Annotated in this window: 42 protein-coding genes (2 of these 42 only partly in view); 9 read left to right on the top strand and 33 right to left on the bottom strand. The window is 45.7% G+C overall.

The window, feature by feature from the left end; genetic code table 11:
- From FGT79_RS00805 to FGT79_RS00780, 6 genes are all read right to left on the bottom strand, one after another.
- A protein-coding gene (locus FGT79_RS00805; protein WP_138750899.1) for a transporter substrate-binding domain-containing protein crosses the window boundary here: on the bottom strand, window positions 1-643 show its 5' portion. It extends 188 nt beyond the left edge of the window; the window shows 643 of its 831 coding nt (coding positions 1-643); its start codon is at window positions 641-643; its stop codon lies beyond the left edge, outside the window.
- 128 nt (window positions 644-771) lie between these two features.
- Window positions 772-3,045: an FAD-dependent oxidoreductase gene (locus FGT79_RS00800; RefSeq protein WP_138750898.1), complete on the bottom strand. Its 2,274-nt coding sequence runs from the start codon at window positions 3,043-3,045 to the stop codon at window positions 772-774.
- Window positions 3,042-4,079 carry a Gfo/Idh/MocA family protein gene (locus tag FGT79_RS00795; RefSeq protein WP_138750897.1) on the bottom strand — a complete coding sequence of 346 codons (1,038 nt, stop codon included), beginning with the start codon at window positions 4,077-4,079 and terminating at the stop codon, window positions 3,042-3,044. The genes FGT79_RS00800 and FGT79_RS00795 overlap by 4 nt, the downstream gene beginning before the upstream one ends.
- The gene (locus tag FGT79_RS00790) at window positions 4,069-4,902 is read right to left on the bottom strand and encodes a sugar phosphate isomerase/epimerase family protein (RefSeq protein WP_138750896.1); all 834 of its coding nucleotides are present in this window, start codon (window positions 4,900-4,902) and stop codon (window positions 4,069-4,071) included. Before FGT79_RS00790 ends, FGT79_RS00795 begins: the two co-directional genes overlap by 11 nt.
- A gap of 192 nt (window positions 4,903-5,094) precedes the next feature.
- A complete protein-coding gene (locus FGT79_RS00785; RefSeq protein WP_138750895.1) occupies window positions 5,095-5,970 on the bottom strand; it encodes an AraC family transcriptional regulator in 876 nt (291 codons plus the stop codon).
- The gene (locus FGT79_RS00780) at window positions 5,954-7,048 is read right to left on the bottom strand and encodes a dienelactone hydrolase family protein (protein ID WP_138750894.1); all 1,095 of its coding nucleotides are present in this window, start codon (window positions 7,046-7,048) and stop codon (window positions 5,954-5,956) included. Before FGT79_RS00780 ends, FGT79_RS00785 begins: the two co-directional genes overlap by 17 nt.
- Before the next feature lie 334 nt (window positions 7,049-7,382).
- Here FGT79_RS00780 and FGT79_RS00775 point away from each other — a divergent pair, with 334 nt between their 5' ends.
- Complete coding sequence (locus FGT79_RS00775; protein WP_171056029.1) at window positions 7,383-8,756, top strand: amidase; 1,374 nt, start codon at window positions 7,383-7,385, stop codon at window positions 8,754-8,756.
- A 183-nt stretch (window positions 8,757-8,939) separates the two neighbouring features.
- On the opposite strand, the gene FGT79_RS00770 is transcribed toward FGT79_RS00775, so the two are convergent.
- From FGT79_RS00770 to FGT79_RS00745, 6 genes are all read right to left on the bottom strand, one after another.
- Window positions 8,940-9,704 carry an ABC transporter permease gene (locus FGT79_RS00770; protein ID WP_246096063.1) on the bottom strand — a complete coding sequence of 255 codons (765 nt, stop codon included), beginning with the start codon at window positions 9,702-9,704 and terminating at the stop codon, window positions 8,940-8,942.
- A 45-nt stretch (window positions 9,705-9,749) separates the two neighbouring features.
- On the bottom strand, window positions 9,750-10,520 hold the full coding sequence (locus tag FGT79_RS00765) for an ABC transporter ATP-binding protein (protein WP_138750891.1): 771 nt from the start codon (window positions 10,518-10,520) through the stop codon (window positions 9,750-9,752).
- Window positions 10,517-11,866, bottom strand: a complete 1,350-nt coding sequence (locus tag FGT79_RS00760) for an LLM class flavin-dependent oxidoreductase (RefSeq protein ID WP_138750890.1) — start codon at window positions 11,864-11,866, stop codon at window positions 10,517-10,519. The genes FGT79_RS00765 and FGT79_RS00760 overlap by 4 nt, the downstream gene beginning before the upstream one ends.
- Window positions 11,863-13,218, bottom strand: a complete 1,356-nt coding sequence (locus FGT79_RS00755; protein WP_138750889.1) for an LLM class flavin-dependent oxidoreductase — start codon at window positions 13,216-13,218, stop codon at window positions 11,863-11,865. The genes FGT79_RS00760 and FGT79_RS00755 overlap by 4 nt, the downstream gene beginning before the upstream one ends.
- Before the next feature lie 22 nt (window positions 13,219-13,240).
- On the bottom strand, window positions 13,241-14,341 hold the full coding sequence (locus FGT79_RS00750; protein WP_138750888.1) for an ABC transporter substrate-binding protein: 1,101 nt from the start codon (window positions 14,339-14,341) through the stop codon (window positions 13,241-13,243).
- Window positions 14,342-14,448: 107 nt separating this feature from the next.
- A complete protein-coding gene (locus tag FGT79_RS00745; RefSeq protein ID WP_246096061.1) occupies window positions 14,449-15,675 on the bottom strand; it encodes an aminotransferase-like domain-containing protein in 1,227 nt (408 codons plus the stop codon).
- Window positions 15,676-15,861: 186 nt separating this feature from the next.
- On the opposite strand from FGT79_RS00745, the gene FGT79_RS00740 reads away from it, so the two are divergent.
- Window positions 15,862-16,752 carry a LysR family transcriptional regulator gene (locus FGT79_RS00740; RefSeq protein WP_138750887.1) on the top strand — a complete coding sequence of 297 codons (891 nt, stop codon included), beginning with the start codon at window positions 15,862-15,864 and terminating at the stop codon, window positions 16,750-16,752.
- A 176-nt stretch (window positions 16,753-16,928) separates the two neighbouring features.
- Here FGT79_RS00740 and FGT79_RS00735 read toward each other — a convergent pair whose 3' ends face one another.
- From FGT79_RS00735 to FGT79_RS00725, 3 genes are read right to left on the bottom strand one after another with little or no spacing between them, the layout of a single operon-like run.
- Entirely contained in the window at window positions 16,929-18,287 is a 1,359-nt protein-coding gene (locus FGT79_RS00735) for a hypothetical protein (protein ID WP_138750886.1), read from the bottom strand.
- Window positions 18,288-18,309: 22 nt separating this feature from the next.
- Window positions 18,310-19,080 (bottom strand): DODA-type extradiol aromatic ring-opening family dioxygenase, encoded by a 771-nt coding sequence (locus FGT79_RS00730; RefSeq protein WP_138750885.1) that lies wholly within the window; start codon window positions 19,078-19,080, stop codon window positions 18,310-18,312.
- Window positions 19,081-19,087: 7 nt separating this feature from the next.
- Entirely contained in the window at window positions 19,088-19,750 is a 663-nt protein-coding gene (locus tag FGT79_RS00725; RefSeq protein WP_342778448.1) for an alpha/beta hydrolase, read from the bottom strand.
- A 164-nt stretch (window positions 19,751-19,914) separates the two neighbouring features.
- Between FGT79_RS00725 and FGT79_RS00720 the strand changes: the two genes are divergently transcribed.
- Entirely contained in the window at window positions 19,915-20,466 is a 552-nt protein-coding gene (locus FGT79_RS00720) for a helix-turn-helix domain-containing protein (protein ID WP_138750884.1), read from the top strand.
- A 53-nt stretch (window positions 20,467-20,519) separates the two neighbouring features.
- On the top strand, window positions 20,520-21,419 hold the full coding sequence (locus tag FGT79_RS00715) for a haloalkane dehalogenase (protein WP_138750883.1): 900 nt from the start codon (window positions 20,520-20,522) through the stop codon (window positions 21,417-21,419).
- Between the two features lie 99 nt (window positions 21,420-21,518).
- Here the strand turns inward: FGT79_RS00715 and FGT79_RS00710 are convergent, their stop codons facing one another.
- Both FGT79_RS00710 and FGT79_RS00705 read right to left on the bottom strand, forming a co-directional pair.
- Window positions 21,519-23,906, bottom strand: coding sequence for an alpha-L-arabinofuranosidase C-terminal domain-containing protein (locus tag FGT79_RS00710; protein WP_138750882.1), 2,388 nt, complete (start codon window positions 23,904-23,906; stop codon window positions 21,519-21,521).
- Window positions 23,899-24,810, bottom strand: coding sequence for a family 43 glycosylhydrolase (locus FGT79_RS00705; RefSeq protein ID WP_138750881.1), 912 nt, complete (start codon window positions 24,808-24,810; stop codon window positions 23,899-23,901). The genes FGT79_RS00710 and FGT79_RS00705 overlap by 8 nt, the downstream gene beginning before the upstream one ends.
- Window positions 24,811-25,047: 237 nt before the next feature.
- Between FGT79_RS00705 and FGT79_RS00700 the strand changes: the two genes are divergently transcribed.
- On the top strand, window positions 25,048-25,851 hold the full coding sequence (locus FGT79_RS00700; RefSeq protein ID WP_138750880.1) for a helix-turn-helix domain-containing protein: 804 nt from the start codon (window positions 25,048-25,050) through the stop codon (window positions 25,849-25,851).
- 349 nt (window positions 25,852-26,200) lie between these two features.
- Here FGT79_RS00700 and FGT79_RS00695 read toward each other — a convergent pair whose 3' ends face one another.
- From FGT79_RS00695 to FGT79_RS00630, 14 genes are all read right to left on the bottom strand, one after another.
- Window positions 26,201-28,858 carry a family 78 glycoside hydrolase catalytic domain gene (locus tag FGT79_RS00695; RefSeq protein WP_138750879.1) on the bottom strand — a complete coding sequence of 886 codons (2,658 nt, stop codon included), beginning with the start codon at window positions 28,856-28,858 and terminating at the stop codon, window positions 26,201-26,203.
- Window positions 28,859-28,869: 11 nt separating this feature from the next.
- Entirely contained in the window at window positions 28,870-31,950 is a 3,081-nt protein-coding gene (locus FGT79_RS00690) for a glycosyl hydrolase (protein WP_138750878.1), read from the bottom strand.
- 27 nt (window positions 31,951-31,977) lie between these two features.
- Window positions 31,978-32,862, bottom strand: a complete 885-nt coding sequence (locus tag FGT79_RS00685; protein WP_138752868.1) for a carbohydrate ABC transporter permease — start codon at window positions 32,860-32,862, stop codon at window positions 31,978-31,980.
- A gap of 21 nt (window positions 32,863-32,883) precedes the next feature.
- A complete protein-coding gene (locus FGT79_RS00680) occupies window positions 32,884-33,744 on the bottom strand; it encodes an ABC transporter permease (protein ID WP_342778447.1) in 861 nt (286 codons plus the stop codon).
- 118 nt (window positions 33,745-33,862) lie between these two features.
- On the bottom strand, window positions 33,863-35,560 hold the full coding sequence (locus FGT79_RS00675; RefSeq protein WP_138750876.1) for an extracellular solute-binding protein: 1,698 nt from the start codon (window positions 35,558-35,560) through the stop codon (window positions 33,863-33,865).
- Between the two features lie 186 nt (window positions 35,561-35,746).
- Window positions 35,747-37,402 carry an extracellular solute-binding protein gene (locus FGT79_RS00670; RefSeq protein ID WP_138750875.1) on the bottom strand — a complete coding sequence of 552 codons (1,656 nt, stop codon included), beginning with the start codon at window positions 37,400-37,402 and terminating at the stop codon, window positions 35,747-35,749.
- 6 nt (window positions 37,403-37,408) lie between these two features.
- Window positions 37,409-39,043, bottom strand: a complete 1,635-nt coding sequence (locus FGT79_RS00665; protein ID WP_138750874.1) for a response regulator — start codon at window positions 39,041-39,043, stop codon at window positions 37,409-37,411.
- Entirely contained in the window at window positions 39,018-40,781 is a 1,764-nt protein-coding gene (locus FGT79_RS00660) for a sensor histidine kinase (protein ID WP_138750873.1), read from the bottom strand. Before FGT79_RS00660 ends, FGT79_RS00665 begins: the two co-directional genes overlap by 26 nt.
- A 452-nt stretch (window positions 40,782-41,233) precedes the next feature.
- Window positions 41,234-42,790: a glycoside hydrolase family 43 protein gene (locus FGT79_RS00655; protein ID WP_138750872.1), complete on the bottom strand. Its 1,557-nt coding sequence runs from the start codon at window positions 42,788-42,790 to the stop codon at window positions 41,234-41,236.
- Between the two features lie 46 nt (window positions 42,791-42,836).
- A complete protein-coding gene (locus FGT79_RS00650; RefSeq protein ID WP_138750871.1) occupies window positions 42,837-43,724 on the bottom strand; it encodes a carbohydrate ABC transporter permease in 888 nt (295 codons plus the stop codon).
- A 23-nt stretch (window positions 43,725-43,747) separates the two neighbouring features.
- Window positions 43,748-44,677: an ABC transporter permease gene (locus FGT79_RS00645; protein ID WP_138750870.1), complete on the bottom strand. Its 930-nt coding sequence runs from the start codon at window positions 44,675-44,677 to the stop codon at window positions 43,748-43,750.
- A gap of 83 nt (window positions 44,678-44,760) precedes the next feature.
- Window positions 44,761-46,287 (bottom strand): ABC transporter substrate-binding protein, encoded by a 1,527-nt coding sequence (locus FGT79_RS00640; protein WP_138750869.1) that lies wholly within the window; start codon window positions 46,285-46,287, stop codon window positions 44,761-44,763.
- Window positions 46,288-46,432: 145 nt separating this feature from the next.
- Window positions 46,433-48,034, bottom strand: a complete 1,602-nt coding sequence (locus FGT79_RS00635; protein ID WP_138750868.1) for a response regulator — start codon at window positions 48,032-48,034, stop codon at window positions 46,433-46,435.
- Window positions 48,035-48,049: 15 nt separating this feature from the next.
- Complete coding sequence (locus tag FGT79_RS00630) at window positions 48,050-49,816, bottom strand: sensor histidine kinase (protein WP_138750867.1); 1,767 nt, start codon at window positions 49,814-49,816, stop codon at window positions 48,050-48,052.
- Between the two features lie 201 nt (window positions 49,817-50,017).
- Here FGT79_RS00630 and FGT79_RS00625 point away from each other — a divergent pair, with 201 nt between their 5' ends.
- The 4 genes from FGT79_RS00625 (at window position 50,018) to FGT79_RS00610 (ending at window position 54,912) form a co-directional block, all read left to right on the top strand.
- Window positions 50,018-51,058 carry a LacI family DNA-binding transcriptional regulator gene (locus FGT79_RS00625; RefSeq protein ID WP_138750866.1) on the top strand — a complete coding sequence of 347 codons (1,041 nt, stop codon included), beginning with the start codon at window positions 50,018-50,020 and terminating at the stop codon, window positions 51,056-51,058.
- Between the two features lie 272 nt (window positions 51,059-51,330).
- Window positions 51,331-52,233, top strand: coding sequence for a sugar phosphate isomerase/epimerase family protein (locus FGT79_RS00620; protein ID WP_138750865.1), 903 nt, complete (start codon window positions 51,331-51,333; stop codon window positions 52,231-52,233).
- The gene (locus tag FGT79_RS00615) at window positions 52,220-53,440 is read left to right on the top strand and encodes a carbohydrate kinase family protein (protein ID WP_138750864.1); all 1,221 of its coding nucleotides are present in this window, start codon (window positions 52,220-52,222) and stop codon (window positions 53,438-53,440) included. Before FGT79_RS00620 ends, FGT79_RS00615 begins: the two co-directional genes overlap by 14 nt.
- Window positions 53,441-53,472: 32 nt before the next feature.
- Window positions 53,473-54,912: an L-fucose/L-arabinose isomerase family protein gene (locus FGT79_RS00610; protein WP_138750863.1), complete on the top strand. Its 1,440-nt coding sequence runs from the start codon at window positions 53,473-53,475 to the stop codon at window positions 54,910-54,912.
- Between the two features lie 318 nt (window positions 54,913-55,230).
- On the opposite strand, the gene FGT79_RS00605 is transcribed toward FGT79_RS00610, so the two are convergent.
- Together FGT79_RS00605 and FGT79_RS00600 are read right to left on the bottom strand one after the other, a co-directional pair.
- A complete protein-coding gene (locus tag FGT79_RS00605; protein WP_171056028.1) occupies window positions 55,231-57,192 on the bottom strand; it encodes a glycoside hydrolase family 127 protein in 1,962 nt (653 codons plus the stop codon).
- Between the two features lie 38 nt (window positions 57,193-57,230).
- Window positions 57,231-57,671, bottom strand: partial view of an alpha/beta hydrolase gene (locus tag FGT79_RS00600; RefSeq protein ID WP_138750861.1) — the 3' portion only. It continues 342 nt past the right edge of the window; 441 of the gene's 783 nt are visible here — the last part of the coding sequence; its start codon lies off the right edge, out of view — the gene reads right to left on this strand; its stop codon occupies window positions 57,231-57,233.

Raw genomic sequence — 57,671 nt, 5'->3', positions numbered from 1 at the left:
TCTTCTTGAGTTCAAGAAAATACAAATTGTTAAAGATGATAGCGTCCACTCGCTTATTTTTTAGAAGCTCTAAACTTTCGCCCTCCGGAACAAGCACAGCCCCATAGGATTCAGCCAATTTACCGTAAATACTCGTATTAGAGCCGTATACTTTTTTACCCTTCAAGTCCTCAAAGCTGTTGATGTCCTTAGTCTCGTCCAGTACGATCAGCGTCGGATAGGAGACCAAATATGGATCGGTAAAATCATATTTCTCTTTGCGTTCATCCGTTACTCCGATTTGGTGGATGGTGTCGAAGCGCCCTGCGTCTAGACCAGCGAGCATCCCATCCCACTCCGCTTCCTTGAACGATGGCTTCACACCCTCTACACGATTCCATACTTCCGTAAGAAGTTCGATATCAAACCCTGTCAGCGGACGATCATTGCTTTCCTCATGAAAGGCATATGGCGGATAAGTACCGGTAGTAGCAATGACGAACTCGCCTTTCTCTTTCAGCTCATCCAGCGAAGTCTGTGCAGCAGCCGGTGAATGGGTTGCAGACGAGCCTCCTGCTTCGTTCGAATTATTGTTCGAGCATCCCGACACGATTAACATTAGAATCAATACGGTAATCAAAGTTATTTTTTTTGTTTTCAACATTTCAATCGCTCCTTGGCTATTTAATCTTGCGCGGCCTCTCGCATGACCACATCATATTACATAGTTATTCTATCTGTATAGTCGGTTTTAGAAGAATACCAATCTTCTCGTATTAGTTCACAATACAGTTATATCTCGTAGCAGCGAATCTCATAAATAGATGCTTCCGCTCCCCCATTAGTCGCATGAATAACGACTCGGATTCGCGCTGTCAGCACCTTTTCGGACAGTTTATGGGAGACATGTCGCTGATAATTATCCGTTATGTTCATGACAACCTTCCAACCTTCACCATCCCACGCTTCGATACTGTAATCTCGTGGACAGTCGGGCTCGCGGAAAAAGGCGGGATAGCGATTAAGATCCTGCAGCAAATGACCTGGAAAAGTGAATTCAACAGTCCCTATCTGCTGCGGTTTGCTCCATTGCAGCTCAAGTGACTGCGGCAAGCACTCCACTCTCGCTGAACGCCACAAGTTAGTCGCCCGATGCGGCCTCGACGCGCCGCTGATCGTCCTTGCTGCTCCGAACACCGCTTGAGGCGGAAAGACACTCAAGCTCATCGTTCTCCCATCCTCATGGCTGCGCAGTCGGCCAGGGTCCAATTCACTTGCTGATGGCAGCGCCTGATACAGACTTGCTGCGCGATGCCAAGATAGTTCCTCTGCCCCGAATAGGTCAAGACGGATATATCCATCAGTCGGAAAGGCATCATTGAAGAACTCTTCCGTTAGTAACTCCCATTCCACCCAGCCAATATAGGCAGCGGGAACTTCCAGCCGAGCAGACGCTAGAGGACCCGCCACATGAGTAGAACCTGTCTCGTCCACTGCCCTATTCATACTTCCGTTCACCGTATAATCCCATATATGCTCCGAACGATGTAATTCCGCCTGGAACGACTGTATCTGATCCGAGGAATTAGATATCCACATCTTAATCCGCTCTAACGGAACACTCACTGGTACCCATTGGCTGCGTCTGATCATTAACGAGTCAGCTTCATCACTTGGCTCCACAGCTTGCAAAAGATCTTCACTGCTAGCGGTAGCCTCAGCTATACGTGCGAGATCTAACGGATCAGTGTTTATCACATTCGGCAGAAAGCAGCCCCTGCGCAGAAGCGTTTGCTGCACGTCGGTAATCGCTAAATCAGGCATATCTGGAATAGCTATTCCCTTCCACAGCGCGATAGCTGCTGTCGTACCTGCTGCTTGTCCCATGATTGCGGTCGTCGACATGACGCGAACAGTACCAAGCGCAGCATGCGTTACACTGACGTTGCGGCCTGCCATCATCAGATTGTCGATGTCCTTCGCAATCAGAATACGCAGCGGAATGCCATAAGGACTAATAAACTCTCCTGCTCCAGGCAGCTCGCTCGTCGATGCAAGCAGCCCGCCTGGGATATGCAAATCCAAGTACCAACCCCCGAAGGCAACTTCATCTGAGAATTGTTTTCCCTGCTGCACATCGTTTTCGGTCATGAGATAACGTCCGATAATGCGACGGCTTTCCCTTTTGCCTGGCACTTGACCGATCCAGTCAAGTGCATAATTCTCTGCTTTGTCTCGCGTCAGGGGGTCCTTATTCTTAATCCAATCCCACACACCAAGAACATGACGTGTAAGCTCATGTCGAATAGTCTCCGCGTCATGAATGGTATGCCAGGGCGTCCCAAGCTCGAACCACCAATAGCCTGCCCGAATATCATAAGGCTTTCGATTATGCTCATAGAAAAAGGCCGGATCGTCATAGGAAACAGCCCAAGCGGGAGCACGATAAGGAGCCGGCAGACCAGTATCCCTCGCTCGAAAATGGATAGAACTCCCCATCGTATCGTTGCTTGCCGTCTCCGGTGCATGCGACTCGCCGAATTCATCGCGCCCCTCAGAGCCCATCCGCCATTCGTTACCCGCTAGTGCCGCAATCATGCCATCACCGGTACAGTCGATAAAGACCCTGCCTTTAATACACAGATCTGTCTCAGCACCAAGCATATGCCCAGTTACAGCTGTGATCTGCCTCTCATCATCCTTGTGCACTTGCTGAACGGTTGTGTTCAAATAAACAGTCAAATTTTCGGTCTGTACAGCCAAGTTATACAATGTCATATCCCAAACGCTGTTTATCCAGCCATTGTTGTGAAACTGCTCATGATTATTCGCTCGATCATCGCAAGTAAGCTCGGTAAGGATACCTGTTTCGCGTGCATACGCATGGAATCGACCCGCCCCATGTGGTGTAACGCGAATTTCTGACGAGCTGTTGCCGCCAAGCACAGGGCGATCCTGCAGCAGCACAGTTGTGGCCCCCTCTCGCGCCGCTGCTACTGCTGCGCTAAGGCCAGCCAACCCGCCTCCAATTACGACAACATCATAAGACTCCCATTTACTGCTCATCTTTTTTCTCCAATCCCAGCATTCATTGTTCCAACATATTGAGCTGCCCTTCGATAGACAGCTTCTGCCACTTCAACCGTTTGAATGGCAGAAGCTATCCCGCCGACTGGCTTCCTGCCAGCACGAATATCGTCAAAGAAACCGGCGTTCTCCTCATAAAAGCCATTTATGATATAAGCCTCATCGCTACCTGCAACAGCTTCACCCTTCCAATTAGCTGTACACTCATTGTTCGACCACAGTTCTAAACTTCCAGGCGAATCATGCGATGTCCAGAAAGGAAGCTTCATTCGCAATGAAACACCTTCTCCAGAAATCTGCGCACGCTCATATACCGCCCCAGCTGCCGGATAATAGTTCAGGCTGAACGTTACCCCAGACAAAAATTCACCTTCAAGTGCAACGTTGGTCACGTCTGCTCCAAGATGGGGAAGTCTCTTATACTGCATACGAACTTCTCTGTAATCGGAGCCCGTCAACTCACGCAGCGCATCTATACCGTGAATGATCGTCACCGAAGCATCCTCATCGTCTGTCCGCCCAACTCTGCTAATGTCGTAAGCAATATGATGAATCTTGCCATCAGCACTCCATTCATTCAATTGGCCTCGTGCCTGTATGACGAGCGGCATGTACCGCCTATTGAACGCTACCCGATTAGGAAGCTCGCTCCCGTCAGGCTGCTGTGCAGCATCAGCAATTCGTTCCGCTTCATCCTTCGACACACCTGGCGGCTTCTCCAGCAGCAAGGGATATCCCTGCTCAAGGATAGAAATCGCCAGCAATGCGATATGCGGGGCTGGCACCAATAGGCATACAACGTCAGGGCGCTCACTCGCCAGCGCTTCGTCTACTCGGGAATACGTGCGAGCAAACCCGAATTCCTTTGCGAACGCGCCAGCCTTGTTCAGATCGGTATCTACACAGGCGGCAAGCTCCGTGTCCGTACGCTCCGCAGCATACCGCCGGTAGGCTGGTCCATGCCCGCGCCAAGCAATACTGCCGCAGCCGACAACACAAATTTTAAATGGCATTTTCTCCCCACTCCTTCGCTAATCGCTCTGCCTGTTTTAGGGCATCAAGCTCCCTAGGCAAATGAATGTCATAGGGCTCCCATTGGAACCATTCCCCGCTCAAATAGCCTGCAAATCCGATTCCTTGCAAGGAATGAATAACTTCCGCGTGAACGATATCACCGCTCCCGATGGCTCGATAGTGTGGATGCCCGTTCTCGCGCTTCGAGCCAGCAACTCCGTCGTGCACATGCACATGCTTAATCCACGGCCCGATTAACTGCACCACTTCTGCTGGAGACGCACCACCCTCATGTTGCGTATGCAGCACATCCCATAACACACCAAGATTCGATTGTGCTGTACGTCGCAGCAGCTCTGCAAGTGTTTGCGGCGCGGACCAGTCATCATGCGTTTCGAGAAGCAGCACAACTCCGCCCACTTCAGCAAGCGGCGCAAGTCGGTCAAGTGCGGTGACTACTCTGCTCATTGCAACCTCTCGTGAGTCTTCTTCCACAATTCGCCCGCAGAACAATCGTACAAATGGGATACCTACATCACTAGCAAGCGTAATTGCCTCAGCTGCAGCAGCGATTTGCTGTTCGGCATCCACAGCCGTTGTAAATCGCGAGGAGATGCCCAGGGCTGTCAATACGATGCCACTTTCAGCCGCTTCGTGCTTAAATGCTGCGCGCATTTCTCCACTGACTGTCACTTCAATGCCATGCGAATGACCCGCGCCACTGCGAATTTCTAAACCTCCATAACCATATTTTCGTGCCACAGCCAGCAGCTCCGTCAGATTTAGCTGCGGAGCAGAAGCGGTGTTAAATGCGTATTTCATACCATTGCCTCCTCTTTGTGCGCTTTAAGAAACCGACTTTCGCCAGTCTGCTCATGCCATTGCGAGCCTTCTTATTACGCCATATTCATTGTAAATAGAAGGATCATACACATTTTGCGCATAGTGAAATCACCGGTACTGAGCAGCATATCGCCACTATAACCACCGATGTATCCTTTCACTATTCATCAATTAAACCTGCCGTGAACGCTTGCGGAATGCTTGTGGTGATAGCCCCATCTTCTTCTTGAATGTCTTACAGAAATACGCACTGCTATTGAAACCTGTCTGCATGCCGATTTGTACGACAGGGCGGTCGGTTACCGTCAGCAGCAAGCAGGACTCCCGAAGCCTCCGGGCAATAATGTATTGGCTGAGCGTACAGCCCGTTTCCTCACTGAATAGATGAGAAGCGTAAAAAGGCGAGACATGCAGGCTTTCCGCCAGCTTCTCCAATGAAAATTCCTCTTGATAATGCTCCTCTATCCAGCTCATCATATGTTCAATATGCCGACCCTCGCGTTTGTCAACAACCTCAGCCTGTTCGTACTTGGAAGCTTTTTCGTACATTTTGCGCAGCGCTCGCATGAAGTCGATCAGAAACAGAAGCAGCTCCTCCTGACGCTCATGTTTAGGCACGCCTGACAGCCGCTGCTCGAATTGTTCGGACAGCGCATCAAAGTACAATATCTCCTCCTCCGTCAACGAGAACAATTGGCGCTCCAGCTTCCCTTTCCATATTCGTTGAAAAAACGCATGTAAGGTCGGGAACAACGCAGCATAACGATCGAACAAATAGGGATCGAATACGATTGGTGTACGCACATAAGGCGGCTTCATCTTAAAGTGGTGAAGCTGGAAGGGCTGAATGAAAACAAGCGTGCCGGGACCTACAGCATGTACCTTCTGATCCAAAATAAGCTGACCGTGTCCTTCGAGTACAAGCACGATCTCAATGCCTTGGTGAGCGTTAACGATTTCCAAGTGACCCTCTCGCGTTTCAAGCCTATTAAAAAACAGGAAATTCTGCTCGACTAGCTCCGGTACCGGATTAACAAGGCGACTCATTGCGAGTCAGCTCCTTATACAGCCAATCAAAGGAATGGATGCCGCTAATTTCATGTCCGCCTTCGAATACGTCCACTACAAATCTTTCCTTCGCGCCAAGCTTTTCATAATACCTTTCCAATCCTTCAGATGCTTTGATCGCCCCTTCCACCGGAAAGAGATAATCCTTGCGCCCGACCTCCAGATAGAGAGAGCGAGGAGCAATCAACCCAATCAAGTCCGGCATATCTCCTAACTCAACAATTCCTGGAATGTAATCACACAAGCAATGCTGACGGGAGAAAAAGTAGCTGTCTTCATAGGTGTTCGAATAACCGCTAAGCACGACCGCTGTAATCCTCTCATCCAACGCTCCTGCCAAATATGCGACAAAAGCTCCGCCAGACAAGCCCATAACGCCGATGCTGCCACTCCGAATCTCCGGCCTCGCTAGCGCATAATCCGTAGCTATCAATGTTTCCAGAGTACGAACACCGGCAAGCGTTTCTCCGAGATGAATCAAGTAAGAAGATAACTTATAGCAGGAGGAGTTTCCCTTATCCTTAGGGGATTTATCCAATTGACTGTCCTCTATCAGCCTCCTATCCCCAAAGCCGAGCAATTCCGGCACGATCACAGCCAAGCCACGCTTTACCAGTGACAATGCGAAATGCTTGTGAATCCCTGTACCTTCCGGCTCGACCTGTCCTTCCGGAGTAAGACCAACCAGCTCTCGGCTGCCATAACCGTGGCCGTGCAGCGCCAACACCGCTGGTACTGGATTATCGGCAGTCGATGTTTTGGGAAGCAGTACATAGGTCGGCATTCGCAGCCCGTCACGAGTCTCAATCTCAATTTGTTCTCTCACGTAGTCTCCGCAATCAATCCTATTGATCTGAGACGAAGAAGGCAGACCAAATTCAGATTCCTTGCTGGGTTGTGAACGAATGCGAGAAGACGGAATGCGAACAATTTGTGCCAGTCTTTCTCTGCGACGCTGCCTTTCAGAATCGTCGAAGACATCCAGTAACTTTCGCGCCTGCTCCAGCTTATTTTTGTACAACGTATCAATAAATGAATTCGGTGAGCCGTTACTCATCCAATCGCCTCTCTCATCATAAATTCATGTTCTAATGGAATACGTTAACCTATTAATTGTACTTAATTGTGCTAATGACAGCATCAATGAACATCGATCCAAATCATATTGCTGATCTACTATTCGGAATTAATTATGGATAACAGCAGGATTGTCGCTGCTTTTCTGCTATCATAGTATGAGTTATCCCAGTTGTAAAGTTGGATATCAAATGACAGCAATATAGTTATATCTATAAACAAACTAGAACAATGTTCGCAACATAATCCAACTTTTACTCAACACTTTATCTCTTTGATCGATTATGCTTGTATGCAGAAGGGAGTGTTTCCGAATGAATCGTAATTTTCCTTGGACTATAGCCAGCGCGGGGCGAGCGTTTCGAGATGGCAGCTTGACCCCTTCTTCATTGCTGAACTTACATCTACAGCAAATTGAATATGACGATACGAGCTATCGTACATTTATTACTATTATGAAGGAAGAAGCACTGATGCAAGCGCGGCAGTCCGAGCAGGAACTGAAGAGCGGACTAGATCGCGGACCACTGCACGGCATATCCCTATCAGTCAAAGATATGATTGCCTACGCAGGTATCCCCATGACGAACGGATCAGGACGCACGCCCCCTTACATACCGAGTACACATGCTTATATCGTGCAGCAGCTTCTCGAAGCAGGTGCTATTATAATAGGGAAATCTCATCTGCAAGAATTTGCCTATGGCAAGCATCACCCCGAATATGGTTCGGTACTCAATCCCTATCATTCAAGTCGATTGCCTGGCGGCTCCAGTTCAGGCTCTGCCGCTGGCGTTGCTGCCCAATTCGCTCTCGGCTCTATCGGTACCGATTCTGCAGGGTCAATCCGGGTTCCATCCAGTTTTTGCGGGGTCGTTGGATTCAAACCTAGCATTAATCGCCTCAGCTTGGCAGGAGTGACTCCGCTTGCTCCTTCGCTGGATCATGCGGGCATCATCACTAACAGCTGCGAGGATGCTTCGCTCCTATTCGGCGAATTAGATTTGGCAACTTCGGCAACCTACAAAACCCAAAAAGAGTCTGACCATAAATCGCTTCAGCAGCATGCTAACACGCTTCCGAGGGTTGGCGTTCCCCTCGCTTATTTGAAATCGATGACTGAACCGGAAATTTGCGAAGCTGTATTGAAAGTCGTCCATACCCTTGAGAAACACGGCGCTATCACCCAATGGCTTCATGACGAACTGCCCATTCAACAAATCAAAGATCAGACATGGGCAATCCTCCATTATGAAGCTTTCTCCACACACAGCAATCTCTTGCTGGATTGGGCGAGTGGCTATAGCGATCCGTTACAGAACAACCTTCGGATCGGACAAGCTATCGCTGAAACAGATTACAAACAATGCCTAACCTGGCGTGATGCATCATACAGCTTGATTGAACAGCTTTTTGGTGAGATCGATGTACTTATTACGCCTACTTGCCCCGTCACGGCCGGACCCATTCATGACGTTAAGCCCAATCGCCCCGCTAATGGGGAATTCACGCCTCTAGCTAATCTTTGGGGACTTCCTGCACTCTCTCTTCCTATTGGTTTGTCACATGATGGTATGCCAATCGGCTTGCAAATAACCGGCTTGCAAGGAGCGGATTGGAAAGTGCTGGCTGCCGGCGTCTTCATTGAACAAATACTCGATAGGGAGAAGCTATGGCTGCTTCCTTAACTCTTCACCTTTTTCAATATTTGCTGACGATGTGCATCGTCCTCGTTTCTTTTCACTTCCATCTGCATAATGCGACTAATAAAGCAAATAACCACATCCAGTGGACGTGGTTATTTGCTTTATGACTTGCTATTCTAATATGCCTGTCGAGAAGCTTACATTCCATTAGCTTCGTTCAATCCGTTACCCTCGATAATTGTCCTGCCAACGCAGCCATTTCCTCTCAAGTAACCGTACAACCGAATCCGCCAGCTTGCCAACGGCAGCAAATATGAAAATACCGACAAACACAGCACCAGTTCGTACATAAGAACGCGCATCTTGGATCAGAAAACCAACTCCGCTATCGGCTCCCATAAGCTCTGCTACTACTAGACATAGCCATGCTACGCTAAGTGAAAGTCGCAGTCCTAATAGTATATTGGGCAGAGCCCCAGGCAGCATCAGCTTGGTTATCTGCTTGAAGCGACTGAACTCAAGCACTCGCGCCACATCATACAGCTTCTTATCCACATTTCGAACGCCAAGAAATGTGTTCAAATAAAGTGGAAAGAACGCTCCCATCGCAATGAGCAGTACCTTGGACAGCTCGCCAAAGCCAAACCATAATATAAATAACGGTGTGATGGCCAGCAGCGGCACTGTACGCAGCATTTGCACGGTTGGATCGACGAACTCCTCCACCTTCACGTACATCCCGACTAACAGGCCAATAAGAAGTCCCAATGAACCTCCCAGTAAAAACCCAAGTGCGGCGCGCACGATGCTGATTCGGATATGATAGTATAGCTCTCCTGACAAGAGCATGCTGTAAAAATCTCCAAAAATTGAGCTAGGCGCCGGAAACAACTTAGGGTCAGCTGCACCTGTGAAGGAAGCCAACTGCCACAATAGCAGTACAGTGACCGGAATAATGGCCCCTTTCCACCATTTTTTTGATATCTTCATAATGTCTCCTCGTCTGCTCACCATGCGGATCTCTTCTGGACAACATCAAATTGTCCAGCTTTCATCCGTTTCCCCTGGCTGCTCCAGTGCTCTCAGCACAAGGCTGCGTAATTCTTGAAACCCTGCTCCGTACCGCGTTCGAGGATACGGCAGATCATTCACGATTGTTTGTTTCACCCGTCCCGGCCTAGCATCCATGACAACAATTTTCTCCGATAAAAAAACGGCCTCGTCCAAATCATGCGTGACAAGCATCATCGTCGTTCTATTCGTTCGCCAAATATCCAGAAGCGCCTCCTGCATATGCGTACGTGTGAATGCATCCAATGCGCCGAACGGTTCATCCAGCAGCAGTACCTGCGGGCTGCGCATAAGTGCACGAGCAATCGCCACCCGCTGGGACATACCACCCGACAACTGCTTGGGGTATGCTTTCTCATATCCGTCAAGCCGCACTAACGCGATCATTTCATCTACCTTCTGACGCACCTCGCTGCTGCGAAGTGACAGATCCGCTGCAATATTCTGCTCAACGGTTAACCATGGAAATAGTCGATGCTCTTGAAAAATAAATCCTTTATCGCGGCTCGGATCACTAACTTCTTGGTCATTTATGAAGACGGAGCCTGTATAATCTTGATCTAATCCGGCTACAATTTTGAGCAAGGTGCTTTTGCCGCAGCCGCTGGGTCCAATGATCGTAACAAACTGCCCAGGACTGATATTCAAATCGATATCGGCTAGCACATGATTCGTTTCAGCTCCCACAAAGCTTTTGTTTACGGATAACAACTCCAGCTTTCCTGTAGTACTCATCCTTCTGCTCCATTCGCGACCTTTTCGTACCTGCTCGCAGGACGGGAAAGTCCCAGATGATCTCGCAGCGTATGACCCTTATACTCCGTCCGGAATAAGCCGCGCTGCTGCAAAATTGGAATAACCTTGTCCACAAAATCATTCAATCCACCTGGCATATATGGCGGCATAATATTAAAGCCATCTGCAGCCTCTTCACGCAGCCATAGCTCCATCAAGTCAGCGATTTGTTCAGCTGTACCAATGACCGTTAAGTGGCCGCGTGCCGATGCAAACCGCAAATATACTTCACGTACGGTTAGGCCTTCCCTGCGTGCTGTCTCCATCACCAACTGGAAACGGCTGCGCGTACCCTGTGCATCCTGTAGTTCAGGGAACAGCTCATCATCCGCATAGCCCGACAAATCGATATTATCAAATACGCCTCCTAATAGTGCAGTACCAATATGGCGGTTAACCAGATCCTGCAGCTGCTGGTAATTCGCCTCTGCTTCCTCGATGGTGTCTGCAATGATCGGGAATAGACCTGGCATAATTTTAATATCATCAGCTGATCGTCCTTGAGACTCGGCTTTTTGTTTGACTTGCGAATAATAATGCTTCGCTTTTTCGAGATCATTCTGCACCGTAAATACGATATCGGCATTCTTTGAAGCAAACTGTTGGCCAGTTTCAGATGATCCTGCTTGTATGAGGACAGGGCGCCCTTGTACAGGACGAGCAACGTTCAGCGGTCCCCGTACGGAGAAGAATGGACCTTTATGATTAAGAACATGAACCTTATCTGCATCGAAATATTGACCGGTTTCCTTGTTAGCGCCTACGGCATCCTCATCCCAGCTATCCCATAATCCCTTGACTACTTGGACAAACTCGTCTGCTCGGTCATATCGCAATTCATGATCCAGAATTTTCTCTTGCCCAAAGTTGAAAGCTTCATCATTAAGCGCCGATGTCACAACATTCCATGCAGCACGTCCGTTGCTAATATGATCTAGCGAGGCGAATTTGCGAGCTGCGTGGAAAGGTTCGTTAAACGTAGTGGACATCGTTGCTGCCAGTCCAATATGTTCCGTAACTGCAGCCAAGTTGGAAAGCAGCGTCAATGGCTCTAGTTTACCATAACGATCAGTTAACGCCGATTTGAATGGAAGCGGGACAGCCAGATCATCGGCTAGGAAGATCAGATCAAACTTCCCCCGCTCCGCATCTTTGGCAAGCTGTTGATAATATTTCACATTATGGCTTTGTCCCGTTGCTGATTCCGGATGACGCCAAGCGGCAGCGTGATGACCTGTACTTTGGATAAACAATCCGAGCTTCAACTGTTTGTCTTTCGCACTCATTTGGTCACCTCTTCCTGCATACTGCGAGTTTCGCCTGCCGCGAATTGGCTGTTCGGCCGTTTAAGTCCAAGATGCTCTCTTAATGTGTTACCTGTATACTCCGTGCGAAACAACCCTCTACGCTGGAGCACCGGAATAACTTGATCTACAAACTCGGCCATCCCGCCTGGCAATAACGGCGGCATAATGTTGAAGCCATCACAAGCGCCGCTGCGGAACCAGTCCTCCATCACATCAGCAATTTGTTCAGGAGTACCTGTCACTTTCATATGGCCTCTCGCAACGGCGTAATGCATACCAAGCTCACGAACGGTCTGTTTCGTCTTACGCGCCATTTCTACAATAAGCTTCGCCCGGCTTGTGTTGCCTTCAAGCTCAATCTCCGGCAGTTCCTCGTCAAGCGAGCAGCCCGATAGATCCGTATTCAGCATCCTCGACAAATATGTGACACCTGCAGTCGGCATGATTAGATCATAGAATTGCTCTTCATTCGCTTTCGCTTCCGCTTCCGTGGCACCAACGAAAAACATAAGCCCAGGCATAATTTTAACGTCGCCTGCTTCCCTACCGAACTCAGGCAGCAACCCCTTCACATGCTTATAGAAGCTGATTGCTTCTTCCTTATCCTCACATGCCGTGAAGACGACATCTGCTCCGCTTGCCGCAAACCTCGACCCAGCTGGCGATGTACCCGCTTGAATAATGACGGGACGCCCTTGCGGGGACCGCGGTATATTAAGCGGCCCCAGCACAGAGAATGCTTTACCGCTGTGCGAAAGCAGATGTACCTTCTCCTTATCAGCAAATATACCGTCTTGCTTATCCCACATTAGCGCATCATCTTCCCAGCTATCCCAAAGAGCATTCGCAACGTCCAAGAACTCCTTTGCTCTCTCATACCGCAATCCATGTTCCGGAAGCTTCTCCATGCTGTAGTTGAGCGCATCGCCCTCTTTAGTCGATGTAACGACGTTCCATGCAGCGCGTCCCTTACTCAGATGATCGAGTGTCGAGAAACGTCTGGCAACATTATACGGATCATTGAAAGTCGTAGATACGGTAGCAGCCAGTCCTATTTTCGTCGTCATCGCTGCAAATGCACCAAGAACCGCTGTTGATTCTGGGTATACGAAGCGAGCGCTTGATTCCGCATCACTCAGTGGTATAGAGCCAGAATCAGCTAGGAAAAGCATATCCAGCTTACCGCGCTCCGCACTTGCAGCAACCTCCCGATAGTAATCCAAGCTGATCACTTCATTCGTATCCGTATCCGGATGACGCCATGCTGCAAAGTGATGACCGAACGTGAACACAAAGGCTCCAAGATTCATTTGCTCATTCAACTGCTTCATTTCGTTACACTTCCATCCATTATTATTTATTCGATTCTGCCTTCAAATCCTCCAACGTTTTTTCAAGATAAGAATTATCAATGACGGTTGATACATCAATCTTTTGCTTGATTTCACCAAGCTCGAACATGAAATCAGCAGTTTGCTGCTGGAATTTAGTCGCTTCCTCTGATACCGGAAGATTGGTCGGCACAGAGCTAGGGTTCGCCATCGAAGCACGAATCGTATCTTCACTTACATTTTTGATTTTGGCGTTAAGAGCAACGGCTTCATCCAAATTCGCCATCTGCCAATCAATCGCTTTCTGGTAAGCTTTCAAGAAAGCTTCTACCAGCTCAGGGTATTTCTCTGCGAATTCAGTACGAGCAATGACATAGCCCGGTGTGAAAATACCAAGCGTGCTCGCTTCTGCGATAATTCTTGATTCACCTGAGCTTGTTTGCTGACTGCGGTACGGTTCGAAAATAACCCATGCATCAACCTGGCCACCTTGATAAGCAGCTTGCGCGTCTCCCGGTTGAAGGTTAACAAGCTTAACCTCGTCCGGCGAAATACCTTCTTTTTTCAGCGCATGCTGCAGCAAGCCCCATGAGCTGCTTCCTTTGGCAACCGCAATTGTCTTGCCTTTCAAGTCTTGAATGGATTTAATGCTGCTTGCTTCTGGCACAAGAATAGCATCTGGTGCACCACTGCTTCCTTCTGCAAGTGACTTGAACGAAATACCAGCCGCTTGTGCTGTAATCGTGCCGATATAACCTGTACGAACGATGTCCAGACGTCCAGCAGCCAGCGATTCGTTATATTGCGATGCGCTTGCCAGTGTTTGGAATTCTACAGTTGCGCCGTACTTCCCAATTTCTTCAGCGAACCAACCTTTTTCTTTTGCAATAATCATTGGACCAACTTGGCTTCCTTCTAGATTAACAACTACACCTTTATATTTTTCAGGATCTGGCTGTGCAGGCTGCTCAGATTCAGCGGGAGTTTCAGTTGCTGCTGCAGGCGTATCAGTAGCAGACTTATTGCCTGATGCTGCTTCTTGTTTGTTTCCGCATGCACTCAATACCAGTACAAAAACTGCAATTAATAAAACACTCCATATTGTGGATCTTTTGTTCTTCATTAATAATTCCTCCTGAACAGTGTGCTTGGTGTCACCTGTTATATGATTGGTTATCCTTCAACTTTCATTTCACTCACCATAACAATCGCTCTCGGAAGCAAGACCACCTATGAACGTTGATTTCGTTCAGCCAAATAGGCGATATACGCTTCTGCTAATCTTGCAACGCCTAACTCCAGCGACTCCGATTCACAATAGCTAAACGATAATCGTGCTTCGTGCTTGCCTTCATCAGGCGTCAAATAAAACTGTCTGCCGTCAATAAAACTTACACCGCGCTCAGCAGCGAATTTGACGAGTTCACTTGTATCTACTTCTTCTTTGAAACGCAGCCAGACGAAGAAGCCTCCCTGGGGAATGGTATATTCCACCGCATCTCCAAAATAATTGTCCAGTGATGCAAGCATGCAGTCACGCTGTTTACGGTAGCGCTCGACCAGCTGCTTAATATGCTCGGCAAGCGAATAGCTTCGCAGTAAATTGGCAACGATTTGCTGAGTGAAGACGCTGGCACGGCTGCCGTGGAAGAAAGAACCGAGCTTACTTATTGCCTCAGCAGATGCTATTGCCCAGCCCACTCGAATGCCCGGTGCAATTGTCTTCGAGAAGGTTCCTAGATAAATCGTTCTTTGCGGAGCAAACGTGTAGACGGCCGGCAAATACTCCTCCTCGAAATTCAGCTCCGAATAAGCGTCATCCTCAAGAATAAAGAAGTTATACGTTTGTGCCAGCTCCGCGAGCCGCTTACGACGGTCAACGGATAAGCTGACCCCGCCTGGATTATGATAATTCGGAATGCAATAAAGCAGCTTCGGCAATGGCTTGCCTGCATGATCCGCTGCTATAAGCGCTTCCTCTACAAGGTCGACGCGCAAACCTTCAGCATCAATCGGGAAGGCGGTGAGCACCGCTTCACTGGAGCGGAATGTATTCAGTGCGCCGAAGAAGGTTGGAGATTCAACCCAAACATGATCTCCTGGCTCTAATATTGCTCGGCAAGCGAAGTCAATGGCTTGTCCTGATCCGTAAGTGACGAGTACCGTTTCAGGTTTCGTTTCAATTCCTCGCAGTGCTGAGCGCTCGGATATCCACTTTCGAACAACAGCCGGACCATCCGCTCCCGTATACTGCAGTGCTTCATTTCCTTGCGACATAATGGCTTCTGATGCTGCAAGCTGGAGCGCTTCATAAGGAAACGAATCCGATACGGGAGATCCATAGGAAAGTGGAATGACATCCGCTCGACTCGTTGCCTGCGCAGCCCCCATCGGAGCCGTCTGCGGAACTCTGCTTGCATAAACAAAAGGAGTAAGTTTGTCTACCATTACGCTCATTCACAACCTTTCGATAAATACCGCTATATTTGGTTAACAGATACTGTCCTGTACGTAATTTCGTAATTTCCGATAGGATATTAAGTATTTGATAGTTGAAGTATTACACATTGCGAATTAGAATGTATAATATAAAAAAACAATGTTTCCATAACTACAGATTATGAATGGAAAAGGAGCCCGCATATGCGTATTGAACAATTACGATATTTAGTCGAGGTCGCCCAAAGCGGTTCCATTACTTTAGCCGCGGAGAAGCTACATTTATCACAACCCAACATCAGCAACTCCATATCCGCATTAGAGAATGAAATCGGTCTCGCTATTTTCACCCGTACGCGTTCGGGAACTCGTCCGACTCCCGCAGGTCATAATCTCATTCAGATGGCAGAGGATATATTGATGAAATGGGATCAGTTCGCAGAAGCAGCAAGATTGAACAGTGCACTCATTAATGAGCGGCTGGTAATAGGGGCAACATTCGGTGCTTGTACAAGCTTTCTGCCCAAACTACTGACCAACTATTCAGAACGCTACCCTTTTGTAGAACTGCAAATTATGGAGAGTCACCCTGCTGAGATTGAAGAACGGCTGTTCGCAGGCGAATGGGACTTGGGACTAATTGGAACGCCTGAGGAAATGCCATTCAAAAATCTAGTGGCAGAAAACTTTCTGAAATGCCGAATTATGGCTTGTGTAGGAGGCAAATCTCCGCTCGCTGCCAAGAAAAGTTTGACTATGGAAGAGATTAGAGAGCATGCGATTATCGGTACTTCTGAGCATATTAAAGAGGAGCTTCAAAGTTACGGTCCGATTCGAGAAATGTTTCATTCCAAGCACTCTGAGGTATCCAAACGGGTGATTAGCGAGGGACTTGGCATCGGCTTCTATCTGGATATTTCCTTGAAAAATGACCCCTATGTCATGACTGGCAACATAGTCCCCATTCCGCTTCAGGAAGAGCATATCGTTGAGTTCTATTGGCTGCATGCGAAGAAAAAACTGTCACCTTCCTCTGAAGCTTTTCTCAAAGAGTTGAACATGCATATTCCGCAATTCATCCGGCTAAACGCTTGAGTGATTGAGCAGAAACCGCAGTAAATGAACGCATCTGTGCTTACAACTATCGTTTTGAGTTTTGCATAATTTCCTAAATAATAGAAAAAACCACCCATCAGGGTGGTTCCTACCTATGATGAGCACCATAGCTAAAACAGGCTATGCATTCGATATATGGATTCCATATCATACTCCTAAAATCTCACCACAAACATCAAATAAATGAGCAATCCAATCGCCATGAAGACTGCATATTTGTAGTTCGGTTTGGCAACCTCGAATACCGATTTCTTAAGTAGACCAGCCAGCAAATTGTTTACTGCCGAAGCCGGCGATATGGGATTGGACAAAGCCCAGCTTCCAAGCAGCAGCACTGCGAAATAGACAGGGCTTATCCCAACGCTCATAGGTACAATACTTCCTGCAAGAATAGTTACCGGCACAATCGGATGGAGCCCAATAAATGACGATCCTGCAATCAATGCCACAGTTACGATCGAAAATGTGAACGCTATCGGCAATGGGACATGCTCAATCAGGCTTGGAACCATCGATCCGAGATTCGTTATGCCGATTGAACCGCTGAAGAAACCCGCTGCTAGAAACAGCGTGATTTCTTTCTGCAGTGCAGGTAAAGTGACCGTAACATGGTTCTTGAAGCCTTCTTTATATATGGTCATTTCCCTTTTCGCAAAGCACCATATCAGTGGGAAGGCTAACGCAGCCAGACAGATTAACAAGACCATCGGCAGTTCGATCATACGTTCCATGGCTAAAATCGCAACAATAGCAGAAACTAAATAAATGCCGAGTCCAACAGGAAATACCGCTCTTTCTTTTGTTTCCACCGGCTGTTTAGCTTCCTTCGGCTTCACTTGAAGTAATTCACGATAATCGGCCGCCAAGCTTATCACTAGACTTAAAACGGCCAATCCGAGCATATAAGGCAACACAGCCGACCATGACAAACCCAGCGCTGCGGTCACAAGCGTCATCGCAGCAAAATACGGGGACCAAAGAATTGCCCCCGCAAAGCCCCTATTCAGCGCATTAGCAAGCAGCCCTTGCATACCTTGCTGTGGTTTTACAAATACCATTTGATAAACAACTGGTATTGATCCCACATTGATAAACACACCCATGATTTGAGTAAGAAGCTGCGTTCCAAGAAATAAAGCAGTCTTGCTTCGCAGGTTCACTTCATAGAATCGCTTCAAAGCCTCGACGTATTCGGGAAGACGAACCGGAATCCCGAACAAAGGAGCGAATAGGAATAAGGTAACAATGGTCACATTTATCCCTGCTGACTCGAACCATATTCTAGCATTTGCTTTCTGAAGCAATAGAAGAACAACTCCGGCAGCTATGAAAAATATCGTCAGCCATAAGGTCATTCCTTTAAGCTTCGGAATCAGCAAGAAGATTGCAGCAAACACCAAGCCTCCCAGTAAATAGACCAACGGTTCAAGCTGAGTAAGCTGTAAAGCAATATAAACGGCAGCAATGGTGAATATAAGTATCCGATCAATGGCCGTCTTAACTGCAGGTGTCATCTAATTCTTCCTCTTTCCTATCTTAATTAAATTGCCAGCAGCTTAGGCTCAGATTGCCGTATTGATAGCTGCGGTGAAGAAGCACAGCCTTACGATTGGCATCACCTGTCCCCATTGCGAGAAGAAGCGGTATAAAATGTTCATTCGTCGGTACAGCATCCTGGGCAAATGGAGCCTGCTCACGATATTGAAACAGCGCTTCTGTATCCCATGCTTCCAGCTTACTTTGCAGCCAATTGTCGAACTGCTCTGCCCACTCCTCCGTACCATTCGACTGCCAGTTCAATCTTCTTAAATTATGAACCGTTCCTCCGCTTCCAATGATAAGTATATCTTGTTCACGAAGCTCAGCCAATGCTTTACCGATTTGATACTGCTGTTCATTAGACAGATTACGATTAACGGATAGTGCAATGACTGGAATATCTGCGTCTGGATACAGCAGCTTAAGGACGGCCCACGCACCGTGATCCAATCCTCTACTTTCGTTCTGGGTACTCTCAATTCCCTGTTTGCTAAATAAGGTTTGAACCTGTTCAGCTAGCGAGCGGTCACTTTTAGCTGGATAGGTCATTCGGTAAAGCTCCTCTTGAAATCCGCCAAAATCATATATTGTTTCATAGGTTTCAGCACCGCTGACCGTCTGCACCGTCTCCTCCCAATGTGCGGAGAAAAGTACGATCCCTTTTGGTCTAGACGTATTTTCACTAAATTTCTTCAACAGTTGTGTATATTCATTATCCTCAAGCACAATAGACGGTGCGCCATGTGCAAAAAAGTAGGAAGGTATCATTGGTTTCTCACTCCTTATTGGTGTTTACTTCAGCATCATTTTTCAGCCACTTTGTAAAATCAAGCTGGTTCTCTTCCGATACGCCGTGGTCGGTCTTATATAATTTGAACGTAAGGTTATCCATGAGATCCTTCAAGTAGGCGGACGTCTCATGGCCAATCCGCACTGGAAATATCGAATCATATTCGCCATGGGAAACAAATGCAGAAACGTCCTTCATACTTTTAATCGAATACTCCGTCTTCACAAAGTCGGGAATGTATCCGTTTAGTGCGACGATACCCTTCAAGCGTTCACCCATCACTAAAGCAAGAGTCATAGACAATATGGCTCCTTGGCTAAAGCCGAGCAGGTACCTTTTAGCCGAGTCTATTGGATACTTATCCGTCGCGTACTGAATGAAAGCTTCGAGATCAGCAATCGCATTATCAAACATTTCCCTAATGGGATTGCCTAGGCTTATCAAATCATAATACTGATAGCCAGCGCCCAGCGGTAAATTGCCCCTAATGCCAATAATGATGAAATCTTCGGCTAACGGGCTGACAAGACCAAACATATTGTTCTCGTTCGAGCCTTTGCCATGCAGAGTGAATAGAGTCGGGTATGTCTTGCCCGGTTCTAGGTTTGCAGGCAAGTGAACTTCATATTTGTAGATCGGATTCATCATAAACCTCCCTGAGTTAGTATAGTTTGTTTTCCACTTACGAATATTAGTAATAATAAAATATATTTTATATGAGTAATTTACCGTAAGTCTCATTGACCTGTCAATATGAAAATTGTTAATATGTAAATAACATTTGTATTACTAATATTTGAGAGGTGTATGAGATGGATATCGGTGCAACGATTCGGACAATCCGGAAACGGAAAAATATTACCATCGCTCAAATATGTGAAGCAACCGGCTTATCTCAAGGCTTCATGAGTCAGGTTGAAACGAATAAAACATCACCTTCTATAGCAACTTTGGAAAATATTGCTCAAGCTTTACATGTTCCTTTACCTTTTTTACTCTTAAAGAAAGATGAACGGATGAGTTTTGTTCGGAAGAATGAGCGAAAACTGACCACAACTGGTCCGGAACATCTAAAAGTCGAGCATCTAAGCTCCACAAAAAATGTTAAAATGATGCTCGTAGAGTTTCCTCCTGGCGCTTCAACAGGGGCTGCTCCTCATGCACATGAAGGCGAAGAGGTTCATGTTGTCATTAAAGGAAAAGTACACGCTGCGCAGGGTGAAGATGAGGCTGAGTTCGAAGAAGGCGATTCATTTAGCTGGAACGCATGTACGCCCCATTTAGTACGCAATATTGGTGTGGAAACAGCAATCGTCCTCATATCAATTTATACAGAAAGTGAGAACGGACAAGACTTCATCTAAATCGCACCAAGATCAAAATATATAACAAATTCATGTCAAGGAGCTGCTTCTAGATGTCCAATCTAAACACGAAGACGATCGGTAAAGATTACCCGTTCGAATCGAAATATACTAATGTTAACGGTCATCGGCTGCACTACATCGATGTGGGCGAAGGTGAGCCTATTATTTTCTTACATGGAAATCCGACCTGGTCCTACACTTTCCGCAATGTGATCCCCTATGTGCAAACAAGCAATCGCTGCATCGCTGTCGATTTGATCGGTATGGGACGCTCTGACAAACCGGATATTGAATTTACGTTTCTTGAGCATGTCCATTATGTGACTTCGTTCATTGAACAATTGAATCTTGATTCTTTCGTCCTGGTTGGACATGACTGGGGTGCAGCGATTGGGCTGCATTATGCGAGCAATCACCCCGATCAGGTCAAGTCGATCGTAATGCTTGAACCACAAGCTTTATACCCCAATCCGTCATGGTCAGACTTCTCACCACCTGAATCACATGACTTATTCCAGACTCTACGCGACCCTGAGCAGGGTTGGCCGTTCATGCGAGATAAGAGTGTATTTATCGAGGGCTTAACTAATATAATCATGAATCGATCAATCACAACAGAAGAGCATGAGTATTACCGCGAACCCTTCCGCAATCCGGAAGATCGGAAGCCGATGTGGGTGTTTCCTAATCAGATTCCAATTGAAGGACATCCCGCTGAGGTTGCAGCTGCAGTGGAATTACGCAACGAGTGGCTTCACGCTTCCACCATACCAAAGCTATTGTTTTATGCCACGCCTGGCTGCACGGTACGCGAGCCTCAACTTGACTGGTGCCGCAGCCATCTGCAGAACTTAACGCTTGTTGATATCGGGAAAGGCTTCCATCATTTGTTGGAAGAGAATCCCCATGTTATTGGACAAGAATTGCAGCGCTGGATGCAGCAGCTGTAATGACTGTAACAAAGCTTTTTAAAGTAAGATAAAGAGGCTGCACCGCCAGGTTTATTAATGCCTGGTGATGCAGCCTCTTCTGATAGCTTATTGCGCTGATCATTTCATTCTGAATACGGTAACAGAGTGCTGCGGAAACGCATGGGGGAAGCTGTTTCCCTCAAACGAGAATTCTCGCTTAACCGGTACAATCCTCAATGGCTGTTCGAAGCTGTTCTCATCCTCAAGTGAATAACCTGATAGTTCATACATTTCGACAAAATGTTCTCCAGCCTCTGGCAAATCCTCCAAAGCAATATCCACAGATACGGCAATATTTTGTACATTGACAATCTTGATAATCGTGTCCTCTGTTGCGTCATCTGCGCTGGAAGAAAAGTATAGCGGCTGGATAACGGGCAGCTTATCAATCGTATCATGTATGAGATCACCATTCATATATCCACGTATCTGTCTTCCAGATACTTCGAGCGCAAGTTCATAGTTAACATCCGTTTCGACAGTGAACAACGATTGGGTTAAGCATGAACTGCGACCGTTAATGCGGGAACTGATTGCTGAATCTTGATTTTGCCAGCCGCCAAGTTCCCAGAACAATTGGTTTTGTTCATCCGCATGCCCGAAATACACGACGAATCCTTTCGAACCATCTAACCTCTTAGCCGTTAGGTAAAGCGTGTAGTTCGTCCAGTCAGTATAGCAGAGTCGCGCTGATTGCTTCAATTTGCCTTCAAGGCGAGCTTCCTCTGTGTCCGAAAGTTCAGCTGTCCACCCCCCAAATGCCCGCTCTTCACCTGTATCATTGTTCACAATACGTGCATCCGAAAAGTTTATAGTGCTGGCATTCGCACTTAGCTCGATTGCACCATTAATTGGCTTCTTCTCATCGAGTTGCGGTTTATCTAAGCCGCTCGCTTCAATCTGAAGCAAGCGGTCGCCTTGATGATGCATAAACAACTGTTGTACGTAGTAGTTCGCCGTTCCGAATACTTCGTGGTTGTTGAACCAGATAAGATCCGGCTTCCAGTTTACATAATCGACGTTGCAGAGCATTGGTGCATAACAAGCTAGTTCAACTGCATGGGCGTTACGCTCCAAGCCAATCATGAAGGCTGCTTCAGCGATTGCATTATAATAGGTATTGCCCCATGAAGCGTATTCGCCTAGAAACACCTTTGGATCATCAGCCTTGAACCCATCATATCGATCGAAGTTCGCTAAAAACCATTCCGGAGATTGATAGTAATGCTCGTCTACCAAATCAGAGCCATTCTCTCTCGCTGACGCCCAGCCTCGCTCATATTCGCCGCCGTCCGCAAACGGTCCGCTGGAATTAATTATTTTTATATCCGGATACTTCGCCTTAATGGCTTGATGGAAGTAGCTGTATCGCTCGAAAAACGGTTCGCCGACCTCCTCGTTGCCAATGCCGATATATTCGAGCCCGAAAGGCTCCGGGTGACCAAGTTCTCCGCGGATAGCTCCCCATTCGGTAGAGAGATCACCTCTCGCGAATTCAATCAGATCAAGTGCATCGTCGATCCATGGACCTAACTCATCAATCGGGACGATCCGTTTATGATGCGGGTCATAACCGCCTGGCAGAATAGGAATCGGCTTCGCCCCAATGTCCTCACAGAACTGAAAATACTCGTAATAACCGAGTCCCAGCGTCTGATTATACCGCCAGTTGTTCCTTCTCGAAGGACGCTGCTCGACCGGACCGACTGTGTTTTTCCAACGGTACATCGAGTCGCGGTCATCGGCATTCAGAGAACCATCATGAACGAGACAGCCACCTGGAAAACGCATAAATTTCGGCTTCAGCTCGGCTAGCAACATGGCGATATCTTCTCGCAGCCCGTTCGTACGTCCCAGAAACGTCTGAACGGGAAACAAGGATACCATGTCTACATAAAGCTTGCCCGACCCACCTGTCGTAATCGTCAGCCTGCTGCTGTAATCCGTTTCCCGAGCAGTAATAACAGCCTCGTATCGACTCCATTCAGATGAGCTGACTACAACTGTCGCTTCTCCATGAACGACGCCTGACTTGCTTTCAATCGCAATTAGAACCGATTCGCTCAAGCTCTGTTCACGCCTCGCATAGAAGGAGAATCGATATTGCTCTCCCTCTCGAATCGGAACTCCCGAATTAAAACCTGTATTTGCGATTCCGACTCCATCACCAGGCTTATGAATGTTAATAACGGCATAGTGTCTATTACGATCATTCATCGGGTGTGAATCCTCGATATAAAGCTCTGCCTGTCCGCCGCCTCTCTCCACTTTCTCCCAAGCGGTCAGTGCATGGAGATCGGGGTGATCAATCGGATCAAACTCAAACGAACGGTTTCGTATAAGCTCCGCATATAGCCCGCCATCAGCTGCATGGTTCAGATCCTCGAAAAAAATACCAAACAAATCGCCAAGCTCCGCACCTTGCTGCTTCGTCTTAATCGATAGTTTTGCTTGTATTTTATTCATCGGAAGCTCCACTATTAAGCGATATCCAGCTATCAACATTAACGACTGGCTTGCCATCGATGAACTCCATTTTGCTAATGCAAGTTTCACGCAATACCGTACTAGCAGGGTCGATTAGCCGGTGATAGCACAAATACCATTTACCTTCATATTTGGCCATAGACGCATGGCCTGTTCCACTGTAAAGGTCAGAGTGCCTCGTAACACGATTATCCTCAGGGGATTCATACGGACCATAAATATGGCTGCTTGTCGCAAAACAAATTTGGTATCTCGGATCACGGGTATCGTAATTGCTCCATGTAAGCATATATTTTCCGTCAATCTTCTGCATATGTGGTCCTTCATTATAAACACCAATATCAAAAACTTCAGGGTCTTGACCACGTTGCTCGTATAGTTGATTCGACAGCAGCAAAGGCTTTGACTTGAACGTTACCATATCGTCCTCCAACGGAACGATCCAGCACTTGCCTTGGCCCCATAATAAGTATGGCTGTCCATCCTCATCCACGAATAGGTCAGCATCAATGCTTTGGCAATCATATTCGTCCTTCGTAATCAATGGCTTACCAAGCAAATCCTTGAACGGCCCAAGCGGTGAATCAGATACGGCAACACCGATTTGCGTCTCAGCAGTGAAGTACATATAATACTTTCCTTTATATTTGTTAATGCCAGGCGCCCAAGCTCTCGACTTCGCCCAACTGATATCGTTCAAATCTAGTGCCAAGTATGGTCCTTCCCAGTTAACGAGGTCCTTGCTGTGGAACACATGAAATTTCTCATATAACCATCCATCACTATCTTTCGTCGGATACAAATAATAGGTTTCTCCGTCTTGAAGCAAGAACGGGTCTGCCCATTTCCCAATCAAAGTTGGTTGTTGCAGCTGCTTTTCCATATCCTTTTCCTCCGTATCATTTTAGCCAATTGTCGTATTCACACTGGGGGCCGGTTGATCCAAACCCCTGCATGCTTCGCCTAGCTGGATGCCATAATTCTACGCTTCCACATAGCTGAAATATTATCCGTAAAAATAATAATACACTATCCTATTTTCCAACTTTATCACACCATCGTAAATGATGTATGATAGGTATTAACTGATTTATTGTCCATTATTATCGGAGGGATTTTCATGATTCATATCAAACGATGCGGATATAACATTGCACATGAGGAAGGGTTCACTGTAGATCGACCATTCGGCTCAGGCGACTATTTATTTGTACTGTTCCGCAGCAAAATGGAGGTGGAATCGAAAGGGGAACGTGCTATAACCGAACAGAACAGCTATATTCTGTTTGGCAGGGGCAGCAAACAATACTACAAAGTCATTGAGCAGCCGATGGTTCATGACTGGTTCCATTTCGATTCGGATGAAATAGATACGCTGTGTCAGCAGCTTCAACTGCCGTTCGATACGGTCATGACGGCACATGATCCGTTTTATATATCTAGAAAAGTAAGCGAGCTTCAAAGCGAGCAAGTCCATAATGGTTCCTACATGCGCGAGATTATGGATGCAACCGTTCGATGTCTATTTATGAAGCTAAGCGAAATGCGCAGCCGCATTGACACCAACCATCACATCAGCAAGCATTATGATCAATTTATTAATCTTCGTAATATGATCTATAATACGCCTTCCATTTCTTATGCGATCGATGAGCTTGCGGCAAACATGAATATGAGCAGATCGCATTTTCAACAGCTGTACAAGGAAATATTTGGTGTGTCCGTCATCAATGACGTCATTCACAATCGACTCGAATATGCGCTGCATCAGCTAGAAAACTCTACGCATGATATTAAAACGATCGCAGAGCTCTGCGGATATGAGAATGAGGTTCATTTCATGAGACAATTTAAGAAGAGCGTACACTTGACGCCAACTGAGTATCGCCGCAAATACCGTTCGCCTACTGACGGTTCGAAGTAAGATTCAAATTACTCCTACTCAAAGCTAGCTTAGGACGCAGATGGCACTCTCTTGAGGTCAGCTTTCGGGGAATGACTCTGGAGAGTACTCGGGCGGTTTCACTGGGAATCCGATGCTCCAGATCGGCTTAAAGTCATGGCGCATCTGGTATGAATTTCCCCCAATAATAATTCCCTTGATACAAAAACATCTCCTCCATTACATTGTTTTGTACAGCGTATATGTGCATCCACCTCTATCGGTTCCAAGCACTATGAATACAAAACATAAACGGTGAATCACAAAAAGACCGAGCTCAGCTAAAAATAACTGCGGTCGGTCTCTCTTATTGCGGCATTCCTAATTGTTACTATTCTTCCCGAGTATAAAATGTATAGCTTCCGGAACAAATTCGGATGACCCCATACAGTTGGCCATTTTCCCAAACGCTTTCGTAATCCATCACCGTACCTGCTTCTAGTACCATAGTATTCGTGGAAACAAGCCGAATCTTAACTTGACCCGAGGTATTAGGAGGAAGACTTACCTGCAATCTCATGCCATCTTGCCCATGTGAGAGATCAACTTGAATGATGCCTCTTACGGAATGATAGCTTCCTCGCACAGAACGCAACTTCTCTGAATAAAACGGCGCGATTGCAATTTCTTTGTAAGCGTCTTTTAAGGATGAAATACCGAGCATATGCTTATATAGCCACTCTAAAATATGACCCATCATATCATGATTGCGAGACCTTGAATCATCCGTCCAAAATTCCGGCAACGCCGTCTCACCCTGCTCCACAAACCGGATATAGCTCGGGTGCTCAGGCTGCATCATCATATCAAATACGATATCATTGCGATTTATTTTGGCTAATGCACCAAATAAATAACGAAGTCCGATCTCTCCAGAACGCAATTGATGACTGGCTGCCGCCTGAAGCAGAGCGTGCTCAATATCTGGGAGCTGCTTATCAGGCACCATGCCAAAATAAATCGGCATCGCCTGCATGACCTGATTCTCAGGGTCATGTTCACCGTTCAGCTTGCAATAGGCGTACCGTGTCTCTCCAGGCACTTGCCTAAGCAGCCGTTCATTATAAAGCTGTTTAATTCGCTTCGCTTCTTCCTTATAATCCACATGGTCCTCACTATATCCCAGCATTAGAGCATACTTTGCCATCAAACGGAAAGCTTCGTAATAGAAGGCGGTTTCTACATTCTCAACATAATCTCCGCCTGTCTGAGGCTCAATACCCCAATCGCCTAGCCCATGTCCAATGAATCCGCCATGCATTTCTTTGGTATGCAAGTAAGCCATATAAGCCTTCATAGCTGGATATGCCTCTTCTATAGCGGTACTATTTCCGTACGTCTGAAATAGTAGCTCCGGCACGAAGATGACCGCGCTTCCCCATGCGATGGAATCACGAAACCCATCCTCAAACCTCGAATACTCAGGAGCGATATCAGGAATGAGCCCCTCATCTGTCTGAGCCTCCATCATATCACGCGTAATTTTTAGCCAGAGCTCTTCCACCTGCTTAACGTACATAATGGAGGGTCCCATCAGACTAGCTGTCTCTACCCAGCCCAGCTTCTCAATCGTCGGACAATCCGAATGTACGCTCTGCAAATTACTCTCAATGGCTTTCATAATAATCTGAGCAAGCTGAGTGATCCGCGGATCATCTGCCGCCAATTCGCCAACATTTTTTGCGGCAGATGTGACAAAGTGACCTTTGACATCGTGTATGACAGGCTTATTAGGGTCTGCACCATCACGCGTGCAGCCTTCGATTTGCACCCATCTGGCCCCGTAGCAGGAAAAATCAGGTTTCCACACCTCAATATCACCTGTTCCAGCAAGAGTGTATTCAGAGAAAGTAACAATGTCCCAAGGCGTTGCAACCGTATTATCCTTGTTCCTCAGCTCGCCCGGCTTGATTGTCACTTTGCTGCCTGCCGGCCCGCTCACATGGATCTCAAACATGCCAGACATGTTTTGTCCAAGATCATAGACGTAGACCTGATTAAGCGGCTCCTCAATTCCGATGGTATCATATATTTTTGCCACGGTTATCGGAGGTTGATTTTGGCGGACCAGTCTGCCTAATGGAGCTGCCAACACCACTGCCTGTTCCCATTTTGCAGCATCAAACGGGGCATTATACCAGCCAACAGGATAACGTCTTGCATCATAATTTTCAGATCCGTACACATTCGCAAGCGTCGTTGCGCTATCTCTAACACGCCAGTGGTCAGTATCCGTGAGAATGAGCGCTTTGGTGCCGTCCACATATTCAATATGCCATTCGCCAATGGCGAGCAGGTTCTCTCCGAATGATTCGTAACCTTTACCTATCGTATAGAAATGCCTTCCACCCGCATCTCCCGCATAGAAGCCATTGCCTACTGATAAACCAATAACATTAGTTCCCGTGCAGATGTGATCCGTTACATCAAAGCACACATATTGCACAGATTTGTGATAATTCGTCCAACCGGGGTCCATTTCATGCTTGCCTACTTTGCTGCCGTTCATAAATAGCTTGAAATGTCCCAATCCGGATACGACAGCATAAGCCTGTTTGACAGGCTTTACGATTTGAAATTCATGACGGGCATAAAAGGGCTGCTTACTTCCGCTGCCGATCCACTTTGCTTTCCATTCCGTATCTTTCAGATAGCCTGTTAGCAGCAACTGCTGTTCGCTCCATACCTGCTTGTCTGCCTGATTCCAAACGGCTACTTTCCAGTAATAAACGGTTAGGCTTTGAAGCAGTTTCCCCGAGTAACGTATATTCAACTGCTCAGAGGAACTCACTTTTCCGCTGTCCCAGCATAATTCAGCTTCCTCTGATAAGGCCTCTTCTGTTTCAGCAACCACAATGCGGTAGCTTGTTTGCCGTTCTCCGCGATTCTCGCTCTCCAGCTGCCAAGCAAAGATTGGACAATTCGTATCAATCGCCAAAGGGGAGTCATAGTTTTTAATTTGCAAGTGGATAGGCCGAATGATGCTCACTCTCCTAATGATTACTTTAAATCATACTTTAGCTTTGGACTTTCCATAAGTCCATAGGGCTTGCCCTGATACTCGGGCGTATAGGCACCCTCATCTGGGTGAAATGACCACCAATCCATCCAGCTTGGCTGAGGATCCACTTGATGGAGCGGACCAAATAGATTGCGTGGACTGCCTACGACTTCAATGGCTATGGCGTTCAAGCCAGGTTTCAACCTATTATCCAACTCGACGAACGCTTCGCTTCGCCAAGGAATCATTTTCCCTTCAGCCTCATTCACCTTCACATTAAGCAGAACAGCCTCATAATGACCTAGCTCCAGTCTGTATCCTGTAAGATGCTTCGACTGCCATTCCAGCTCATAAACGTACGTCATACTCCCGCAATAATAAGGATAGCCTTGGCTGCGCCAATCACCATAGGTCAGTTTTATTGGCTCCTTCATGAGCTTTCTATGCTCGTCTACAGCAAAGTCACCGATGAGATATCCATTCTCAAGCTCCATATCATTCTGATATGAAATTTGTACGTCAATTTTGTTTACCCCTTGTACAAGCGCGGGCAGCCTAAGCTTCTTCATGCTAATATCCAAATAATAGCCCTCAGGTTCTACCCGCACTTCTTTACCATTCAGAATAAAGCTAAAGCGCTCCGCATCCTCAAACACAAAAAACACATCGCTGCTTGGCAAATCGGTTACAACAAAGGTAAACCGAAGCGAGACTGGCGTCCCATTTCCCGGATGCGGCTCATGAATCCAGAAATAGCGCTGCAAATTTCCGGAATGAAATACCTGCCGCATCCCGAGTTTTTCTCGGATTAGCCGCTGTGCTCTCCAGACTTCCATTGTCTCTGACCAATACTCATCTCCGAAACGATACTGACATTGATCTAATATCAACACATTTGGCGCTGTGCGCTCGAAGCCGATTGGCTCCAAATAAATTTCCGACTTGCTGGCTGGGAGCGCCTTTGTCTGGCCGATATCCTCCTCTGGCTGTTCAGTAAATAAAACATACAGCTTCGAATCAGTGGGGCCAAAAGAAGCCCGAAAGCTTACTCCGTGCTCTGTTACTTCGGTTTCTATCGTCTTGACTTTGCCCGTCCAAGCATCCCACTCCTGCAAGTAGCTGCCGCCTTCTAGTTCAATTTGAACCTCAAATCCTCTTTCACGATCGTTATTGACGATAAAAGCAATCGATTGTTCCTCAAGGGTACGGTGCATATGAATAAAGGTTGTAGCTTCCGATCCATCATGCTCCTGAATACGAATAGAACGTTTCGTTTCATTACCGAGTAGCCGCTCCAATTCCTTCAAATCTGCTGCCTGAGTATATCGCTCATGACGCAGCAGCGCAGCCAGTTTGCCTGACTCTTTGCCATCTATTAGCAAAGGCTCTTCTCCATAGGAAGCTACTTTTCCCCCATTATCCATAAACGCAAGCAGCAATTCAACGGTGGAGGATAATAAATTCACTATCGACGGCAGCACGACATAGCTGTACCCGCACTCTCCTACAACGATGCTGTCTCCAACCACCTTACCAAATTCCTTCATTATGAGCTCATCGCCAAGATCGTAATCATGGTGCAGCTCAACGAGCCGATTGACGAATTGATTGAATTCACGGTCATATTTTTGAAGCTCTTGCTCGTTGCCTGCACTATTTTTCCATTCTTCTATCTTCACATCATACCCCAGCTTCGTCCACACTGATGTAGCGGGATGAATAACTAATAAATCACGAGTAAGCTTGCCTTCACTCAGCACAGCGCTTAATCTGGCATAATAATCCTCCATGCCGCGATTATGCTCCCACCAGTTCGTATGATAATTAAAGGATGGCGGATAATCGCGCTTACGGCAGCCGCGCAGCGAATACCAGGATAAATGATGCGTCAATACATTAACACCCAGTGCAAATTGCCAATCGCCAATCCATCTGCGCGTCTCAAAGGTGAGGTCCCAGCCCGTCACGCCATAAGTTTCTGTTATGACTCTCTTTTTCCCTAGCTGATTAGCGACACTTGATACCTGCTTCATCGTAAGATGCTCATCTGTTTGCTCGCATAACGTGTCGACACCGGGAATGTCCAAATACCTATAATGAGGCATGACCGCTCCGCTATTTAAGGTGGAGCCGATTAAACTGCTCTCTGAATGAAAATGTCCAGTGAACTTGATGCCTTGCTCTGTGCACCAATCGCCAATTTGCTTCGTATACGATTCGCTGAACGTTTCTGTTATCGTAAGCCAATAATCATGTCTGATCTGCGCGGAGCTCTCACCTTGAAAAAAAAGAAAGGGGAGCAGTTGGCCGATTGAATAGCCCCGTCGTTGCTCAAAGGCTTGCTCCATCACTTCACTCCAGGCCATCCAGGTCAGCTCTGGGTCATTCAAACGCTCTGAAAAACCTTTTACCGTTGGCTCATCTGTGAAAATGCCAGGAATCGTTGTACCGAACTCTTCTCCAACTGCTTGGCGATAGGGCTCGTAATTGGTTTCAATAAACAAACGCGTCGTTTCGGGATTCATCAGATCGGTATACGTATCGCCATGGCACCAGTCATTTTTGGCAGCAATCCGCTGCTCGAACACTAGATAAATCTCGTTCCCATCATGAAGTGGCTCGCTTTTCTCATCTAGGGATAACGGTGTCAAAGAGTGAAGATGATTACCATTTATGACGGCTCTATAAACAAAACGGAGGTCAGCACCTAGACGATACTCACGGCAAATATGCAGCACTAACGCCTTAGCGCGCACAGCATCGCCGCCAAGCCGCGGAACCATTCCTCCTCCCATACCTGAGGAATAGCGGTCCTCATCATACAGCCATGCCTGAATGCCGGTTGCCTTTGCTTTGGCAACGCTCCCTTTTACACGATCCATAAATGTTTCACTGAGATAAGGCGTCTCGAGTCCCTCTCGGACGTGCATCATAAATCCGCCCATCCCCTGCGCCTGAAACCCTTCAATCTGACGATCCAATTCCTCCTGCCTCAGCTCATCGTTCCAAGCCCAGAAAGGTACCGATCGGTAATCGATACCCGGATTCTGGAATGATGCTTTCAATTCATCCCGTTTCATCCTACACCTCTATCGTTGTAAAATTAGCTACCCTTTCACGCTTCCGAGAACAAGACCTTTAACAAAATATTTTTGCAAAAATGGATAAATACAAAGAACCGGCAGCATGGAGACAAACAGCTGTGCAGCAAGCACGGTCCGATTGGAAATATTGGCGATTACAGACAGATCGCTCCCATTCATATTCGTTAAATCTCTAGCGACAATGACTGTCCTTAAATACGTTTGCAGCGGATAGTTGGAAGGCGAATTCATATAAATCATCCCATCAAACCAGGAATTCCAGTGAAAAATGATTGTAAACAATGCGATCGTGGCCAAGGAAGGCTTTGAGATCGGCAAATAAATGCTCCAAAGCGTTCGCCATACGCCAGCTCCGTCCATTTGAGCTGATTCCTCCAGTTCAATCGGCTGCGTACGGAAGAAGTTAAGCATGAGCACGATATTGAACACATTGACGGCGGATGGAATAACGAGCGCCCAAATGGAATCCATAAGTCCTGTCTCTTTGACGACCATAAAGGTCGGAATTAAGCCTCCGTTAAAGATCATAGTGACAACAAAATACCAAGAATATATCGTTCTAGAACGAAATTTCAAATTCGATTTAGACAAAGGATAAGCAGCTAGCACCGTGAGAATAAGACTAATCGAGACGCCTAGAAACAAACGCTCGAAGGACACAAGCACGGTTTGAAGAAAGATATGGTTACCGAATATATATTTGTACGAATCCAGATTAAAGCCTACAGGCCAAATCGTCACCCAACCGGCTGTGACAGCTGAATTACTGCTCAGAGACATGGCTGCCATATGAAGAATTGGAAAGAGGCAGGTTAATGAAAACAGTGTCAAAAATATATAATTCGCGTATAAGAATAAAACTCTGGAAGGCGTTCGCCGTTCGATCATCATTCATGTACCTCCATTTCGTTAAAAGATGCGATAGTTGGCAATTCTGTAGGCCAGCAAATAAGATACACAGATAAAAATCAGTGAAACGATCGATTTAAACAATCCGACTGCGGTCGCTACACCATATTGCATTTGTTCCATCCCAATCCGGAACACGTAAGTATCCAGAATGTCCCCACTGGCGTACACCTGCGGACTATATAAATTAAATACCTGATCGAAGCCGGCATTCAAAACATTTCCAAGACTGAGTACACTTAGCAGCACGATAATCGGCCTCATACCAGGCAGTGTGATATGCCAGGCTTGCTTCATATGACCTGCACCGTCAAGTGCTGCTGCTTCATATAACGATTTATCGATACTCAATATAGCTGCAAGATATACAATCGTATCAAATCCCAGCTCTTTCCAAATGTGCGAGGCTACAATAATGAAGCGGAACCAACTTCCGTCACCAAGGAAATAAATAGGCTCCATGCCAAGAAATTGAAGGAAATTGTTGACGATGCCTCCTGATGGAGACAAAATATCGATGAGAATACCTGATAAAATAATCCAAGATAAAAAGTAAGGCATATAGACAATCGTTTGTACCGATCTTTTGAATACGACGTTTTTCACTTCGTTTAACAATATCGCTAACGTTAGCGGGAAAATAATGCCGACAATAATTTTCATAAATGAAATGAGCAACGTATTGCCGATTACCTTCATCGTATCCGGCATTCCGAACACATACTTAAAGTTGTCTAGCCCAATCCACTCCGAACCAAACCAGCCGCGGGAAGGAACAAAATCCTGAAATGCAATGGCAATGCCCATGATAGGCCCATAGCTGTAAATAAGCACAAGGATTACCGCTGGTAGAAGCATCATATGATAAGCTCCGGTGGAAAACCGGCGTTTACGGATTCCTTTCGTTTGCATAGTAGCGCACACTCCATCCTTCTATCTATAAAATAAGGAGGGACTAGAGCGGTCCCTCCGTCTTGCTTTACTTCTTGGCTGCGTCCCAATCATTAACTTCCTTCGTCACTTCTGCTAGTCCAAGCTTATTCAGCTGAGTAACGAATTTATCAAAGTTTTCTACCGAATCTGAGCCCATAATCACTTTTGTATAGTACTCGACGACCGCTTGCTCAACGGTTTTCAATCGATTCTTCATAGCATCTGTAGAAGCACCATAAAACTCATCCATTTTAAACAAATTGTTTTCCACATAACTATTCATGGATTTGAAAGAACCCGTCTCGCCAAATACCTTCTCGAATTGAGCATTCGCGTTGTCACCAGCTTTAAACTTCTCAATGTTATCGTAGTAGCCTTTTTCCTCAGCATTGAGCTTAGTGACGTCGCCTGTTTTGAATGCCTCAACAATTTTGAGGTGTGCCTGCAAGTTTTTTTGTGCTTTCCATGCTTTAGCTACCGCATAGTGATGACCAGGAGCAGGCTCAGGTCCCATGAATTTATCAAACTCCGCTTGCGTTGTATCCCCGTAATTTAAGTCCGTCCAGAAATTAAGCAGCTTCATAATCGCTTCTGGATGCTCATACCCTTTGCGTACAACAAAGTAGTTTTCCACATTCAGTTTAATTTGAGGATTAGCGGGCTGGTCATCCTTTGAAACAATTGGATGAGCAAGCCAGTTGGCATCTGGAAAATTATCGATCGTTTGCTGCAGTGGGAACATCCCATTCCACATCGCTCCCATATTTATACCGACCCTGCCCGAAGCGGCAAGTTCAGCAGCTTTGCTCGAATCCTTTGCTCCAAAATCCTTTTCTATCAACCCTTCTTTGTACAGCTTATTCAAATACACAAGCGCGTCCTTCACTTCCGGCTGTGCGCTTCCGTATACAAGCTTGCCGTCAACTCCCCGAACCCAAGCTTTTGGATAAGCATCAAAAGCATTGAAGATACCAATTGCTTCGGCTACCCCTGGCATTAAGAAATCTTTGTTCAGCATCATGCCAACCGTATCCTTCTTGCCATTACCGTCTGGATCCTGCTCAACAAATGCTTTCATTACGTTGTAAAGCTCGTCAGTCGTTTTCGGAACCTCCAAGCCCAGCTTATCCAGCCAGTCTTGACGGGCCCATAAAAAGGCTGCGCCATCGATGGCTGAATTTGTTCCCGGAATAGCAATTAGCTTGCCGCCGAAAGTTGCCGATTCCAAAGCAGAATTGCCTTCCTCTGTAATAATTTCCTTGGTAAGCGGCGTTGAGTATTGATCATAGAATTTCGTTAAATCCTCATACATATCCGTCTTGGATAGCGTTGCCAACTGCTCTTGGCTTACGGCAAGCAAATCTGGAATATCACCTGAAGCAATCGCTACGCTTATTTTTTGTTTACCAGCGTCTGCGCCTTTGGTATACCAAAGCGGCTTGATATTGATGCCAAGCTCATCGCGATAGGCCTTGATCCATTCACTGTTCTCCCATTTTTCTTCAGTAAAACTGTCGGCAATAGGATCACCAATCATGACGCCAACTGTAAGTTCAACTGGTGGATCGAACTTTGTAGTCGGATCAATCGGTGTATTATCTACTGCTGACCCGTTGTTGCCCCCGTTTGCTGATGGTTCGTTACTTGCCGTATTGTTGCCGTTACCCGAGCTGCATCCTGCTAGAAGAGATACGCTTAAAAGTACGGCTGCTGCTGTGGAATACACATTTCTTTTCTTCATCATCCTTGCTCCCCCTCTGTTTATCGCCGAATACTTACAAGATCATCTTACTCTCCACGCAAAAAGAAAACGATTTCAAAATTCCGTGATTTCTTGCACTCTTCCGACTTTCTAATCATTGTGAGCATAAAAAAAGAAGCTTAGCCTCTTATATCAAGGCCGCTTCTCATTTGCGTTTTATAGATATCTTTATCTCTTTTGGGATTTCCACTCATTTACTTCTCTTGTCACATCCTCAAGACCAATCTTATTCAGCTTGGCAATAAAGGAATCGAAACCATCGATTGATTCTACTCCCATGATTACCTTTGTGTAATATTCCTCAACCAACTGATCAACCGTTATAAGCAGGGTATTCATAGCATTTGTTGACGCTCCATAAAATTCATCCATTTTAAATAAATTTCGCTCCTTATAGTCATTCATGACCGCGTAGGAGCCTGTACTGCCAAATACCTTCTCATATTGGGCATATGCATTTTCTCCTCCCTGATACTTTAGAATATTATCGTAATAGCCTTTTTCTTCAGCGTTCAGCATTGAACGTTCACCTGTCTTGAAAACCTCCATTATTTTCAAATGGGCCTGAAGGTTTTTCTCTACTTTCCATACCTTCGCCACTGCATAGTGATGCCCTGGAGCAGGCAAAGGCCCAAGAAAATGATCAAATCTAGCTTGGCTTGTATCACCGTAATTAAGCTCCGTCCAGAAATTAATTAATTTCAGTAGCGCCTCCGGGTGGGCATATCCGCTTCTTACCACATAATAGTTCTCTACATTGAGCTTAACCTGAGGATGGGCAGGCTGCTCATTCATTGAAACGATAGGAAAAGCTCTCCAGTTGGAATCCGCATCATTATCCTTGGTCAGCTGCATCGGGTACATCCCATTCCACATGGCTCCAAACATTATGCCAACCTTCCCGCTAGCCACAAGCTCGCCTGCTCTGCCGGTATCCTTTGCAGCAAAATCCATTTCCATGAGTCCTTCTTCAAATAGCTTGTTTAGAAAGGCAAGTGCAGGCTTCACTTCCGGCTGCACACTGCCATAAACAAGCTTCCCATCTTTTCCTTCAATCCATATTTTCGGATACGCATCAAACGCATTAAATATCCCAATCGCTTCGGCTAAACCCATATTTAAAAAAGAGTTGCTTAGCGACAGACCCACAGTGTCCTGTTTGCCATTGCCATCAGGGTCCTGCAGCGTGAATGCTCGAATAACATCATAAAGCTCTGCTGTCGTGCTAGGTACCTGCAGCCCTAGCTGATCCAACCAATCCTTTCGAAGCCACAGGAAGGAAGCACCGTCAATGGCTGAGTTGAGCCCTGGAATCGCAATAAGCTTCCCATCGAAGGTCGCCGATTCCAAGCCCCGAAGATCATCACCCAAAATAATTGATTTGGTTAGCGGTGATGCATATTGCTCGAATATATTCGTTAAATCCGTGTATAAGCCTGTTTTGGATAAGGCAGACAATTGTTCCTGGTTAACAGCGATCACATCAGGAATTTTGCCCGAAGCAATCGCGACGCTTACCTTTTGTCTGGCTGCTTCCATACCTTTCGTATACCATGCCGCTTTCACATCAATGCCCAGCTCTTGACGGTACGCTTGCATCCAAACGCTGTTCTCCCACTTCGCTTCCGAAAAATCAGACGCAATCACATCACTTATTGCGACGCCCGTCGTCAGTGTTATAAACTGAGCAGCTCCATGATGCTTCTCGCTTACGCCCTCACTATTATCCAAGGTTACTGTGTCTCCGCTACAGGCCGATAAACCAATGAACATGATTATCAGCATGAGCGTAGCTAAGGCTCGAATTTCATTTACATTAGCCAATTCATTTCACCCCTTTGTCCGAAACTCCTGCGGCGTTTGACCCGTTTCTTTCTTAAAGAAGCGGCTGAAATATCCGGCTGACGTAAAGCCAAGCGACTTTGCGATGTCCTGTATACGCAGTTGGGGCTCAGAGAGCAGCTCTTTGGCTCTTTGAACTTTCAGAACAGCAATGTATTCACTAATCGTTATACCTTTAGCTTGCTTAAATAATCGGGATAAATAATCGGGATTCAAATACACCAGCTCCGCCAAGTGTGTCATGGACAGATCACCATCCAAATGCATCTCAATGTGCTTTAGAACCGTTCCAAGCACATCGCCACGCAAGCGAGAGGATTGCGCATCATGATAACTCTCAAAAACATTAATCATATGTTCAAGCAAAACGATACCCTCTCTGCGTTCAAGAAAAGCTGCAGGATGAAGCAGCTTGGCGATATGCGGCCCCACAAGTGAGTCGCGATCCATACCGTATTTGTTAGCCGCAGTTAAAAAACGCAGCGCAACTGCGTAATACATCTCTATATATCGTATATCATCGATGGCAGGCCAGCCTGAATAAGAGCCCAGCTCCTTGACGATGGCTTGTACTTCCTCACGCTTGCCTGTTTCTAGATAGAGGTCAAGCGCATTTGCTTTTTTGTGGAAAACCTCAATGAATCCGCGTACTTCCTCATCATTCGATTGAGCATTAAACGACAAATTTTTGTCAGTAACGATAATCTGCTTCTCTGCGTAATATTGTGAGAGCAGCGCTTTCAGAGTGGTGAATTGCCTCGGTACCTCATCAAACTCGACTGGGCTAGCTGTGTACGCAAAGGAAACGGTACGTCCCGTTGATTTTTCCACCGTTTGTTGAATCGTTTCGAGCGAGCCTTGCAAAAATGTCCTTATTCCCTCGGGATGAGGGATTGTATGATCTTGCACCTGCAGGAACAATACATAATATTCCCGATTATAAACGACATCCATCATATTTACATAGCCTGATAAATACCGAACACAAACTGAATGTAGCGCAGTTAGCATCAGCTCTTTCTCAGAAAACCGCAAGGCACTTGACGCCAAATCCAGCCGCGCAGCAACCATAGTGAGCGGTCTATTAGCGATTAGCCTGATTCCGAACATATCCTTTGTTGCTTGAGAAAGTTTTTCAAAAGGTTGAAGTCCATTAAGCACGTCAGAAAGCATCAAGGAGCGATGATGAACAGCCTGCTGTCGCTGCGTTTCCCGCGCCTGCTTAAGCAGTGTTTCAACTGCCATATGCTTATCAAGCTCCGCTACCGCAAGGCGAACAGCCTGTACGATCGCTTCGTCACCTTCCGATTTCAATATATAATTTTGAGCACCGTTGTTTATGGCGTGATGCACATAATCAAACTCGTCAAAGCCCGTCAGGAAAATCAGTTTGCATTCCGGCCAACTTTGCTTTACCCGGTCTCCTAGCTCCAAACCTGTCATTTTAGGCATTTTGATGTCTGACATTAATATATCGATTCTATTCTGTGACATTACGGCCAATGCCTCTATGGCGCTGGAGGCTTTATAAAGTTCAAGCTGATGCCCCTCAGACTCTAAAAACAATTCATATAAGCCATCGAGCAGCAGCTTTTCATCATCTACGATCAGCATCCGGTACATGCGCCATCTCTCCGTCCCATTCAATAATCATTTTAACCTTTAATCCGCCAAGCTCGCTTCTTTCCACCTGTAGACCGCTTTCGGGTCCGTAGCTGTATTTCAATCTTCTGTGTACATTTAAGGTTCCTGTGACTTCCGCAACTTCTTGTACCTCTGACAATAATGCCTCCAGCTTCACCAGACCTTCCTCACTTGCTTCCCCATTGTCTTCGACCACAATAATCGCTTTACCCGACTCTTCAGTAAAAGAGACACGCAGCAGACCGCCCTCTGTCACATTTTCAAGCCCATGGACAAATGCATTCTCGACAAGCGGCTGAATGATCAGGCGTGGTACGGATATTGACTTCAGCTTCTCTGGAATTTCCCCAAAATCAATGGTCACCCTATCCGAGAAACGTGTTAGCTGTAGCATGACATAATTTCGAGCATGTGCAGCTTCATTCTCTAAAGGGACCGTATCTCTTGTATTGCGAGTAATGAACTGAAAATACTTGGCGAGCTGATTAGTAAACTGCACCGCTTCATCCTCTTTTTGCATCTTGATTAATCGAATAATACTGAACAGGCAATTATAGAGAAAATGAGGATTGATTTGCGATTGCAGCTGCTTCAGCTCCGCATTTTGCCGATGGATTTGCTGGTTGTACACCTCATCAATCGAAATTTGGAGTTTAATAAGCATCTCATTAAAACGTTCATACAAAAAACCAAACTCATCATCCTTGTCATGTCGAATATTTAAATCCAGATTCCCTTCCTCTACCCGTTTGAATGCGCGTACAATTTTAACCAAAGGTTTGTTTATTGCACGGTTAATATACAATAGATAAAAACCTACCATAATAATAGTGGCAGTAAAGAACAGCCAAAACCATTGAATATACGGAATGACAGATCGAAACATAGTAGGCTTGTACAAAAAATGATCCAAGTAAATACCGCTTTCAGGTTCAACTGAGCGCATGTAAATATAATCTTCAGCCTTATCAGCGAAAGAAGACTCCGTTAACTGTTCCGTAGCTTCGTTCGATGTGTAGCTTTGTTCCATTAATGGAGACAGCTCCGTTTTTTTGACAGCTATGATCTTCTCAGAGCTGCTGCTTAGACCGAGTACCATTGCACCCGTAAACTCACGTTCTGCTGCAGCCTTAAGGCTTCGCTTCAGCTCGGTAGCTCGCAATTCGATTTCGACAACCAGTTCCGGTGTCCCGCTGAGTACGCTATCAAGTGGAAAGGCAACAATAAGCAGCTTGTTTTTGTAGGAGATCACATTATAAGGATTTACCAGCTTCTCTGTTGGAACCGCATTTTCCTTGAGTGCGCCATACCCGTCAACTGCCGATATTTCCACATCGATTGGTGACAAATACAGCCGGACATCAAAGATCAAGTCGCTGCTATTTCGAATCGAGACAAGCTTCGCACGGAGAAAATTAATCAGTTCAATTTTTCGATACGATTCCAAAATATCATAAGCATTAACGAGCTGAACCAAATACATGTCGTTCATCATGTCGTATTGCAGGGAATTAAAACGCTTGAAAGTACTGTTCAATTCCCTAATGTAATTCTCGGACTGCGTTTCAGCCGAATTTACGATATCCTGTCTAAGCATGCCCGTTGCCCAGCTGTATAAGATGCCTGCCAACATATAAATCGGAATCGTTGCAATGATAAAGGCAATGATTAAGCGCTTAAAAATGGAAAATTGCCATTGTCGATGCGATGGTCTCATAACGAGCCCCCTTGCGCTTATTTTAATTTTTGATTATAGCTTATTTACAAACAACGAAACAATGACAAAGTTCCGACTTCACTAGCATTTTTCCGACTATGTTTACACTGCAGGAAACATACTTGAATAAATAAAGAAACTAGCGACAGCGTCCGCTGAACGTTCATGTCATAACGACGTACCCAATAGTCTCCCGCCTATTTATCAGGATTATGATTACTAATGGCTATTTCGCATTAAGCGTTAAACAATCAGCACTTTTCATCAAGTTACTCGTTGTTGACGCTTACGTTATGACGAAAAATTTACAAATCTACGTTTCACAAGTTGAAAAGTTCAACCGCTAATTTATAGATTGAGCTAAATGAATAAGCAAAAAACCACCCTGAAGGGTGGTCAGTACTGTAGGACAATATAAGAAATCTTAATGATTGTCACCATTTTCAACGCGGCTACTCATTGGTATTCAGCCTTAAATAATCGAAATAATCATATAAAGCAGGCGTCTGACAAGGTTCTCCGTTACCTGTAGCATACATGCCGAAGTATACGCCGGTGAAACCGCCGGCTACTTCAGATGAGAGATAGAAGCATTCGCCACTGCCTATTGCGACTTCTTCACCGTTATCTAACGTATAAGAAAAGGAGTACGTTATCGCATTAGCTCGAATACTAAGAACGACTGAATCGGTATTCAAGGTGTCTTCCCGTTCAACCTTCCATAAAGATCCGATACGGCGGCGAAACAGAATGGTTTTCGTCCCACGGTTTCGAGTAACCGCGATTTCATAATGAGCTTTTTCATTCATATACGCGGTAAGTCCCGCCTCTTCCCCATCTTTAACAGGTTCGAAATCCATCCTTACAGATACGTGGCATTCCAAATCCTGCTGCCTACGGCCGACAAATGTCAGGTTGCCCGAATCGTCCAATCCTTTATCCGTACCAGTTAGCTCTAACCAACTTGGCTTGTGTTCAAGCGAGAATGAGCCTTGAGGGGGATTTCTTAGGCTATTCCAATGCAGACCTAGTTGGCTAGACTCAAAATCATCACGTCCGAATCGGAGCAGGTCCTCCCTATAGCCTTCGAAAAAAGTCGGACCCTCCATCTCTAAGCTTACCTGACCATTATCTCCGAAAATCGGCCAGCCTTCTTCTGTCCAACGAACATGCGTTAAATACGTTTCTCTTCCGAGATGATGATAAAACGGGTATCCTTGCGGCCTGATTCCAAGGAACACAGCCCACCAGCTTCCATCTTGGGTTTCAACTAAATCAGCATGTCCAGTTGCCTGAATCGGGCTTTTGATACTGCGATGAGTCATAACTGGATTGTAGGGGCAAGACTCGAAAGGCCCATAGGGATTTTCGCTTCTGGCTACCGTGACCATATGTCCAAATTCAGTGCCTCCTTCTGCAATGACTAGATAATAACGGTCATGAATCCGGTACAAGTGAGGACCTTCAGGAAAACTGCCGCCCGTTCCTTCCCATATCATTCTCCGTTCCGTCAGCACAGCCCCTGTATCGGGGTTAAATTCGGCTTGATAAATGCCAGAAACCTCATCATTATTACTTCCCGTACCTGTAAGGTATACCTTGCCGTCGCGATCGAACAATAACGACGGATCAATCCCGCTCCAATCCAGATAGATAGGATCTGACCATGGCCCTTCTGGATTTTCTGACCATACCATAAAGTTACCCGAATGCTCCACATTCGTCGATATGACATAAAATCTTCCATTACCATAACGAATCGTAGGTGCATAGATACCAGTAAAGCTATTCAACGTGCCTGAGCCTGATTTCTTGCTCGATAACGGAAGCTGTCTTTCACTCGTTAACACATGACCAATTTGCGACCAATTAATTAAGTCTTGGCTGTGAAAAATCGGGATACCCGGATAATAAGTGAATGAACTGTTAACCAAATAATAATCATCACCGACCCTGCATATGCTCGGATCCGGATAACATCCGCTTAATATAGGATTTTCAAACTTCATGGTATTCAATCCCTTCTGTTTGTTGTCATCGCCTACATATGCGCCATTATTTCACAGCCCCAATGGTGATCCCTTTGACGAAATACTTTTGAAAGAACGGATATGCAATGAGAATAGGCAGCACCCCGATCGCTGCAATCGCCATCCGTACAGAAGTACTGGGCAATTCAGCAGCTGCATGACTGGCACTGCCAGCCGCATTACTGCTGCTCGTCAGAAACTGAATGTCTGTAATCATCTTCGTAAGAATCGTCTGGATGCCGAACAGCCTCGAATCGGTCAAATAAATTAAGCCGTTAAACCAATCATTCCAGTAACTTATCGCTTGAAACAAGCCAATTGTTGCCATTATGGGCAACGACAATGGGAGTACAATCTTGTAAAATGTTTTGATCTCGCCAGCACCATCAATATTCGCCGCTTCGATTAAGGCAGGAGGAATAGAGGTCAAGAAAAACGTTCGAACGAGCAATACGTTGAATCCATTCATTAGCAAGCCGGGGATCAGCAAGCCAAAAATGGTGTTCTTGATATCAAAAAGCTGTGTGTAAACCAAATAAGTCGGTACCAGCCCACCATTAAAAAGCATGGTGAAAAATACGACAAACGTCCAAAAATTTCTCAAAGGCATGTCCCTGCGCGATAGAGGATATGCCAGCGCGGATGTAATCGCCAGACTAACCGCCGTTCCGACGACCGTGATTAAGATTGTAATCCCGTACGCGCGCCCCAACTCAATCGAATGTCCCCAGAGATAATCGTACGCCGACAAGCTGAATTCACTAGGAAAAAAGGTATAGCCGTTCTGGATGATACTTGATTCGCTACTAAGTGAAGCAATAATCAGCAGCGCAAAAGGAATTAAGCACGCAGCCGCAAAAAGGGATAGAACCAAGTTTGCGATCCAATTAAGCCCTTTGTTTTCCAATGCCATCGTATGTTCAGCTCCATTCGTATTTAGAACAATGCGTTCTCGCGATTAATTTTACGAACAACATAATTCGCCAGAAGGACTAGAACAAATCCTACAATAGACTGATACACGCCAGCGGCGGAAGCCATCCCGATATCACCTGATATCATAAGACCTTTGTATACGTAGGTGTCTATAACATTCGTAGTATCTGCAATCATGCCCGTATTCATAGGTACTTGATAGAACAAACCAAAGTCGGAATAGAAAATTCGGCCAATCCCTAGCAGCGTCAGCATTACGATAACAGGTGTGATAAGCGGGATCGTGATTGCGCGAATCTGCTGCCATTTGTTAGCCCCATCCAACGTTGCAGCCTCGTAGTATTCAGAGTCAATGCTAATAATCGACGCAAGGTAGATAATACAAGAGAAGCCAATGGATTTCCATAGATGCACCAGCGTCAAAATGTAGGGCCAATACTTTGGCTCTGTATACCAGGAGATCTCTTCGATCCCAAGCAATGGCAGAATCGTTTTGTTCATAAAGCCCGTTTCCATGCTAAACGCAGCGTAAGCCAGATAACCAACCACAACGAACGAGATTAAATGTGGCAGCACGATCACACTTTGATAGAAGCGGGACAATACTTTTTTCCTTACTTCATTTAGCAGAATGGCGAACACAATTGCTAGAATCGTACCGATGATAATGAAAGTCGCGTTGTACAAAATCGTATTTCTCGTGATAATGAAGGCATCGCTCGTTTTGAACAGATACTCGAAGTTTTTAAAGCCGATCCAATCGCTGCCTAATATTCCTTTCGAATAATTAATGTTCTTGAACGCGATAAACATACCGAACATAGGCATATAATTGTTGATGAGCAAGTAAGCAAGCCCCGGAAGCATTAGCAGCGTCAGCGGAGAGTACTTCATAAACCTGTTCCATCTTCTGCTTGTATTCAGACCCATTCCTGTTCATTCCCTTCTAAAACGTATGCCGTATGAAAAAGCGATCCAACCGTCAGCTGTCCCGGTTGGATCGCTTCCAAACCTTATTCGGCGCTATTCGAAGCCGCCCATTTGTCCAATTGGTTTTGCTTTTCCGCGATGATCTTATCGATTCCCGCACCTGTTAGTTTTTTCAAAAATTCAGGAAGAACCTTGTCAACATCTACAGCACCGCTCTCCAGCACTCTTTTGTATTGGTCAAGCACAGCGTTGCTTGCTGCGATTTCATTCTTTACAGGATCACCGTTAAAAGTGAAGCCGAGTGCCTTCGATTTAGAGGCTGATTTATTAAATGTATCCATGTTGACGTAAACATCAGGCTCATCGCCTTCAAAGACATAGGACAGGAACTGATTACCGTGCATCCAACCGTAGTTTTTGTAGCTGACATTATCACCTGTAACTCCCTCTGGATAACGTATGACAATATCCTGTCCATCAGCTTTCACATAATGCTTGCCTTCAATGCCCCAGTCTATTAAGTTTACAATTTCTTTATCGGTATACATCAAATTCAGAAATTGCAGCGTTTTTTCTGGGTTCTCGGACTTCGCTGATACACCTAAAGCGACATTCGTTACTGTATCCGTCTTCGCCACAGGACTCACCGTACGAACAGCTACCATATCTTGTCCAACAATACGACCTTCCTGGGATTCGAAGCCTGGCTTCATTTGCGAGAAGTATCCTGCCGCTTTACCGGATTTTAATACAGCTTGAGTTGACTCGGGCGTTGTTGCGGCATCCTTCAGCAGATAGCCGTCAAGATACCATTCTCTCAGCTTGCGCACCATATTCTCATATTCATCTGATGCGAACCAGTTAACAACCTTCAGATCGTCAAGACCATTATTAAGCAGCACGCCAAGTTCGTTGCCTAGCTGATCATAAGTCCGGTAAGTGCCCAGAATAGATCCACCAGACGCATTCGCTGCGCTTACCATGTCCGGCTCATTCGATTTAAGAACCTGAAACAGCTTTCCGTAATCGTCAAAGGTTTTGATCTGGCTGAAGTCGATGCTGTATTTATCCGCCAGATCCTTGCGCATCACAAAGCCGTAATCCTGAGCCAAGTCCCGAATACTTGGCACACCGAAGCTCACGCCGTCTACTTTGGTCGCGTTGTAGTAATCCGGTCCTAGTGCATCTATAATACCCTGTGCATTTTCTTCCATAATGTCACCGATTGGATGCAGCATTCCCTTTGATACTTGCGTATTGTAATTGCCTAGCATCGCGAACATATCCATCTTCTCGCCGCTCGACATCATTAGATTAATCTGATTACCATATGCGCTGTTGCTGATCGGCATCAGTTTAACCGTTACATTGATTTTGGCTTTGGAAATTTCATTAATTTCATCCTGCACCAGTTGAATGTCCACAGGTACATTGTCAAATGTCGGATACGCGTATACAACTTCATAAGGCTTCTCAGAGCCTTCTGAGGACTCCCCGTTCGAATCGCTGTTGACGGCCCCGTTATCCTTATTCGAACCAGATCCAGAACAAGCTGACAATGTGAGTATCAAAGCTAACAGTAGACTTGTCCAACCCATCTTTTTTTTCATTTTCATCCCCCATATTTTGTTTCATTGGCTCGAATCCATTTCGAACCTGTCTTCATTCTACGGGCTCCTGGTTACGTCCACTACTCCGATTTCGACATTCTATTTGCACCAAATCGACTTTATCTCTTTTTCTAGTTCGAATGCTTTAGCGCTTTTCACTCGCTACGTTCGCTTTTCGAAATTCATGAGGACTTGTTCCCGCGTAACGTTTAAACCTTCGTGAGAAATGAGCCAAGTTCACATACCCGGACTGAGCAGCTATCGTTCCTACTGGCAGATTCGTCTTTAACAGCAAATCCTGCGCAAGACGCATCCGCTTGTTTACAATAAACTCAGTAATCGAGCAGCCTACCTCCTTTTTCAGAAGTCGATCTAGATAATCAGGATTCAAAAACATGTGAGCGGCTACATCTTCTCTTGAAAGATTCTCCGCATCCAGCCGCCCACTTATAAATTGCTCTATTTTATGCATGATAGATTGCGATTGCTGTGAATTTTCGATGTATTCCATCGAACGGCTGACGATATGCTTCGTCCAATTCATCATGTCTGGCACCGATCGAAGAGCCTGTCGGAACAGTGCGGCGGAGGTTTCATTATTGAACAATAGATGCGCATCGATTCCGTCAAGTTTCAAAACATAAAATATCATCTGCAGGAAGTTATGATGGAACATATGTAGCATTTCCTCATCCAAAAGGTCTATATTGCCTCTCAGGAACGCCTCCGCTTCGTTCATTACTTGATCTCCTCTTCGTTCTTTCAGCATCACAGACCATAGATGAATGTCAGGAAGGGATATCGTCCCTTGCGATTGTCTTTTACTTCCGTACATAAACACTTCGGTTGCAAGCGCGATGTTGCTTTTATCCCATTCCAGCAACCTCTGTACCATCCCATTTAGCTCATGACCATAAACCTCGCTTCCGATGTAAATAGCAATATCGCAGTAAAAATAGTCTGCCGAAGAAGTGATGAACGGTTTTGCGCGCTCTCGGAGCTCCTCTCGCAGTACCGCGGCATCATGCTCGATTGGAATAAGTGCTAGAAGCTCTCGCTCCGCAATGGCGAACAGCAATCCATTACCATCTATACCCAGCATTTCATTTCCACTATTTTTCAAAGCATATTCTAAAACCTTCTCATCTCTAGGAGTGAAAGCTTTATGGTACCGCTTGACGATGATAAGAACGGGAAGAAACTGCAGCTTCTCATCGAATGGAATACCTCTTTCCAGCGCTTCACGCTTTATCATGTCAAGGTTCGAAGGTATGGTATGATTAAGGATGTCGATCCATAACCGTTCGGCAAGCAGCGGCTGATGTCGGGACCAGAATTGCCCTATACGGCTGTATTGCTTGTCCTCGTTGTCTTTCGAAATTTTTTCAGCGACTTTGCTTACAACGCTATGCAACTCCTCGTTAGGAATTGGTTTCAACAAGTAATCAAAACTTCCGAGCTGCATAGCCCGCTGTGCAAGCTTAAATTGTGCATGGCAAGTCATAAATACCGTTTCCGTATGTGGATACTTTTCTCTAACCCATGCAAGCAGCTCTAATCCACTTCCCTGCGGCATTTCAATATCACATAGCATTAAGTCTATCCGCTCTCGCTCGAACACTTCCTTGGCCTGACGGGAATTATATGCTTTATATACAGAACCAAAACCAAGCGACTCCCAATCCATATCCGATTGTAGCGAGTCTGTAAGCAGCTTTTCGTCATCCACGATGATCAGTGTCAACATTACGTTATTCCTCCGTTATCTTGTGTCGTTACGAGAACTGGTTGCAAAAGGCAGTGTAATGCTTACGATAGCACCACGTGGATCTGCATTTTGCAAGTTAACTTCAGCTTGGTCCTTATAGAGAAGCCGCAACCGTTGTTTCACATTCCAAATTCCAATATGCTCTCCATCCTCATCCACGATCCGTTCATCTCGCTTGAGGCTTTCTATTATGTCTGATTTGAACCCTGGTCCTGTGTCTCGAATCTCGATATACAATCCCGATTGAGGAGCTTCATGCATCTCCAGTTGTACGAATATCCCCGCTGGTTCATCAAGCGTAACAGCATACTTGATTGCATTCTCCACAAACGTGTGAATAATAAGTGGTGGCACAGGGGTGTGCAAAAGAAATTCCGGTGCTTGGATATCATAGGTAAACTGCTCAGGGAACCGCAGCTCCTGAATCCGCAAATAATTTCGTACATGCTGGAGCTCATCCTTCAGCAATACAAAGCTCAAATTGCTTTGAAACATGTAGCGAAAATAGCGAACTAAACAGAGCGACATTTCCTCCATGCGTGCAACATCCTTGGTTCGAGCCAGCAAATGCATCATGTTCAGCGTATTGATGAAAAAATGAGGGTTAATTTGCAATTGCAAGTGCTGAAGCTCCGCTTTCTGTTTATTCAACTGTTCCTCGTAAACACTGATTCGCAGGTTCTTGATTTGCTCCATCATATTATTAAACGTATCATTTACCATCTGGAACTCCGAAGATGTCTGATATTGCTTAATTTGTGTCTCCAAATTACCCTGTTGAATCCGGTTCATAGCTTTAATCAATCGATTAAGCGGAAGCAGCAACGTCTTTCGCAGCAGAATCAAACCAACTAGAAGAATGATGACCGCGCCAAACGGCAGCGAATACGTGATAACCTTAAGCGTAGGCAAATGCTCAAGGATTTGATTTTCTGGAATAAACGCATATAAACTGAAATCTCCTTCGTGTGAAGGTTCACCAACTGCTAAGAATCGAGTTCGCTGTCCTGTCAAATAGTAGGTATCCGCAGCTAACTTGATTTCCACACCGTTGTCGCGCACGAAATTTCGATTGACAATTGCGTTTCCTCCCATATCACTTAATAAAGCAGCTCCTTTCTTGCCTATACCAAGAAGATCCAATGGCGTTTGAAAAGACTCGACATTAATCCACGCACCAACAACAGAAGAATTGCTCAACACAAAAAAGCGTACAAGATAAATCTGGTCGCCGTTTCTCTGGATGTACCATTTATGCTGATATTTTTTTTGTAGGTCCCTGCTTTTGCTTATGCCGTCTGCAATATGTGATTTGACATACATACGATCTATCAGTGTGGACCGATCATTAAAGGAATATAGATACTGATCTTCAAATGGCAAATAAACAAAAAAACCGTCCAGCACGGGAAAACGAAGGATCGAGTTAGAAAGGTTATCTGAAATTCGCCGCGTTGCAAATACTCGCTCCTCTGGACTTGGCGTAAACTCAAAATCTGACAGGTCACTGCTGAACATTAGTCCAATCAAATAATTGTCTGCCTCAAGCAGCCTGCTGTCGACTTGGTCTCGATATAAAGATAATAGGTCCTTGTTGGTTGCAGCAACCTGATTACGTACGACATCAATAGCATAAACATTCATGTAAATCAAAAATCCGATTAACGGGATCACGACAAGAAACAAACCCATCATCATCTTTGCCCGGATGGATTGTAATTTGATTCCTTTCAACCAACCTTTGAGGGTTGCTCTGTTCATTTCCGCCAACTCCATTCTACCTAACTGTTACATTCTCATTGCAGAGTACATTTTCTACTAGCAATACGGAATTGTCAAATTTAGAAACGAACCCATATAGGATTTTGAAAGCAGTGGTTATGTTGACAACTAGGCTATGTGTCACTAGTATTTAAAGCATATAATGACGAGCCTCCGAATCGCGGACTAAGGAATGATGAAATGGAAAAAAAGAATGAACGAAAAAGCGCCAAAGCAACCACACTAAAGGATATTGCTGAACAGACTGGATTTACAGTCAACACCGTTTCTCGAGCGCTTAAAAATAAAGAGGATATCTCTGCATCTACAATCAAGCTTATTCAAGAGAAAGCTCAAGAGCTCGGCTATATCGGCAATACATTAGCTGGCTCACTTCGTTCGGGTATGACTAAAACAATTGCTGTAATCGTGGCTGATGTTTCGAATCCCCACTTCTCAATCGCGTTGAAGGAAATTGAGAAAGCAGCTAGAATGCAGGACTATACAACAATTATTTTAAATTCCTATGAGGATCAAGATGCCGAGAAGAAAGCCATTTTGTCCGCTTTGTCCAAGAATGTAGATGGTATCATTATTTGCCCCTCACAAGGAAATGACAATAATATGGATATTCTTCAACGCATGGGTACTCCCTTCGTCCTGCTTGGACGCCATTTGGAGAATGAAACGATGGATTATGTCGTTAGTGATGATGAGAAAGGTGGATATTTGGCTACCTTGCATCTATTGGAACAAGGTCACAAAAATATCCTGTTCCTGAATGCACATCATACGATCTCAAGTGCACGCGAACGGCTGCTTGGTTACAAACGGGCACTAATAGAGTGGGGAGTTCCCGTTAATGATAAGCTTATTCGAGAGGTCTCTAATATCTCTGGCGGTCCCCGCAATGAACTCCATGCAGTCATCAAATCGAAGCTCCACTTTACCGCAATATTCGCTTTTAACGATATGATGGCTTGGGAATCCATTTTCACCCTAGAAAAAAATAGTATCAAGGTTCCTGAGAACATTAGCGTTGTCGGTTTTGATAATATACAATCACGGTTTTTCATTCCCTTTCCATTAACGAGTATAAGCAACTCTAAGGGAAAAACATCTCGTAAAGCTTTTGAAATATTGATGAAACGAATACATAAACAAAATTCCGAGCTGCACTACCATGAAGTAATGGATACAAAGCTTGTAATCCGCGAAAGTACTAGATCCATTCTGGTGTAATTGCATAATACTCCTTCAAATGAGGCTGCCCAAAAGTCAACTTACTGACTGGGGTCGCCTCATTTTTGTTGGACTAGGTACTTTTAGCTTCCTATTTCGATCCTACTTCTCTCTCCCTCGTTTTCCATTAGCCACGGCAAGGTATCGATCATTTACTATTAGCTACTACAAGCAAAAAAACCGTTGACATCGCTTTCAGTTTAACTTATATTATCTACATTAACGTTAACATTAACGTTAATGTAGATGAACAATAAAGGAGATCGCTTACTATGACTCTTGATTTGAAATTAGGTATTAATATGGGTTTTGCGAATAATAAGTACCCTGAACCCCAAGTATGGACACGGATTGTTGCCGAAGAAATGGGTCTTAAATATGTCCAATTTGTCGCAGACCTCCTTAACGTCTATCTTCCTGATGACATCATTGAGGAGCAGACGGAGCAAATCATTGAGAATGCAGATAAATATGGGCTTTCCATAACAAGCAGCTTCCTCAGTTCATTCACTAGAGTTAATCATTTCATGCACCCCGATGCCAAACAGCGTAAGGCATGGCTTGATTGGTTCAAAAAATTTGCTGTTATTTCCTCAAGGATGGGGGCTAAAATGACAGGCGGGCACCCCGGTATTCTTACCTTTAATGATTTCGATGACCCTGCATGCAGAGAAGAAAGAACAACTGAAGGCATCAAATACTGGCAGGAGCTCAGCTGGTTCTGTCGTGATCTCGGCATGAACTGCATGATATTCGAGCCCATGTCCATTCCTCGTGAGTTTGCCAATACCGTTGAGGAAACGAGAGAACTGCTCGCCAGGTTGAACGATGGCGCAGGTCTTCCTTTTAAGCTTTGCCTTGATCCCGGCCATGCCCCGCACCCTAACGATCGCGACCCGTATCGATGGATTCGTGAACTGGGCAGCGAGTCACCTATAATCCACCTCCAGCAAACAGAGGCTGGTCACAGCCGACATTGGCCATTCACGAGCGCATATAACGAAATAGGTATTATTCACGCGAATAAAGTCATTGAAGCCCTTGAAGCTTCCGGTGCCACTGAAGCGGAGCTGATATTTGAAATTTATCATCGTGAAGCATGGTCATCCGAATTCGACATCATTCCTGATCATCAGGAATCAGTTGCTTACTGGAGGAAATATGTCACGCAATAAGGAGCCTATCAAGAAGGCAGACGTCATCGTGTGCGGACATATCTCGGTAGATATAATACCAACGTTCCTAGCTGCAGAGCCCAGCAACATCCATCTGACACCAGGCACTCTTATAGAGGTCGGCGAAGCAGCCTATTGCACAGGCGGGGCTGTGTCGAATACAGGTATTGCCTTGCATCAGCTTGGGACGAACGTCAATCTCATCGGGAAAGTCAGTGATGATTTTTTCGGAAGCATGACACTTAATCTGCTTCGAGAAGTTAATGCCTCTCTTGCTGATGACATTGCTCAAGTAACAGGAGAAACGAGCTCCTATACGCTAGTCGTCAACCCCCCAGGAATAGATCGTATTTTCCTGCATTGCCCTGGAACAAACGACACATTCTCCGAGCAGGATATCGCTTGGGACAAAGTAAGTGGGGCTCGCCATTTTCATTTCGGTTATCCCCCATTAATGAAAAGCATGTACGCCGATGGCGGCGATCAATTGTCTAGCATGCTGCGAACGGCCAAAGTGAAAGGCATGAGCGTTTCTCTGGATATGGCGATGCCAGGCAAAGGAACGGCCGCTTTCTCAGCTGATTGGATTGGTATATTAACTAAATGTCTTCCTTATGTCGATGTTTTCATGCCCAGTCTGGAAGAAATATTAATGATGATTAATCATGACCAGTATGAAAAATACCTTCAGCGCGGTGGAGATTTATGCGAGGTAGTGCCTGAGGAAACAATTCAGGAACTTGCTGATGTGCTTCTCCAAATGGGCTGCGGCATGGTCATTCTCAAGCTAGGCGCATCAGGATTATACATGCGCAGCTCCCCTCAACTTCAGCTAAATTCTATAAACCAATTGACCATGGAAATCCATGAAGAATGGCGAAACCGTGAGCTATGGGCACCTTGCTTTCGTACGACTGTCATAGGTACGACCGGTGCCGGAGACTGTACAATTGCTGGTTTCATACAAGGTCTGCTGCTTCAGCTTGGACCAGAAGCTACGTTGACCGGCGCCGTTGCTGTCGGGGCCTTCAGCGTAGAACACCTTGGTGCGACAGGCGGTATCCAGCCATGGGAAACGGTTCAGAACCGAATTCATTCGGGATGGGAGCAGCTTCCTATCGGTAGGCCTTTAAAAGGCTGGTATTGGAGAGAACAAGAAGGCATATGGACAGGGCCGGCAGATAAACAAACAAAAAATAACCATTAATAATGGGGCCACCCCCTAGGAGGATACAAGCGATGGCAAGGAAAGAAGCAAAGCGAACGAGACTCGGGGTTATTGTAGGCAATCGCGGATTTTTCCCTGGTCACCTCTGTGACACGGGACGTGTGGAAATACTGCGGGTGCTGGAAGAAGAAGGAATCGATGTTGTCATACTGGACATTAATGAAACCAAGAACGGTGCGGTTATGACTTTGGACGATGCCAAAATGTGTGGAAATTTATTCAAAGCTAACCGTGATCATATCGATGGCATCCTCATAACATTGCCTAACTTTGGTGATGAGAAAGCTGTCGCGAACACGATACGTTATTCAGGTTTAAACGTCCCTATCCTTGTCCATGCCTTCAGTGACAATATCACTTTAATGGGCATTCAAGATCGACGCGACAGCTTCTGTGGTAAAATGTCGGTCTGTAATAACCTCAAGCAGTACGGCATTCCGTTCACATTGACCACTCTGCATACCGTAGACCCGAGTAGCGAAAGCTTCCGAATCGATTTGCGCCGCTTCGCAGCAACCTGCCGTGTTGTCCAGTCGCTGCGCAATGCTCGCCTCGGTTCTATTGGTGCCCGGCCAGCCTCGTTCAATACTGTCCGTTACAGTGAGAAGCTGCTAGAGCGTTCTGGTATTACGATTGAGACTTTGGATCTATCAGAAGTATTCGGACGAGCAGGCAAACGCAAAGAAAGTGACCCCGCGGTGAAACGTAAGCTAGAAGAAATCGCAGCTTATGTCGATGTGAAGGGATTTCCACAGGCTAATTTGATTCGTATGGCATCTCTCGGCGTTGTCGTTGAGGAATGGATGGACGATAACGACCTGTCAGGAACGGCGCTGCAATGCTGGACGTCCATGGAAGAGTATTTCGGTGTAGTACCTTGTACCATTATGAGTATGCTCAGCAGCAGCTTGATTCCAAGCGCTTGTGAAGTAGACATTACAGGTCTTGTCGGTATGTACGCGCTGCAGCAGGCATCAGGCAGACCAAGCGCATTGCTGGACTGGAACAACAATTATGGGGAAGATCCGAACAAAGGCGTAGTATTCCACTGCAGTAATTTGCCTAAGGAGGTGTTCGAAGAAATTCATATGGATTACCATGAGATCCTATCAGGTACGGTGGGCAGAGAAAATACGCTTGGTACGATACAAGGACGAATTAAAGCAAGTCCCTTCACGTACTGTGGCATTGCAACTGATGATTTGAACGGCGGAATTGCAGTCTATACGGGCGAAGGACAGTTTACGCGTGATCCACTGCTGACGTTCGGAGGTTACGGTGTTATCCAAGTACCGAAATTCCAGAAGCTGCTTCGTTATATTTGCGAAAATGGCTTTGAACACCATGTATCATCCAGTATGTCAAGCGTTGCTGATCCAATGGAGGAAGCGTTCGGCAAGTATATGGGCTGGAAAACTTATCGTCATGAAGAAGCTCGACACGATCAATAGCCAGCAGCACTGCACTTCTATGAACAGTTACCAATCGCAATTCCACAAGATACAAACACCACTAACAGCTAAACAGAAAAATGCAGCTTTCCTCCTTCTGAGGTTAGCTGCATTTTATTTCGCATATGGAAAAACCTTGTTCACTATCCTTATCAAAAGATAAATATATATCCGTTCCTACTTCACCATTCCATCGTAAAAATCCACATCAAGCCTCGGTTGATACCAAGGTTCAATGTGGACCATTCAAAAAGCACTTCAATTTAAGCTAGTGGTAATTGACAACAGCAGTTTCATTGAATCCTAATGAAGTCATTGTTATGACTCCCTTCTACCCGCTTTCGTCCATTTCAGCGTGTCATTAATCCAAACGGCCATGCTTCCAGGCTCACGATTAGCCCAAGCATAGTAAGGTATGGCCTGAATGTCCACCGCTTCCTCCTGCCATTCGCAGCTCTCCATCTCTGCATACAACCGCGTCTGCCAGAATTGCTCCCTATGCGTGGATTCTGCTTTTCTGATAACACTTCCAGATCCTCTTATGACAGTCACCCCGCCGAGAAAATCGGAAACATGTTCCGCTCTGAACTCAGAATTTCGAGTCAAAGCCAGATCTCTTACATCATGACCATGGTCAACACCCTCTAAGCAATATACAAGCGGGCCTCGCACTAGAGCTGTTTTCTCGCGGTTGCTCTCGACATTGGGATGTGATTCCACCCGTTTAACCTTCATCTCTAGCAAGAGTTCGACGATGTCACCTTTATGCCATTGTCGATCTAATTTCGCATAACCCTTAGTCGTTGTTAGGGGAATTGGCTTGCCATTCACTCGAATTTCCGCTTGATCGCACCAGCTCGGTATACGTAGATTTAAATTAAATGCAGTTGGGGAATCAGGATTTATAGTAAGCGTTGTCTTACCATTCCAAGGATATTGCGTCTCCTGCATCAGTTCTACTATATTACCTTCAAAGATTAGTTTCGTCTCACTGCCGATATATAAATTCACATAACATTCGTTGTCCTTCTGTCCGTAAATATACTCTCCCATTTTGGGAATAAATCGGGTCAAATTAGGCGGACAGCAGGCGCAGCTAAATGTAGGCTGGCGTCGATGAGTTCCTTCGTTCTCAAGTGGATTCGTGTAAAAAAACGCTTTTCCATCCAAAGAGATTCCTGCCAAAAGCGCATTATAAAGAACCCTCTCCAATACATCCGCATACTGCGCATCGGCAAACAGCAAATTCATTCGGCTGCTCCAGAACACCAAACCGATCGAAGCGCAGGTTTCACAATAAGCTTCGTCATTCGGCAGGTTATAGTCTGTGGAGAATCCTTCCCACCGCCAGACGTTATCCCCAATTCCGCCTGTAAGGTACATTCTCTTATTAACCATATTCGACCACAAGCGTTGTAAAGCTTCTGCATACTCCGCGTCATTGTTCATTCCAGCAATATCCGTTACAGCAGCATACAAATAGGCTGCTCTCACCGCATGGCCTTCTATCGTATCTTGTTCTTTAACAGGCAAATGTGCCTGCATATACTTGGCTATGCCGTACTCTCTGAATGGAAGTGCTCCTCTTTCACGAGGAACGCCTTCCAGTGCCGACCATCCGTTATACATTTGTTCTTCAGCTTCGGAATTGCCTCTCATCTCAATAAAGAACTCCGCCAGCTGCTTATATCTTCGTTCGCCTGTGAGCTCGAATAATTTAATTAGGCCAAGCTCTATCTCTTCGTGCCCTTCATAAACAAGCCGTTTATCAACGCCAAAGGTCGCATCAATTAAATCCGCAAACCTGCAAGCCGCTGTTAACAATTTTTTACTGCCGGTTGCTTCAAAGTGTGCAACAGACGCCTCGAAAAAAGTGCCAGCCGTATAAAGCTCATGTCCGAATAGCAAATCGCTCCATCGTTGTTCTGGATCAACCGTTATGATATAAGAATTCAAATAACCGTCCGGCTGCTGCATCGCGATAATTTTGTCAACTACTTCGTCTATCAAAGCTAGAACGTCAGGAGATTGACTCTCCTTATAGATCCAGCAGGCTCCTTCCAGCATCGTATAAAATATGCCATCGTTGAAAATCGCCCCTTCATAGGCACTCTCCAAGCTGCCAGAAGCTCTATCAAAGTTGCGAAAAAAACCGTCTTCCCTGAATTTATCCCATAAATGCGGCAGTGTATGCTCACGCATACTAACCATTCTTTCGGACCAAAAAGCATCATGAATAGACACCTGATCATAAGGAATTTTGTTCACTCTCTTAAACATACGAATTCGTCTCCTGACTTTGGTAGCCATTATTATGATTATGTTTTCTTCTGATCTGACGGAATGAACTTCCTAATTTTCAACCACTCCACGCATGAGGATTTCCAAGCTCCAACATGGTCATTCTCAGTCGCTAATCCCATTCCGTGCGGGCCACTCTCGTAAATGTGCAAATCAAATGGAACCTTATGTTTACTAAGCGCGAGCGCAAACAACAAGCTGTTCTCTACGGGAACAGCCTTGTCGTCAGCCGTATGCCATAGAAAGGCTGGTGGGGTCTGATTTGTGACCTGCAGTTCAGAGGATAATTGCCTCAGCAACTCTTCACTAGGACTATCTCCGAGCAGATTAATCATCGAAGGCTCGTTACGGTATTCGCCAAAACTGATAACAGGATAACAAGCAATAATTAAATCCGGACGACAACTTGTCTGTCTTACAGCCTCGTCATCTTCAGGTATTCGCATATCAAATTGAGT

Source organism: Paenibacillus sinopodophylli (assembly GCF_005930355.1).
In the GTDB taxonomy this organism is placed as follows: Bacteria; Bacillota; Bacilli; order Paenibacillales; family Paenibacillaceae; genus Pristimantibacillus; species Pristimantibacillus sinopodophylli.
This window is presented reverse-complemented; position numbering and strand designations above follow the sequence as displayed.

Bases quoted from the DNA above. Each gene is read 5' to 3' on its own strand.
- FGT79_RS00800 (WP_138750898.1), bottom strand. From the start codon at position 3,045: ATGAGCAGTAAATGGGAGTCTTATGATGTTGTCGTAATTGGAGGCGGG.
- FGT79_RS00795 (WP_138750897.1), bottom strand. From the start codon at position 4,079: ATGCCATTTAAAATTTGTGTTGTCGGCTGCGGCAGTATTGCTTGGCGC.
- FGT79_RS00790 (WP_138750896.1), bottom strand. From the start codon at position 4,902: ATGAAATACGCATTTAACACCGCTTCTGCTCCGCAGCTAAATCTGACG.
- FGT79_RS00785 (WP_138750895.1), bottom strand. From the start codon at position 5,970: ATGAGTCGCCTTGTTAATCCGGTACCGGAGCTAGTCGAGCAGAATTTC.
- FGT79_RS00780 (WP_138750894.1), bottom strand. From the start codon at position 7,048: ATGAGTAACGGCTCACCGAATTCATTTATTGATACGTTGTACAAAAAT.
- FGT79_RS00775 (WP_171056029.1), top strand. From the start codon at position 7,383: ATGAATCGTAATTTTCCTTGGACTATAGCCAGCGCGGGGCGAGCGTTT.
- FGT79_RS00770 (WP_246096063.1), bottom strand. From the start codon at position 9,704: ATGAAGATATCAAAAAAATGGTGGAAAGGGGCCATTATTCCGGTCACT.
- FGT79_RS00765 (WP_138750891.1), bottom strand. From the start codon at position 10,520: ATGAGTACTACAGGAAAGCTGGAGTTGTTATCCGTAAACAAAAGCTTT.
- FGT79_RS00760 (WP_138750890.1), bottom strand. From the start codon at position 11,866: ATGAGTGCGAAAGACAAACAGTTGAAGCTCGGATTGTTTATCCAAAGT.
- FGT79_RS00755 (WP_138750889.1), bottom strand. From the start codon at position 13,218: ATGAAGCAGTTGAATGAGCAAATGAATCTTGGAGCCTTTGTGTTCACG.
- FGT79_RS00750 (WP_138750888.1), bottom strand. From the start codon at position 14,341: ATGAAGAACAAAAGATCCACAATATGGAGTGTTTTATTAATTGCAGTT.
- FGT79_RS00745 (WP_246096061.1), bottom strand. From the start codon at position 15,675: ATGAGCGTAATGGTAGACAAACTTACTCCTTTTGTTTATGCAAGCAGA.
- FGT79_RS00740 (WP_138750887.1), top strand. From the start codon at position 15,862: ATGCGTATTGAACAATTACGATATTTAGTCGAGGTCGCCCAAAGCGGT.
- FGT79_RS00735 (WP_138750886.1), bottom strand. From the start codon at position 18,287: ATGACACCTGCAGTTAAGACGGCCATTGATCGGATACTTATATTCACC.
- FGT79_RS00730 (WP_138750885.1), bottom strand. From the start codon at position 19,080: ATGATACCTTCCTACTTTTTTGCACATGGCGCACCGTCTATTGTGCTT.
- FGT79_RS00725 (WP_342778448.1), bottom strand. From the start codon at position 19,750: ATGATGAATCCGATCTACAAATATGAAGTTCACTTGCCTGCAAACCTA.
- FGT79_RS00720 (WP_138750884.1), top strand. From the start codon at position 19,915: ATGGATATCGGTGCAACGATTCGGACAATCCGGAAACGGAAAAATATT.
- FGT79_RS00715 (WP_138750883.1), top strand. From the start codon at position 20,520: ATGTCCAATCTAAACACGAAGACGATCGGTAAAGATTACCCGTTCGAA.
- FGT79_RS00710 (WP_138750882.1), bottom strand. From the start codon at position 23,906: ATGAATAAAATACAAGCAAAACTATCGATTAAGACGAAGCAGCAAGGT.
- FGT79_RS00705 (WP_138750881.1), bottom strand. From the start codon at position 24,810: ATGGAAAAGCAGCTGCAACAACCAACTTTGATTGGGAAATGGGCAGAC.
- FGT79_RS00700 (WP_138750880.1), top strand. From the start codon at position 25,048: ATGATTCATATCAAACGATGCGGATATAACATTGCACATGAGGAAGGG.
- FGT79_RS00690 (WP_138750878.1), bottom strand. From the start codon at position 31,950: ATGAAACGGGATGAATTGAAAGCATCATTCCAGAATCCGGGTATCGAT.
- FGT79_RS00685 (WP_138752868.1), bottom strand. From the start codon at position 32,862: ATGATCGAACGGCGAACGCCTTCCAGAGTTTTATTCTTATACGCGAAT.
- FGT79_RS00680 (WP_342778447.1), bottom strand. From the start codon at position 33,744: ATGATGCTTCTACCAGCGGTAATCCTTGTGCTTATTTACAGCTATGGG.
- FGT79_RS00675 (WP_138750876.1), bottom strand. From the start codon at position 35,560: ATGATGAAGAAAAGAAATGTGTATTCCACAGCAGCAGCCGTACTTTTA.
- FGT79_RS00665 (WP_138750874.1), bottom strand. From the start codon at position 39,043: ATGTACCGGATGCTGATCGTAGATGATGAAAAGCTGCTGCTCGATGGC.
- FGT79_RS00660 (WP_138750873.1), bottom strand. From the start codon at position 40,781: ATGAGACCATCGCATCGACAATGGCAATTTTCCATTTTTAAGCGCTTA.
- FGT79_RS00655 (WP_138750872.1), bottom strand. From the start codon at position 42,790: ATGAAGTTTGAAAATCCTATATTAAGCGGATGTTATCCGGATCCGAGC.
- FGT79_RS00650 (WP_138750871.1), bottom strand. From the start codon at position 43,724: ATGGCATTGGAAAACAAAGGGCTTAATTGGATCGCAAACTTGGTTCTA.
- FGT79_RS00645 (WP_138750870.1), bottom strand. From the start codon at position 44,677: ATGGGTCTGAATACAAGCAGAAGATGGAACAGGTTTATGAAGTACTCT.
- FGT79_RS00640 (WP_138750869.1), bottom strand. From the start codon at position 46,287: ATGAAAAAAAAGATGGGTTGGACAAGTCTACTGTTAGCTTTGATACTC.
- FGT79_RS00635 (WP_138750868.1), bottom strand. From the start codon at position 48,034: ATGTTGACACTGATCATCGTGGATGACGAAAAGCTGCTTACAGACTCG.
- FGT79_RS00630 (WP_138750867.1), bottom strand. From the start codon at position 49,816: ATGAACAGAGCAACCCTCAAAGGTTGGTTGAAAGGAATCAAATTACAA.
- FGT79_RS00625 (WP_138750866.1), top strand. From the start codon at position 50,018: ATGGAAAAAAAGAATGAACGAAAAAGCGCCAAAGCAACCACACTAAAG.
- FGT79_RS00620 (WP_138750865.1), top strand. From the start codon at position 51,331: ATGACTCTTGATTTGAAATTAGGTATTAATATGGGTTTTGCGAATAAT.
- FGT79_RS00615 (WP_138750864.1), top strand. From the start codon at position 52,220: ATGTCACGCAATAAGGAGCCTATCAAGAAGGCAGACGTCATCGTGTGC.
- FGT79_RS00610 (WP_138750863.1), top strand. From the start codon at position 53,473: ATGGCAAGGAAAGAAGCAAAGCGAACGAGACTCGGGGTTATTGTAGGC.
- FGT79_RS00605 (WP_171056028.1), bottom strand. From the start codon at position 57,192: ATGTTTAAGAGAGTGAACAAAATTCCTTATGATCAGGTGTCTATTCAT.